This window comes from Amphibacillus sediminis NBRC 103570 (assembly GCF_001552275.1).
GTDB lineage: Bacteria > Bacillota > Bacilli > Bacillales > Amphibacillaceae > Amphibacillus_B > Amphibacillus_B sediminis.
In genome coordinates this window covers 1-57,671 of record NZ_BCQW01000011.1, presented here as the reverse complement: position 1 = coordinate 57,671, position 57,671 = coordinate 1, and the positions used below count along the sequence as shown (strand labels likewise).

Annotated in this window: 45 protein-coding genes, 4 pseudogenes and 1 riboswitch (1 of these 50 running past the window's edge); of the genes and pseudogenes, 42 read left to right on the top strand and 7 right to left on the bottom strand. The window is 36.6% G+C overall.

Annotation, left to right across the window (positions count from 1 at the left end; translation table 11 throughout):
* From atpG to ASE01S_RS08590, 12 genes and pseudogenes are all read left to right on the top strand, one after another.
* Window positions 1-271, top strand: the final stretch of a protein-coding gene (atpG, locus tag ASE01S_RS08640; RefSeq protein ID WP_067841067.1) for an ATP synthase F1 subunit gamma. 608 nt of this gene lie to the left of the window's left edge; only the last 271 of its 879 coding nucleotides appear in the window; its start codon lies off the left edge, out of view; it ends in the stop codon at window positions 269-271.
* 28 nt (window positions 272-299) lie between these two features.
* Window positions 300-1,706, top strand: a complete 1,407-nt coding sequence (gene atpD / locus ASE01S_RS08635; RefSeq protein WP_067841065.1) for a F0F1 ATP synthase subunit beta — start codon at window positions 300-302, stop codon at window positions 1,704-1,706.
* A gap of 24 nt (window positions 1,707-1,730) precedes the next feature.
* Entirely contained in the window at window positions 1,731-2,135 is a 405-nt protein-coding gene (locus ASE01S_RS08630) for a F0F1 ATP synthase subunit epsilon (protein WP_067841063.1), read from the top strand.
* A gap of 705 nt (window positions 2,136-2,840) precedes the next feature.
* Window positions 2,841-3,074: a DUF1146 family protein gene (locus tag ASE01S_RS08625; protein ID WP_067841061.1), complete on the top strand. Its 234-nt coding sequence runs from the start codon at window positions 2,841-2,843 to the stop codon at window positions 3,072-3,074.
* A 239-nt stretch (window positions 3,075-3,313) separates the two neighbouring features.
* Window positions 3,314-3,991, top strand: coding sequence for a YwmB family TATA-box binding protein (locus tag ASE01S_RS08620; RefSeq protein WP_067841059.1), 678 nt, complete (start codon window positions 3,314-3,316; stop codon window positions 3,989-3,991).
* 35 nt (window positions 3,992-4,026) lie between these two features.
* Complete coding sequence (gene murA, locus ASE01S_RS08615) at window positions 4,027-5,337, top strand: UDP-N-acetylglucosamine 1-carboxyvinyltransferase (RefSeq protein WP_067841057.1); 1,311 nt, start codon at window positions 4,027-4,029, stop codon at window positions 5,335-5,337.
* 427 nt (window positions 5,338-5,764) lie between these two features.
* Window positions 5,765-6,793 carry a stage II sporulation protein D gene (gene spoIID / locus ASE01S_RS08610; protein WP_067841055.1) on the top strand — a complete coding sequence of 343 codons (1,029 nt, stop codon included), beginning with the start codon at window positions 5,765-5,767 and terminating at the stop codon, window positions 6,791-6,793.
* A gap of 68 nt (window positions 6,794-6,861) precedes the next feature.
* Window positions 6,862-7,647 (top strand): stage II sporulation protein SpoIIQ, encoded by a 786-nt coding sequence (gene spoIIQ / locus ASE01S_RS08605; RefSeq protein ID WP_067841053.1) that lies wholly within the window; start codon window positions 6,862-6,864, stop codon window positions 7,645-7,647.
* A 650-nt stretch (window positions 7,648-8,297) separates the two neighbouring features.
* Window positions 8,298-9,323 carry an AimR family lysis-lysogeny pheromone receptor gene (locus tag ASE01S_RS08600; RefSeq protein ID WP_067841050.1) on the top strand — a complete coding sequence of 342 codons (1,026 nt, stop codon included), beginning with the start codon at window positions 8,298-8,300 and terminating at the stop codon, window positions 9,321-9,323.
* Window positions 9,324-9,358: 35 nt separating this feature from the next.
* Window positions 9,359-9,523 (top strand): hypothetical protein, encoded by a 165-nt coding sequence (locus ASE01S_RS15795; protein WP_157065178.1) that lies wholly within the window; start codon window positions 9,359-9,361, stop codon window positions 9,521-9,523.
* An 810-nt stretch (window positions 9,524-10,333) separates the two neighbouring features.
* Entirely contained in the window at window positions 10,334-16,144 is a 5,811-nt protein-coding gene (gene proA, locus ASE01S_RS08595; protein ID WP_067841048.1) for an anti-phage protein ProA, read from the top strand.
* Between the two features lie 146 nt (window positions 16,145-16,290).
* Window positions 16,291-17,528, top strand: a pseudogene (locus ASE01S_RS08590) (IS256 family transposase).
* A 59-nt stretch (window positions 17,529-17,587) separates the two neighbouring features.
* On the opposite strand, the pseudogene ASE01S_RS16180 reads toward ASE01S_RS08590, so the two are convergent.
* A pseudogene (locus ASE01S_RS16180) lies at window positions 17,588-18,054 on the bottom strand (ISL3 family transposase); the annotation flags it as partial.
* A gap of 303 nt (window positions 18,055-18,357) precedes the next feature.
* Between ASE01S_RS16180 and ASE01S_RS16350 the strand changes: the two are divergent.
* From ASE01S_RS16350 to ASE01S_RS08500, 20 genes and pseudogenes are all read left to right on the top strand, one after another.
* Window positions 18,358-18,531 (top strand): hypothetical protein, encoded by a 174-nt coding sequence (locus ASE01S_RS16350; protein WP_281176896.1) that lies wholly within the window; start codon window positions 18,358-18,360, stop codon window positions 18,529-18,531.
* Window positions 18,532-18,620: 89 nt separating this feature from the next.
* Window positions 18,621-19,079 (top strand): annotated as a pseudogene (locus tag ASE01S_RS16345) (UPF0236 family transposase-like protein); the annotation flags it as partial.
* Between the two features lie 100 nt (window positions 19,080-19,179).
* Complete coding sequence (locus ASE01S_RS16340; protein ID WP_373277943.1) at window positions 19,180-19,362, top strand: UPF0236 family transposase-like protein; 183 nt, start codon at window positions 19,180-19,182, stop codon at window positions 19,360-19,362.
* A 322-nt stretch (window positions 19,363-19,684) separates the two neighbouring features.
* Complete coding sequence (gene spoIIID / locus ASE01S_RS08580) at window positions 19,685-19,945, top strand: sporulation transcriptional regulator SpoIIID (RefSeq protein ID WP_067841046.1); 261 nt, start codon at window positions 19,685-19,687, stop codon at window positions 19,943-19,945.
* A 230-nt stretch (window positions 19,946-20,175) separates the two neighbouring features.
* Entirely contained in the window at window positions 20,176-21,177 is a 1,002-nt protein-coding gene (locus tag ASE01S_RS08575) for a rod shape-determining protein (RefSeq protein WP_067841043.1), read from the top strand.
* Window positions 21,178-21,317: 140 nt separating this feature from the next.
* Window positions 21,318-22,142 (top strand): flagellar hook-basal body protein, encoded by an 825-nt coding sequence (locus tag ASE01S_RS08570; RefSeq protein WP_067841041.1) that lies wholly within the window; start codon window positions 21,318-21,320, stop codon window positions 22,140-22,142.
* A gap of 14 nt (window positions 22,143-22,156) precedes the next feature.
* Window positions 22,157-22,990: a flagellar hook-basal body protein gene (locus ASE01S_RS08565; protein WP_067841039.1), complete on the top strand. Its 834-nt coding sequence runs from the start codon at window positions 22,157-22,159 to the stop codon at window positions 22,988-22,990.
* Between the two features lie 14 nt (window positions 22,991-23,004).
* Complete coding sequence (locus ASE01S_RS08560; protein ID WP_067841037.1) at window positions 23,005-23,304, top strand: DNA-directed RNA polymerase subunit beta; 300 nt, start codon at window positions 23,005-23,007, stop codon at window positions 23,302-23,304.
* A gap of 161 nt (window positions 23,305-23,465) precedes the next feature.
* Complete coding sequence (gene fabZ, locus ASE01S_RS08555; RefSeq protein ID WP_067841035.1) at window positions 23,466-23,888, top strand: 3-hydroxyacyl-ACP dehydratase FabZ; 423 nt, start codon at window positions 23,466-23,468, stop codon at window positions 23,886-23,888.
* 399 nt (window positions 23,889-24,287) lie between these two features.
* Window positions 24,288-24,524, top strand: a complete 237-nt coding sequence (locus ASE01S_RS08550) for a hypothetical protein (RefSeq protein ID WP_067841033.1) — start codon at window positions 24,288-24,290, stop codon at window positions 24,522-24,524.
* Window positions 24,525-24,996: 472 nt separating this feature from the next.
* Window positions 24,997-26,130: a glycosyltransferase gene (locus tag ASE01S_RS08545; protein ID WP_067841031.1), complete on the top strand. Its 1,134-nt coding sequence runs from the start codon at window positions 24,997-24,999 to the stop codon at window positions 26,128-26,130.
* Window positions 26,131-26,134: 4 nt separating this feature from the next.
* Window positions 26,135-26,911, top strand: coding sequence for a glycosyltransferase family 2 protein (locus ASE01S_RS08540; RefSeq protein WP_067841028.1), 777 nt, complete (start codon window positions 26,135-26,137; stop codon window positions 26,909-26,911).
* Between the two features lie 54 nt (window positions 26,912-26,965).
* Window positions 26,966-27,748, top strand: coding sequence for an ABC transporter permease (locus tag ASE01S_RS08535; RefSeq protein ID WP_067841026.1), 783 nt, complete (start codon window positions 26,966-26,968; stop codon window positions 27,746-27,748).
* A gap of 33 nt (window positions 27,749-27,781) precedes the next feature.
* Window positions 27,782-29,296 (top strand): ABC transporter ATP-binding protein, encoded by a 1,515-nt coding sequence (locus ASE01S_RS08530; RefSeq protein WP_245630345.1) that lies wholly within the window; start codon window positions 27,782-27,784, stop codon window positions 29,294-29,296.
* Window positions 29,297-29,326: 30 nt separating this feature from the next.
* Window positions 29,327-31,867 carry a glycosyltransferase gene (locus ASE01S_RS08525; protein WP_067841022.1) on the top strand — a complete coding sequence of 847 codons (2,541 nt, stop codon included), beginning with the start codon at window positions 29,327-29,329 and terminating at the stop codon, window positions 31,865-31,867.
* Entirely contained in the window at window positions 31,842-33,761 is a 1,920-nt protein-coding gene (locus ASE01S_RS08520; protein ID WP_067841020.1) for a glycosyltransferase, read from the top strand. The genes ASE01S_RS08525 and ASE01S_RS08520 overlap by 26 nt, the downstream gene beginning before the upstream one ends.
* Before the next feature lie 25 nt (window positions 33,762-33,786).
* Window positions 33,787-35,175 carry an ATP-grasp fold amidoligase family protein gene (locus ASE01S_RS08515; protein ID WP_067841018.1) on the top strand — a complete coding sequence of 463 codons (1,389 nt, stop codon included), beginning with the start codon at window positions 33,787-33,789 and terminating at the stop codon, window positions 35,173-35,175.
* A 17-nt stretch (window positions 35,176-35,192) separates the two neighbouring features.
* The gene (locus tag ASE01S_RS08510) at window positions 35,193-36,818 is read left to right on the top strand and encodes an acylphosphatase (protein ID WP_067841016.1); all 1,626 of its coding nucleotides are present in this window, start codon (window positions 35,193-35,195) and stop codon (window positions 36,816-36,818) included.
* Window positions 36,819-36,837: 19 nt separating this feature from the next.
* Complete coding sequence (locus ASE01S_RS08505) at window positions 36,838-38,472, top strand: acylphosphatase (protein ID WP_067841013.1); 1,635 nt, start codon at window positions 36,838-36,840, stop codon at window positions 38,470-38,472.
* 89 nt (window positions 38,473-38,561) lie between these two features.
* Window positions 38,562-39,884 (top strand): nucleotide sugar dehydrogenase, encoded by a 1,323-nt coding sequence (locus tag ASE01S_RS08500; RefSeq protein WP_067841011.1) that lies wholly within the window; start codon window positions 38,562-38,564, stop codon window positions 39,882-39,884.
* A gap of 265 nt (window positions 39,885-40,149) precedes the next feature.
* Here ASE01S_RS08500 and ASE01S_RS08495 read toward each other — a convergent pair whose 3' ends face one another.
* From ASE01S_RS08495 to ASE01S_RS08470, 6 genes are all read right to left on the bottom strand, one after another.
* Window positions 40,150-41,103 (bottom strand): glycosyltransferase family A protein, encoded by a 954-nt coding sequence (locus ASE01S_RS08495; protein ID WP_067841009.1) that lies wholly within the window; start codon window positions 41,101-41,103, stop codon window positions 40,150-40,152.
* Between the two features lie 107 nt (window positions 41,104-41,210).
* A complete protein-coding gene (locus tag ASE01S_RS08490; protein ID WP_067841007.1) occupies window positions 41,211-42,269 on the bottom strand; it encodes an LCP family protein in 1,059 nt (352 codons plus the stop codon).
* A gap of 515 nt (window positions 42,270-42,784) precedes the next feature.
* Window positions 42,785-43,963: an MFS transporter gene (locus ASE01S_RS08485; RefSeq protein ID WP_067841005.1), complete on the bottom strand. Its 1,179-nt coding sequence runs from the start codon at window positions 43,961-43,963 to the stop codon at window positions 42,785-42,787.
* Between the two features lie 186 nt (window positions 43,964-44,149).
* Window positions 44,150-44,614, bottom strand: coding sequence for an anaerobic ribonucleoside-triphosphate reductase activating protein (gene nrdG, locus ASE01S_RS08480; protein WP_067841004.1), 465 nt, complete (start codon window positions 44,612-44,614; stop codon window positions 44,150-44,152).
* A 2-nt stretch (window positions 44,615-44,616) separates the two neighbouring features.
* Entirely contained in the window at window positions 44,617-46,509 is a 1,893-nt protein-coding gene (locus ASE01S_RS08475) for an anaerobic ribonucleoside triphosphate reductase (RefSeq protein ID WP_067841001.1), read from the bottom strand.
* A 211-nt stretch (window positions 46,510-46,720) separates the two neighbouring features.
* Window positions 46,721-47,518, bottom strand: a complete 798-nt coding sequence (locus ASE01S_RS08470) for a hypothetical protein (protein ID WP_067840998.1) — start codon at window positions 47,516-47,518, stop codon at window positions 46,721-46,723.
* 783 nt (window positions 47,519-48,301) lie between these two features.
* On the opposite strand from ASE01S_RS08470, the gene ASE01S_RS08465 reads away from it, so the two are divergent.
* The 10 genes and pseudogenes from ASE01S_RS08465 to ASE01S_RS08420 form a co-directional block, all read left to right on the top strand.
* Window positions 48,302-49,066 carry a YveK family protein gene (locus ASE01S_RS08465; protein ID WP_067840996.1) on the top strand — a complete coding sequence of 255 codons (765 nt, stop codon included), beginning with the start codon at window positions 48,302-48,304 and terminating at the stop codon, window positions 49,064-49,066.
* Complete coding sequence (locus ASE01S_RS08460; RefSeq protein WP_067840994.1) at window positions 49,041-49,730, top strand: CpsD/CapB family tyrosine-protein kinase; 690 nt, start codon at window positions 49,041-49,043, stop codon at window positions 49,728-49,730. The genes ASE01S_RS08465 and ASE01S_RS08460 overlap by 26 nt, the downstream gene beginning before the upstream one ends.
* 103 nt (window positions 49,731-49,833) lie before the next feature.
* Window positions 49,834-49,942, top strand: a riboswitch (TPP riboswitch).
* A 93-nt stretch (window positions 49,943-50,035) separates the two neighbouring features.
* Window positions 50,036-50,608 (top strand): energy-coupled thiamine transporter ThiT, encoded by a 573-nt coding sequence (gene thiT / locus ASE01S_RS08455; RefSeq protein ID WP_067840992.1) that lies wholly within the window; start codon window positions 50,036-50,038, stop codon window positions 50,606-50,608.
* A 404-nt stretch (window positions 50,609-51,012) separates the two neighbouring features.
* Complete coding sequence (locus ASE01S_RS08450; protein WP_067840990.1) at window positions 51,013-51,780, top strand: tyrosine-protein phosphatase; 768 nt, start codon at window positions 51,013-51,015, stop codon at window positions 51,778-51,780.
* Between the two features lie 19 nt (window positions 51,781-51,799).
* Window positions 51,800-52,681 (top strand): UTP--glucose-1-phosphate uridylyltransferase GalU, encoded by an 882-nt coding sequence (gene galU / locus ASE01S_RS08445; RefSeq protein ID WP_067840988.1) that lies wholly within the window; start codon window positions 51,800-51,802, stop codon window positions 52,679-52,681.
* Window positions 52,682-52,757: 76 nt separating this feature from the next.
* Window positions 52,758-54,584 (top strand): polysaccharide biosynthesis protein, encoded by a 1,827-nt coding sequence (locus tag ASE01S_RS08440; RefSeq protein WP_067840986.1) that lies wholly within the window; start codon window positions 52,758-52,760, stop codon window positions 54,582-54,584.
* A gap of 15 nt (window positions 54,585-54,599) precedes the next feature.
* Complete coding sequence (locus ASE01S_RS08435) at window positions 54,600-55,226, top strand: sugar transferase (RefSeq protein WP_083512072.1); 627 nt, start codon at window positions 54,600-54,602, stop codon at window positions 55,224-55,226.
* 2 nt (window positions 55,227-55,228) lie between these two features.
* A complete protein-coding gene (locus tag ASE01S_RS08430) occupies window positions 55,229-56,083 on the top strand; it encodes an NAD-dependent epimerase/dehydratase family protein (RefSeq protein WP_067840981.1) in 855 nt (284 codons plus the stop codon).
* A gap of 2 nt (window positions 56,084-56,085) precedes the next feature.
* Window positions 56,086-56,925, top strand: a complete 840-nt coding sequence (locus tag ASE01S_RS08425) for a glycosyltransferase (protein ID WP_157065175.1) — start codon at window positions 56,086-56,088, stop codon at window positions 56,923-56,925.
* A gap of 5 nt (window positions 56,926-56,930) precedes the next feature.
* A pseudogene (locus ASE01S_RS08420) lies at window positions 56,931-57,671 on the top strand (hypothetical protein); the annotation flags it as partial.

The following is a 57,671-nucleotide window of genomic DNA, read 5'->3' as shown; positions in this document are numbered from 1 at the left end:
AACCAAGCATAGCGAGTTCTTGTTTGAACCCAATGAAGAGCAAATTTTAAAAACTTTGCTTCCACAGTATGCAGAAAGCCTAATCTATGGTGCTTTCTTAGAGAGCAAGGCAAGTGAAAACGCAGCACGAATGAATGCAATGCGTAACGCCACTGACAATGCTGACAATATGATTTCAGATTTACGATTACAATACAATCGTGCTCGTCAAGCTCAAATAACACAAGAATTATCTGAAATCATTAGTGGAGCTGAAGCACAAGATGATTAAGGCTTTGCCGATCTAGGAGGAATAATTGATGAGCAAAGGATTTGTCACACAAGTAATCGGACCCGTCATCGACGTTAAATTTGATGAAGGGGAATTGCCTAAAGTGAATGATGCGCTTGTCGTTACAGCGCACCAGAATGAGAAAGATGTTGAAGTTACTTTAGAGGTAGCGATTCATCTAGGTGATCATCAGGTTAGAACTATTGCTATGTCCGCAACAGAAGGTATACGACGTGGTGACACCGTAACTAATACTGAATCACCAATCCAAGTCCCAGTAGGTAAAGAAACCTTAGGACGCATTTTTAATGTTCTTGGAGAGGAAATAGATGGGGAAGCGCCGTTGCCAACAAACGTTAGACGGCATTCTATTCATCGTCCTGCACCAGACTTTAGAAAGCTATCAACTGAAACTGAAATTTTAGAAACAGGGATTAAAGTTGTTGATTTACTTGCTCCTTATATCAAAGGTGGTAAGATCGGCTTGTTTGGTGGAGCCGGTGTAGGTAAAACAGTGTTAATTCAAGAATTAATCCATAATATCGCGCAAGAGCATGGCGGTATTTCAGTTTTTGCGGGAGTAGGAGAACGGACCCGTGAAGGAAATGATCTTTATTTTGAAATGAAGGAATCTGGTGTTATCGAGAAAACGGCTATGGTGTTTGGTCAGATGAACGAACCGCCAGGAGCTCGGATGCGAGTAGCCTTGACAGGATTGACCATGGCAGAATATTTCAGAGATAAGGAAAGACAAGATGTATTGCTCTTTATCGACAACATTTTCCGCTTTACCCAAGCAGGCTCGGAAGTATCTGCATTACTTGGGCGAATGCCATCAGCCGTCGGTTATCAGCCGACCTTGGCTACTGAAATGGGACGATTACAAGAGCGAATTACATCAACGACAAGGGGCTCTGTTACATCCATCCAAGCTATCTATGTACCAGCTGATGATTATACCGATCCAGCACCAGCGACAACATTTACGCATTTAGATGCGACAACTAGCCTTGATCGGAAATTGTCAGAACAAGGGATATACCCAGCTGTGGATCCATTAAGTTCTTCATCTAGAGCTTTGGATGCTAATATTGTCGGTCAAGAACACTATCATGTAGCCCGACAGGTTCAGCAAACGTTGCAACGTTACCGTGAACTACAGGACATTATTGCGATCTTAGGTATGGATGAGCTATCTGATCATGATAAAGTTATCGTCGCACGTGCTCGTCGGATTCAATTTTTCTTATCACAGAATTTCCATGTGGCTGAGCAATTTACCGGTCAACCAGGCTCATATGTCCCTGTAAAAGAAACGGTTCGTGGTTTTAAGGAGATTTTGCAAGGGAAATATGACGATTTGCCAGAAGATGCTTTTCGACTTGTTGGTACTATAGACGAAGTAGTGGAAAAGGCGATGAGAATGGACGGCTAGATCTCGAAGTTAAGGAGGGATCAAATGGGTAAAACGCTAACAGTAGAGGTAGTTACACCAGATGGTTTAATTATTAAGGATCAATATGATATGGTTGTCGTGCATACTGAACTGGGAGAGGTGGGGATTTTACCAGAGCATGCCCCTCTTATTGCTCCATTAACCATCAGTACGGCAAGATTAAAAAGAGACGGAGAGGCAATGAAGGTAGCTATAGGTGGTGGATTTATCGAGGTAGACAGAAACCATATTACCATTCTTGCACAATCTGCTGAAACCCCAGCTAAGATAGATGTTCAGCGGGCACGAAAGGCTAAAGAAAGAGCAGAGCGTCGGATCAAGCAGAAGCGCGATCATGTTGACTTTAGACGAGCTGAACTAGCCTTGAAACGGGCAATCAATCGATTGAATTTGATTAATGAAGATTAATTTAATTAAGGACTATTTATTTACAAGCGTGTATCCTTTGTGTTAAATGTGTGTTCAAAAGGGCTAAGAAAGTAAGTATATTGGAGAATATGGGGAGCAAACCAATAAGATGTACGCCTTACCCTTCAGCAATTTTGAATAACCGCTTTAACGAAACTGGATAAGTAGATTTAGCAAATAGAAAAAGGACATTCTTGCATGACAGCATCGTCATGCTTTAGTAAAAACGTCGATGTAGCTGTTGGTGATCACATCGACGTTTTTTAATACCACATGAAATTGTTTAGAAATAACGCCAGTCGACTAGAGCTAATTGTATTCGTCGATTTAACATCATTCAACAGAAGTCTCCCGCTGCTAAGTAGTGAGCTGAATGGCTATTATATTCAGTGGGTGTTCACCCCCTACTGAATAAAATTAAAGGATGCCACCAATTTTTAACGGAAAATGATCGAGCTTCGCGCGATAAAATATGGTCACAAACATACCCACCTCCCTAATTTTTCCTCTTTCTTTATTAGTAGTGAAACCTTTAGCTTTTCCTCAAGGTCTAATTAGTTAATTATGCACTTAGTTCACGAAAAACTGCTGGTCGATAGATTAGGAAGAGTTTAATAAACCGGACAATATACAATTATGTTAGAATATTTACGACAGGAAATTTCATTATTTCCGGGGAAATAACAAAAAGCAGGGGGAAATGTTATGTTACAGGGATTAGGCATACAAGCTCTTGTCAATATTTGTTCGCATATTATATTTATTATCTTAACTTGGCACGCTTTGCAAGCGATTCGTTTTGATGAGATTTTTAAGAAAAAACGTGTTTTTGAGGCAAGGCTAGTAATGGTGTTGTTAACCATTACAATAGGTTCAACGGTCAGCCATTTTTTTATTGATCTTATTAATTGGACGCAACAGATTATTTATCTTTTTTAAACGAAATGAAGTACGGTAAAAGTCGAGTTAGCAGCTGATTAAGAAAACGAGATTTGGTCAACAGAATGTATGGCTTATCATGCGAGAGTAATGGAAATACACATCAATAACTATCATTCAAGTGATGTTGAATAACCTCAGAAAACCGGAGAATTGTCGGGAATTGACGTAAGCTTTACCGTATAATCACCCAATTGTTAGGCTAATACTGCTAATGAAAACAATTGGAGGCGATGGTCATGGGTAAGGTTATGCTTCAAACGCTAGTAGTCATTAGTATTTTAAGTGTTATAATCCAGAAAGATCGGGAATTACCATTATATCAACTGGTCCAATTTGCAGAACAGGAAGAGATTACGATTGAGTATGGAGAACTACTTATTAAAGAGACTTTTTCGATCAATGAGCTTGATGCGATTCGCTCCTTTATCGTACAATCAGACTTTTCCAGAGTGAGTTCAAACCTTGAAAATTACCAGCGAGAGCTTTTAGATGATACATATGAACAAATAAGTCTGATAGAATCCAAGCCGAATCAAGAAATTACCGTAAGCTATCTTCTGTCTGGTGACGTAGTCAAGCTACTTCAGGATCAACAGTTCGCTAATCAAATTGAGCAGTTTATTGGTTTATTTTACACAAATAAAAAGCTTGAATATGCTTGTATTCGCTCAAGCAAAAGTGATAATATAAATAGTGGCTATTTTTTTAATAAAATATTGTCTGATTTACGTGTTGATGTACATGATAGATTAGTAGAAACAGATTTTGTTGTTGTATCAGGTTTTTCTGATCAGTTTAGCCACAAGATACCTGTTGGTAATCAAATGCAGAATATTCAAATTGCCGTACGAACTTATGAAACAGGTGAATCCATTCTTACACTTGGAACACCTATCCTAACGACTGAATACTAATAAATATAGACTTTTAATTTAGAGGAGAATGAGCCTTGGAAAAGATAATTATAAAAGGTGGTCGTCGCTTATCTGGAACAGTAAAGATTGAAGGGGCAAAGAACGCCGTACTACCTGTTATTGCAGCAACGATAATGGCTAGCAGTGGCGAATCGAAAATTCATAACGTTCCAGCTTTGGCTGATGTTTATACCATGCATGATGTCTTAAAGCATATGAATGCGAAAGTGGAAATGAACCATGATACTATGGTGGTTAATGCGGTTAATCCGTTATTAACAGAAGCACCGTTAGAATATGTAACCAAAATGCGAGCGTCTTTTCTTGTGCTTGGCCCTTTGCTTGCACGCTATGGCCATGCCAAGGTTGCTTTGCCGGGTGGTTGTGCTATTGGATCCCGTCCAATTGACTTACACTTAAAGGGATTTGAAGCCATGGGAGCTAATGTCCATGTGGGCAATGGTTATGTCGAGCTCTATACCAACAAACCTTTGAGAGGTGCAAAGGTTTATTTAGATATGCCAAGTGTTGGCGCCACAGAGAATATTATGATGGCCGCAGCTCTAGCGAAGGGTAAGACGGTAATTGAAAATGCAGCTAAAGAGCCAGAAATTGTTGACTTGGCTAATTTCTTGAATAAAATGGGTGCAAGAGTGGTCGGTGCAGGGACCGAGCTTATCAAAATATATGGTGTGGAAAAACTGTCTGGTGCAGAGCATAGTATTATACCTGACCGAATTGAGGCGGGTACATTTATGGTTGCTGCGGCGTTAACAGCCGGTAATGTGCTTGTTGAAGGAGCGGAACCAGAGCATTTACGTTCATTGATTTCTAAGCTGGAAGAAATGGGCGTTGTTATTCATGAAGAGCATAATGGTTTACGAGTAATTGGTCCGGAGCAGTTAAAGGCTGTGGATATTAAAACATTGCCACACCCTGGCTTCCCAACAGATATGCAATCCCAGATGATGACATTAATGTTGCTTGCTAAAGGCACCAGTGTTATTACGGAAACGGTGTTTGAGAATCGGTTCATGCATGTTGAAGAGTTTCGACGCATGAATGCCAAAATGAAGATTGAAGGTCGAAGTGTGATTATTGAAGGTGAAGCAAACCTTCAAGGAGCAGAAGTGCAAGCAACAGACCTTCGAGCCGGTGCTGCTTTGGTTTTAGCGGGATTGGTCTCAGAAGGGTATACGCGTGTCACTGAATTAAAGCATATCGATCGGGGTTATGTTAATTTAGCTAGTAAATTAAAAGCTTTGGGAGCTGATATTGAACGTGTCAACGAGGCTGAGGTTGAACCTATTAAAGCGTCTAAATTAGGTAAAATATCCTCCCTGTAGAACTTTATTGATTAAGTAAAAGATTTGCTAAAGTTACTTATTTTAACTTTCACTCAGCAGAATTCTCCCACTTCTACTTCTATAAAGTGGTGAGATGAATGCCTATTTGTCTTCCATTCAATCCTCGATTGAATAAAGTTAAGGCCTCTGGCGAATGCGGCAGGTTATTAGCACTGCGCTAAAAAAGCTGCTGTGTTAGACGTAACACGGCTTTCATTGTGGTTAAGAGCGTTGGGAAGTATTTACTTCTTATGCTCTTTTTTTATTGCTTTGAGGTTGTTCAATACCTCGTCTCAGATAAGCAGCACTATTTACTTATCGTAGTTAGCTTTTTTCTAATGAAAAGTCGTCAGCAAATTTGGTCTAGCTTTAATCATTCGTGCATATGCTTTATTGTTACTGAAGAAGATTTTGATTGGAGGGCTCAATGATTCGACCATTAAAGCAAAAAGCTAACGTTATTAAACCTATTTTACTCATCATCATAACCATGACAGTCTTTATCCTTGGACTACCGAGTATGATTGTTTTACTAAGTTCAAAAGGGATGGAAGAAGAATCTTCTCCTACGACTTACCAAATGACTGAACCAGATTTAGAATCAGAGAGTGTTTTAACTGTAGATGTACAGCGCACAGCTACCGATAATGTTGAAACTGTTCCAATTGAACAGTATGTTGTTAGTGTGGTTGCCGCTGAGATGCCGGCAGAATTTGAAATGGAGGCATTAAAAGCCCAAGCATTAGCTGCCCGTACATATATTGTTCAATATATGCTAGCAACTGGTGCAAGTGAGAATCAAACAATTACTGATACTGTCCAACACCAAGTGTATCGCAATAAGGATGAATTAAAGGAGCTATGGGGCAAGGATTATACTTGGAAAATAGAAAAAATTACTGAAGCCGTCGCTGCTACATCAAGTGAAATTCTAACTTATGAGAATGTCCCGATTACACCTGCCTTTTTCTCAACAAGTAATGGTAAAACGGAAAATGCAGAAGACTACTGGGAAAATAATCAACCATATCTAGTTAGTGTTGATAGTCCATGGGATTTAGATTCTCCTAAGTTTTTAGATCAAAAAAGTATCCCAATTTCTGAAGTAGAGCAGCTATTGGGTATTCGATTAGATACACCAATATCTGAACCTCGTATAACCTATACATCGAGTGATCGTGTCCAAACAATTGAATTAGCTGGTCAAGTCTTTACCGGTAGAGAAATAAGAGAAAAGCTCGAGTTACGTTCAACAGACTTCACGATTGAACAAAAGGATGACCATCTTATCTTTACCACGAAAGGGTTTGGACATGGAGTGGGTATGAGCCAATATGGTGCGAATGGGATGGCTTTAGAAGGTAAGGATTACCAAGAAATTGTTGAACACTATTACCAAGGGGCTGAAATCTCAACCATTAATGAAACAACCCCAACCCTTGTTGTTAAAAAATAGATGTTTTTTTAAAATAAAATGTATATAACTTCCTCTTTCTGATCAGAATGGTTGCTGAGGTGATGAAAATGAAAGAGGAAAAACGTAGGTTCTCACACTACTGGAAACGTATCGTTAAGAAAAAAGGCTTTTTCCCGACTCTTTATCTTGTCATTGCAGCATTAATGTTAACGGGAGTGCTTTGGTATCAAAATATGGATCGTCTATCTGATACGCAGCCAAACCGTGATGTGAATTTACAAGATGAAATAAGAGGCGGGGATTTTGAGCAACCTTCAGATCCGGTCACTCATCCAGTCGAAAATGTTAACCTACCCATACTGGAAGATAGTGATTCTCAAATTGTAACGAAGTTCTATGATTATCAGCAATCGCAGGAAGAGCAACAACAGGCACTCGTATTCTACAACAATAAATATTACCAAAGTCAAGGCATTGATATTGCTGCAACTACCAGTGAGCCGTTACAAGTTGTTGCTGCTTTGAGTGGTGAAGTTGTAGAGGTAAAAGAGGATCCAATTTTAGGTTATGTTGTTCAGATTGAGCACGACCATGATGTGACAACCTACTATTCAAGTTTAACTGATGTTAGGGTAGAAGAGGGTCAGCAGGTTACGCAAGGTGAACTACTGGCACACGCTGGTACCAGCATCTTTGGTCAGGAAAAAGGAAGTCATGTTCACTTTGAACTTAGAAAAAATAGTCAAGCAGTAGATCCCGAAGCCTTCTTTGACCAACCCGTAACAAATGTTGCGGTCCATGAAGCGGAAGATGTAACGGATGAGGCTGATCAGGACGAAGAGTCTGAGACTGAGACGGATTTAGAATCCGGTAGAACAACGACACATACCTAAAATCTAAAAACTAGAGTCGAGCAAATCGGCTCTAGTTTTTTTATCGCAGTGTAACCACTCCCATATCAAGAAATCAGGGAACACGACATGTCTAAGTGGGAGATCCAACAGCCAGTAACGGCCCGATTGGTTCAACTAACGTTCAGTGGGGGAGAGAGGAAGCTGACTAAGTTCCGACGTCGTGTCAACTAGCACATCTAAGCGTCGAACCCCCCTCTGAACGAAGTTTCACTTTATATGAAAAATGATAATCATGGTTCGTAGTGACAAATACATTGATTTTTGTATTTTGCAGTACACATATTTATGATTTTTCCCGCGTATATTAATGGCACTCGACCTGACGAAATTAAGTATTTAATCGATTAGTATTAGGAAATTGATCGAATTTCATTTCGGGTTAAGGATCAAATCTCATTGTTGACTTATTCCACGACTTACCTTAGTAAAAACGATGCCTCAATCTACCTGTTCTGCTTCTCTCACCACGTTGTTTAAATATTGAAACAATATGATAAGAAAGTGTAAAGTGTCGATATAGTAAAATATTTGTCGAAAGAAAAGGTAAATAAAGCACTTGTAAAATTATGAGAATATGTGACAATATAGATAGATTAGGGATATAGATTGTTTTGGGGGAGGGGAGACCAGTGTCGAAATTTGAAAATTTACAGGTTCAAGCTGAGGCATTTGAACATAAAGATTTAAACGCAGAAGAATTTTATGCTTGGTTGATTGAGAACGTACCCAAAAGCAAACAATCCCAAATATTAAGAGACTATTTTATGATAACAAAAAATCCCTACTCAATGTGTATTGGGTTAGAATTTTTATTTATGCATGGCTATTATCAAGAGTTAAATGAATTAATCAAAAAAAATATTGATATACACAAGCATAATGAGTTAAACCAGAACTGGGCAAATCTCTTTAAATTAATTCTTGCTAAACAGCATCGTATTTATCCAATTGATTATATTTTGAAGCAAACACAGCTCATAAAAGCGATTGATTTACCCTTAAAGTGTTTGCGGGAACTATTTATTCTATCGATTTATTTCGATATTTTTGAATATGAGATAGTGGCTAATAAGTTAGATCATTTAAAAGTAGAGGTTCAAGCTGTTCAACATCCATTATTAGTACAATTATTTGGACAAAGATTAGATAGGATATTATTTTTTTATTATTGGAAAAGAAATGAAATGCTATTAGCTAGGAAGCATGGCTTTAGTGCACTATCTGAAATAAATAATCGTGTTCAGTTAGCAAACTTACATGTTAATTTTAGCTTATCATACATCTTTGATGATTTTGAGTCGTCTGTTTATCACTTAGAAGAAGCTTATAAAATTGCTACTGAGGAAAACATTACACGACTTATTCGACTTATTGAGAATCAAAATAAACCCTTTATATATGCTCATTTTAATCAGCCTGGGGACATAACTACACCGGATAAAAGTGAACAAGCTCATTTAGCCATTGCACGTGGTGAGTTTAAATGTGCTCAATCATTACTTTCAGAAGTTCCTGAAACCCCATTTACCAAATATTATTTGGGACGAGCTTATCAGGATCGGCGTATTTTACTTCAGGCTTATAATGATTTTATTGAGAAACGAAGTGATCATTTTTTTGCTCGTCTTCCTCTTGTTGCCTTGAAAAATTTATAGCCAGATTAACTATTACAAAAAGGAGGTGATAAAACATGAAACGGGCTATTATGTCATTGCTTCTAACTTTCTTTATTTCTATAGGCCTAACTATTGGACAAGCGGATAATCATGCACCAGACAGTGAAACTGAAACAGTGCAGCAGGATACGGGACATGTTAACCTATTCTGGGATCCAGGTCATGGTGATTCGATGTAATGTCAGAGAGAAACATTAGGAGCTTGGATAAGCTAGTAGATATTAATTAGGCAATGAGCTGTCGCAAAATGCATGGTATGCATTTGATGACAGCTCTTTTTTCTATGATAGGTTGCTCCTTTTTAAATTAGTTATTTTATCTCAGTGTAAGTTGGATCTCCCACTTAGACATGACGTGTTCCCTTATTTCTTGTAGTGGGAGTCTTACAGCCAGTTAAACTGCGATAAAATAGAATAAAACACCTCGAAAAGGTATACTTAGAAAGGCTTTTGAATGATATTTATGATTATAAAGTGATACCCTTAACAAATAATAATTATTACTACAAAGATTCTGTTATCAACTATTTGAGAAAAGATGATGTTACATTAGGTAACTGGTACAGTAAATATGGTCATTGATCAACGAAACGATCAATACGAGTAATGAATTGGACAAAAGCACAGAGCGCCCGTTTAAAAACGTAGCGACTCAGAATCAACTGAGATAAAGGAGTCACTGATAAAATTGATTTACTTCTATTAACCCCATGTTCAACATCCTTCTTTGAAAAATTTTAAAATCAAATTACAATGTTTCTGCCCAAGAGATTAATTAGTGTCTGTCTCTCCTCAGCCTATGCAATCTCCATATTATTTAAATCGATAATTTTCGGGTAGTGACAGAGAACCGTCCCTTGTCCCAGGTGTCAACAATATAATAATATTATTTACAATATTCTACCTTTTAAGGAACAAAATAAAAGAATAATTGTTATAATAACAGTAATGACCTGATATGATATGAGTAGAATAATAGGAGGTAAAATTGTGGAGAGATTAATAGCCTGTAATTATGAATATGATGAAAAGATTAGCTTCGCCCTGCAACAAAACCATGTACCGTTTATGAAGCGCTTATCCATTGAAAACATAAGTGAGGAGAAGCACCATGATATTAAAATAGAGTTATCCTCTAACCCTTCGTTCTTTGAACCCGAAACCATACACATTGAAGTATTAAATCCCGAAGAAACTATAGAAATCCATCCTGACATTCCATTATCAGCGGATTATCTTATAAACCTAGATGAAAGTATCACAGGACATTTCAGTTTAAAAATTAGAATCGGGGACAAGGAAGCATATCAAAAAAAGCTTCCAGTGGATATTCTCTCCTTTGATTCATGGCCAGGCGCTAACGTAATCCCTGAGATTATCTCAAGCTTCGTTACGCCTAATCGACCCTTTGTGATGGACATTATTAAACAAGCTTCCAAGATCATGCAAGAGAAAAGCGACACAAATGCTATGGATGGCTATCAAAGTGGGGACCCTAACCGTGTTATTGCACAGCTTTCTGCTATTTATTCTGCCATTCAATCTCAGGAAATTTCCTATGCCAATCCCCCTGCCAGCTTTGAGACCCAGGGACAGAAAATTCGTTTCCCTGACATAATAAAGGAACATAAGTTAGGTACCTGCTTGGACTTAACACTGTTATATGCGGCATGTGCAGAGTCGATAGGTATTCATCCACTTATCGTTTTTTTCCGTGGCCACGCCTATCCTGCTTTCTGGTTAAAGGAATATAGCTCCCCAGATAGTTTTCAGGATGACAAGAGTTTGCTAACAAAAAGTATGGCAAGCGGAATACATGATATTATCGCTGTAGAATCAACATTATTAACTAATGAAAAGTCTACATTCCATAGTGCTGTTCAATCTGCAGAAAGTACCCTGAACAAGCCAGGTTACTTCGACTTTTTTGTGGACATCCATAGAAGCAGAATCGGTCAAATAAAACCACTCTCTCTAAAAAATAATGTCGGGTCTAATATCCAAATCGCAGTTCAACCTGCTGAGCCTGTCAGAATAAATAATCACTTTAGCTTCGAGAAAGTTGATATCATTCCGGAAGAGGAGCAGTCGCCAGACCAAAGCAATGAAGATAAGATTACTTATTGGCAAAATAAATTAATTGATATGAGTTTACGTAATAATTTGCTGAATTATCGCATTCATACCCAGGGTGTTCCAGTAGTTACATCGGGACTTGATGAGGTTGAGGATATCCTTTCCATGGGAAAAAAAGTATTTATCGAACCTTTACCAAACGAATGGCGGCATAAGGTCAGAGATTTTAAAGACCAAAAAGAACTATTGAACAGCAAAATTTTAGCAGATGATATGAAAAACAATAGACTAAGAGCTGTATTGCCTGACGTCAAATTAGAAAAAGAGCTCATTAAGCTATACAGGAAATCCAAAAATACGCTTGAGGAGACTGGAGCCAACTCCTTATTTATTGCACTAGGGTTCTTAAAATGGTATGACCCTAAATCCTATTCCAAAGAACGGTTTGCGCCCATTTTGCTCCTGCCGATAGATCTTGTCCGGCTATCTGCAAAAAAAGGCTATTACATAAGAGCACGAGACGAAGAAATCCTAATTAATATCTCCTTAATTGAGTATCTAAAGCAGACCTTTGGTATCGATGCATCAAGGCTATACAACATACCTCAAGATGAACATGGTGCTGATGTCAGAAAAGTACTGACAACTATGCGGCGAATTATTATGCAAATGAAAAGCTGGGATGTTTACGAAAATGCAAGCATCGGTGTTTTTTCTTTTTCCAAATTCGTTATGTGGAATGACCTTGTCAACCATTCCGATCAGCTCAAAGAAAACAAAGTAGTTAAAAGCTTGGTGGAAGGAAACTACCTTGGAAAGCGGAATGAATCTTTCTCCGGTTCCTTGACAACAAAAGAGGATGAGGAAGCGAAGATATTTGCACCATTAAGTTCAGACAGCTCACAGACTGAAGCCATCCTAGCAACGGCAGAGGATAATAGTTTTGTCTTGCATGGACCTCCAGGCTCAGGTAAGTCACAAACAATTACAAACATGATTTCTCACGCACTCGCAACAGGAAAAACAGTGCTATTCGTTGCAGAAAAAATGGCTGCCTTAAATGTGGTGCAAAATCGATTGGAGTCTATTGGCCTAGCAGATTTCTGTCTAGAAGTTTACTCAAACAAGGGGCAGAAAAAAGATATATTAATACAGCTGGAACGTTCTTTTGAAGCCCAAAGGAATGTGAAAGGAACAAATTGGTATGAGAAGTTTGAAGAAGTAAAAGTACTAAAAAAAGAGTTAAATAGGTATGTACACGATCTTCATCAAAATACTTCGCTTGGCCAAAGTATTTTTGAAATGATTGAAACATATTCAAATCTATCTGCTCCTAAAGAGATGATTGCATTTGATCGAGATTATGTGATGGAAATGAATGAAGTAAAACTCCGCCATACGAAGCAAACCATAGAAGACTTAGAAATTATTGCTGAGACTTGTGGCAATGTGACAGAAAATCCGTGGTTGAGAATAAGGCAAACCAACTACTCGCTTGCTCTACAGGATACCCTCAAGCAAGAATTATCATTAATAGAAGTTGATACAGAAAAGCTTATCCAATTAGACATAAGCTTGACTGAGATGGAATTAACACATGAACGCAAAGACCATAGCTGGTACTTATTTATTTATAAGATCATTCCTTTACTTAAGGACATACCAGATGCAGAAATAGAGATTTTGGGCAATGAGAACTTTGACAAATTGAAGAAAGAAATCATAGAAGTTACTACTGTAGGACGTGAACTTAATGATGCGTCAGATAAGATAGCAGAACGGTTCGACCACTCGATTTTAAAGCTTGATTCAGAGGCATTGTTGCAGAGTTTCCGATTAGCTGAGAACAGCTGGTTCCTTAAAAAAATGCTAGAAAAAGGGAAAATCAAGAAGGAATTTAAGAAATTCCTAAAGACCAATGATAAGATCGAAACGGATGAGATCGAAACAATTATTAATTCAATTCGAGAGATTAAGCACAGGAAAGAATTCTTAAAACAGAATGAAGATATGATGAAGCAGTACTTCCCTAATCTTTGGCAGCATGTAGATGGAAATTGGCGTGGGATAGAAAAAGCTGTGGAATGGATGACAGATGTACGTACTTTAATCCGTACACTGCTGAAATCATCACACGAATCACTTCCGGTTATTGCAAATTTGCTACAAACCAATAAACAGAGCTTCTTTAATCAACAGATAAAGTTACAAATGGACAACTTTACCAACGGTTATAAAGCCATAATGGTAAGCTGGGATAAAATCGAGCAAGAGTTGCTTGCTGAAAATCTTCATGAACCTGATATGGAAAATTGGGCTATTAATAGTAAGAATAAAGCTGTCCGTTTAATGGAAGCATTGCCAGAACTGAAAGATAACTGTAAGCTTGCCAGCGTGATAAAAGAAGCAGAAGAATTGAAACTTGATAATATAACGACAGCATATCTTGCCGGCAGTCTCCATCATGATGAACTTCTTTCTACTTATTTATATGGATTCTACCGTTTAAGAATTGACGGAGAAATCTCAGCAAGAGCAGAGTTATCACAGTTTTCGAAAGCAAGCTTTGAGAATAAACTCGACAAATTTAATGCCTTTGACGATGAACTTAGTGAGTTAACCAAACTCGAAGTCTATGTTAAGTTAATGAGCCGTGTACCGGACTTATTGCATAATACCATTGCAAACTCTGAACCTGGCATCTTGGCTAAAGCCATCAAGAGCAAAGGACGCGGCATAGCAATTCGCCAATTATTTCAAAGGATTAAAAATCTTTTACCGAAAATTAAACCTTGTATGCTAATGAGTCCGTTATCTGTTGCACAATACTTAGACCCGTCTTTTCCTAAATTTGATTTAGTTATTTTCGATGAAGCCTCTCAGTTACCTACTAGCGAAGCAATTGGTGCAATGGGGAGAGGTAAAAATGTCATCGTGGTAGGCGATCCTAAGCAGTTACCACCGACAAACTTCTTTGGGGCAAAACAGGAAGAAGAAAACTTTGATTTACAGGATATGGAGAGTGTACTTGATGATACTCTGGCAGTACAACTACCGCAAAAACACCTGAGATGGCATTATCGAAGTGAACATGAAAGCTTAATCTCTTTTTCAAACCATCACTTCTACGACAATAAATTGGTCACTTTTCCATCTGTCGATGATATTAACTCTAGAGTGACATTTAATAATGTTGAAGGTATCTATGATCGTGGCAAGACGAAGCAGAACATACAGGAAGCTGAGGCTATCGTCAACGAAATCTTTACAAGGCTAAGGAACCCGACAAAGCAGCATGAGAGTATTGGTGTTGTCACCTTCAGTCAGCCACAACAAACATTGATCGAAGACATGATCGACGAGAGACTTAGACAAGACTCCTCCCTAGAAAAATATTTTACTGATGAGGTGGAGGAACCCGTCTTTGTTAAGAACCTAGAAAATGTTCAAGGCGATGAACGTGACATTATTTTGTTTACAGTTGGCTATGGACCTGATCACACCGGAAATATGACCATGAATTTCGGTCCATTAAATCGTGAAGGAGGTTGGCGCCGTCTTAACGTAGCAGTCTCCCGCGCTAAAAGGGAAATGATTATTTATGCGTCTATGGAACCAGATAAAATCAACCTATCCCGCACTAAGGCTGATGGAGTCCGTAGCTTAAGGGCGTTTATGACTTTTGCCAAAAGAGGAAAAATTCCTACAGAGGTAAATAGTGAGGCAAACAGAAAACTTGTAAACTCTACCGTCATTATTCCGAAAATAAAAGAAGCTCTAAAGCAACATGGTTATCAAGTAGAGACGAACGTAGGCAACAGTGATTTCAAAGTAGATTTAGCAGTACTAGACGGTCATAATAAGGGAAAGTATCTTGCTGCTATACAAGTAGACGGTCATCGTTATGCAGAATTTACAACCACCAGGGACCGCAACAAACAGGGCGATCTTATGTTGAAAAGATTGGGGTGGCATATTATTAAAGTATGGTCCATTGAATGGTGGCACAATGAAGAGAAACAAATGGAAGAACTACTAGCTCAACTACAACAAATTGAACAAGATAAGCGGGACACAACCAAAGTGACAAAAGTCGATTCAAAAAAAGAGCAAACATCCATACATGATAAAATCAGTAACCTTACCATATCTGTCGAAACGAAGCAAACTAGCTATTTTGAGCCCGCTCAGTTAGAAGATGTAGAATTACCTAACGATTTATTTTACACGTTTGAAGGTAAACCTGTCATTCAAGAACAGATCAAACAGATTATAAATAAAGAAGCGCCTGTTAGCTTTTCGAGTTTAACCAAAACTATTCTAAACGCTTGGGGATTCTCTAGAAGTGGTGCCAAGCTGGAAATGGTGCTCCAAGATGCATTGGTAGGATTAAAGGTCTTCCAAACTACAGAAGAGAAAGGCACATTCCTGTGGGCGGACAAAGAGCAGTCCAACTCCTATAACGACTTTCGTATGAAAGATCAGTACCGAAGAGATTTGCAAGATATTAGTAAGATAGAATATGCTAATGGTGTCCTAAACATTATGAAGACGGCATTACGTTTACCAAAAGCCGATTTAATCAGGGAAATTTCTAAACAACTTGGTTATAATCGTACAACCTCTAATACAGAAATGTACGTGCAGGAAGCTATTAACTTAAACGTAAAAAAAGGCTTCATGACAGAAGATAGAGCAGGTAATTTGGAGTATGTAGAGGTGTAAGTTTACAGGAAAGCTTTTAAAATGGCTCTACGTCAAATGTGGGAGTGTAATAAAAACTGTGTAAGTAAGAAATGCATACGGTTTCTTACTCACACAGTTTTTTTATTTGGTAGAATAATAAATATAAAGCTAGAGGAGTGTTTTAAATGGGCAAACCTAAAAGAGATCCTAACTCCGTAGAATTAGCTAACAAGATTATTGAACAGTATCAACCAAAATCTGTAGAAGATATGCAACATGCATTAAAGGACATATTCGGACCGATGTTTGAATCGATGTTAAAAGGTGAAATGAATCATCATTTGGGCTATGAATCCAATGATAAGGGAGAAAAAGAAACAAACAATAGACGGAACGGGTACGGAAAAAAGAAAGTCAAAACGACTGCTGGCGAAGTGGATATTGCCGTACCTCGTGATCGTGACGGTTCATTTGAACCAACTTATTCCAAAGCGTAAAAGAGATGTTTCTGCCATCGAGGATAAAGTCATCTCCATGTATGCAAGAGGAATGTCTCAGCGAGATATTTCATCTACGATAGAAGATATCTATGGATTCTCCGTGTCTCATGAAATGATATCCGATATTACAGATACTGTGCTTCCTGATTTAGAAGAGTGGCAAAGTCGCCCTTTAAGCAACTGTTATCCTTTTGTGTTCGTAGATTGCCTTTATACGACCGTACGTAACGACTACGAGACAAAGAAATACGCTGTTTATACTATGTTAGGCTATACCATGGAAGGAAAGAAAGACATTCTTGGTCTATGGTTAAATGAAATGGAAAGTAAGCATAAATGGATGCAAATTTTTGATGAAATAAAAGCTCGTGGTGTAGAAGATATTTTCTTTATTTCCATGGATGGAGTAAGTGGATTAGAAGATGGAGCTCGTGCTATTTTCCCACAAGTAATCGTGCAACGCTGCATCGTTCATCTCATTCGAAATTCAATTAAGTACGTACCAAGTAAAGACTATAAACCTTTCACGGCTGCCTTAAAAAAGGTGTATAGTGCACCAAGTCTTAAGGCTTGTCATAGTGCATTCGAAAGCTTTCAACAACAATGGTCTGCCTATCCAGGAGCTATTGATGTATCGAAACGAAAACGTCTCCCATGTGGAACAACTATTTGATTATGGAAGTGCCCTACGCAAAGTCATGTACACTACCAATGCGGTAGAAAGCATACATTCCAGCTTTAGAAAAGTGACTAAAAAAGGAGCATTCCCAAATGAGAACGCTCTTCTAAAAGTATTATATTTACGATCGAAAGAACTTGAAAACAAGTGGGAAAGTGGCCATATTCAACAATGGGCAATGGTGATGAACCAGGTATTAATCCATGACCATCTTAATGAACGTGTGTTGAAGTATTTAAAATAACTTACACACTTTTCTTGACAAGCCCTCAAATGTTGGGGTGGCGATTATATTTCGCCACTTTACCCAACATGTAACCCAACTTCTTTATACTGTCTTGCTAATAAGATCTTTGCCCTAAAACGTTTAAAACTCCTAAAACCATATGCATTTCTCTTCATAACCTTCGTGGTATTATTAATCCCTCTAAGAAGCCGTTAGAATAGTCATATACAAAACTATTTAATATTTCTACCTGCCAGTTTTGAAACGTCTTGATACTAATCATTTCAGGAATTCCTGAGTTTATTACCTTTTGGTAAAAGGATTGTAGACCTTCTTTTACTTGGACTATTTGCTCTTTACCGATTAATTTTGCTATATCAAACCATTCTCGATAGGCTTCCTATAATTCGTAGGCCTCTCTTAACTCTGTAGACAGGTTTAAATAACTTTCTAAATGCCAAAGCTCATCTTCTTTTAATCGATCCTTCGCTTTATGAAAGACATGTTTCATACGTTTACACTTCTTCCGATCATAATCATGAAAGCTGAGGGGCGGAAAGGTGTCGCAAGATTGGTCTAAATATGAGCTTTCTAAGAAAGGTATACTATTAATGACTTAATCTGATACAACATTTAGACTTGATCTTCTAATTGTATGAGTAAAATTAATGTGGGCAAAAAACTAAACCCGATGTTGTAGTGAAGGATTAGGAAATCGTTCACTACAACATCGGGGCACCAAGAGAAAGCGCGGTAGATTTGTAAGCATATTACATGATAAAGATGGTGACTCCTTGGTAAAATCATAGTCGACAAAACAAGATCACACACAATGGAGAAAATCCTCATGCAGAAGAATACCACAAAATACCCAAATTTAAAACAAATTGAGCATTTCGTTTGGAGACAATTACAGGAAACTTTTTCAGTCGTCATGAAAAAGTTGTTAGAGGATCTGGATCAACAAATCGCACAGGAAAAAACAGAAACAGACTTTTGGATAAACGGAAAACCCATATAGATATCCTCTTTGGACAAGTCGAAAAATAGAGAAACTATTATCGAGATCGAGAAAAGGAGGCGTACGTATCTCTCCTAGATCGTTACCTTGCATTTGAAGGGGCAGGGAATGTTAGTCCACTTCTTGAAGAAGCAGCCATCGAACTGGCGATAACAGGCCCATCCTACCGAAAGAAAGGCAGCCGATACACTTGAAACGCTCTTGGGCTACCGAGTGATCAGTCATGAAGCGATAAGGCAACATCTCGTTCACATTTCCACCATTCCCAAAGCAAAGCGCCTGTTCACGGCCCTGTTTTATTTGTCGAGGTGGACGGTTTATATGTGAAGCGTCAAGGCAAAGGAAAACGAGGAAAAGAAGAAAAAATAGCGGCCGTTCATCAAGGTTGGGAAGTGAATGGAAAACGTGTAAGTCTCAAGACGAAACGGCACTTTGTTCATCGTGGGAAACAGCCGTTTTGGCAAGCATTTGAGGGGTTTTTGATAGAAACCTTTGAGTATGGTCCCACCGTCCATAAATTGGTGATAAACGGGGATGGGGTCGGATAGATCTATGCATGTCGAGAACATATTCAAGGAAGAGCGTTCTTTTCGATTGACCGTTTCCATGTGGCAAGAGAGATTCGAAGTCTGTTTCTGCTACCGCTAAATCCAAAAGGCGTTAGCCTCGTATGACAGCCAGAAACTGATGACCGAACTAAATAGTGCAGTTGGCACGCTAGAGAAAGAGGAGCAGGAAGAACGACTCGACCAACTGATACACCAACTAGAAAAGTATCCAGAAGCCCTAGGAGATTACCGAGACTGGCTGAAAGAACAAGGCATAGTTTAGAAGTTGTAAACGCTTCATATCAGTGCCTATCCTGGCAAGGCGCTATAAGGATATCGGATCGCATGTTGATTAGAATTGCAAAGCTTAATCCTAACTTTGACGTAGAACCATTATTTTAACGATAGAATTAAGTCAGTCGCTCCCTCCGCATATGAAAACTCCCCATTATCCATCTAAATCACGCATAATCAAGCGCTTTAACTAATAAAATGATACAAACTACACAAAGACGGTCTGAGGCTTTGCCACCGAAGTAATTAAGTCAATTCGTGCTATTCACCCTTCCCCCACCTTGACCAGACAACAAGAGGAGGCAAATGATGTGCATGATTATATTAAAGAAAGAACGATTAGGATTGGCCAGTATATTATTGACACCAAAAAAACGGTTCGTACCATTGCGAAGGAGTTTGGCGTATCAAAAAGTACCGTTCATAAGGATTTAACCGAGCGCTTGCCAGAATTAAATCCCGATCTAGCATTACAAGTAAAGGAAATTTTAGAACATCATAAAGCAATTCGCCACTTAAGAGGTGGAGCAGCCACAAAACGAAAATATCAGCAGTCTACACCAGACCACTAAATGATAAGTTAGATCCTCTCTATAGTATTCCTGTACCAATTCGTTATCTCTTTAAGTTAAATCAGATAGGAAAATAGGCTTCATTATTTTACAATATTTAAATCTTAATTGTATTTTCTTATACAATATAATCACAAAATAGAATATCGCTGTTAGTTAATTTATGCTATTATATATTATTAGAGGTATTGGATACTTACGGAAGTTATTAAATAGGGAGGATCGAACGTATGTTTTCGAGAGATATTGGTATTGACTTAGGTACCGCTAATGTTTTAATCCATGTTAAAGGAAAAGGTGTTGTCCTAAATGAACCATCTGTTGTTGCGATGGACCGGTCAACAGGACGTGTATTAGAGGTAGGAGAAGCGGCACGTCGGATGGTAGGTCGTACACCTGGAAATATAGAAGCCATTCGTCCACTTAAAGATGGTGTTATCGCTGATTTTGACGTAACAGAAGCAATGCTTAAATATTTTATTAATAAAATTAATGTAAAAGGTATGTTTTCTAAACCACGTATGTTAATTTGTTGCCCGACTAATATAACGAAGGTAGAACAAAAAGCCATCAAAGAAGCAGCTGAAAAGTCAGGTGGCAAAAAGGTCTACTTGGAAGAAGAACCAAAGGTGGCGGCCATTGGCGCTGGGATGGATATTTTCCAACCAAGTGGCAACATGGTTGTAGACATTGGTGGAGGAACGACTGATGTGGCGGTATTGTCAATGGGAGATATCGTAACTGCTCAATCGATTAAAATGGCAGGGGATAAATTTGATGCGGAAATCCTAAATTATGTCAAGCGGCAGTATAAGCTTTTAATTGGTGAGAGAACGGCGGAAGATATTAAAATTCATGTCGCAACTGTTTTTCCAGGCGCACGTCAGGAATCAATTGATATTCGTGGCCGTGATATGGTTACAGGTTTGCCACGCACGATAACAATAGGGTCAGATGAAATTGAGAAAGCACTACGCGAATCGGTTTCTTTAGTTGTTCAAGCTGCCAAAAATGTGTTAGAAAAAACGCCACCAGAGCTGTCAGCTGATATCATTGATCGAGGTGTTATCTTAACAGGTGGTGGTGCTCTCTTACATGGAATGGACCAGCTTCTTTCTGATGAACTTAAAGTCCCAGTCTTTTTAGCTGAGGAGCCAATGCACTGTGTGGCTAAGGGAACTGGTATTATACTTGAGAGTATAGACAAGATAGAAAAGCGTAAAATGGTCTAATCGGTAATAGGAAAAAAGCCCTCTTTTTAATGTTTTATCAAACATTCTCGGCGAATTTTGCAGAATTTAGCTGTTACCTATGCTAAAATAAAGGTAACTTTTGTCGGAATGTTTAGTTATACTAGAGAGGAAGAGGCTATGTGTTAAGAGGATATTATACCGCTGCAAGTGGGATGACGACACAGCAACGTCGTCAGGATACGTTATCAAATAATATTGCGAACGCTCAAACACCAGGATTTAAGCAGGATCAAGCATCCATTCGCTCGTTTCCAGAGCTTTTAATAAAACGAATCGATTCTGAAACACTACCCACCGTTCGTAACTTTACTTTGCCAATTGACCAATCGATCGGTTCAATCAATAGTGGTGTTTACGTCCAAGAGACCATTGTAGATCACCAGCAAGGTGGCCTATTAGAAACCGGAATGCCTGCAGATATGGCGTTAATTAACGGGATTATTCCAGATGAGACAGGCAGCATATTTTTTACTGTTCAGAATGCAAATGGAGAATTACGTTATACGCGAAATGGTAACTTTACTGTTGATGGAGAAGGCTTTTTAACTACAAATCAAGGCTATTATGTGTTAAATCAAGCAGGAGAACCTATCTTTACAGATGGTCAGGATTTCACAGTTACTAGTGAAGGGCAGGTTGAAGTGGCAGGAGCACAAATTCCTCTTAACATTGCCTATGCAGCTGATGTCAATCAGCTGATTAAAGATGACGAAGATTTATTTGTACCAGGTGAGGAAGTAGATGAGCCTGCAGACGCGCGTAATGTTGCTGGGTTATCATTTTCTGTTGAACAACACTTTTTAGAACACTCAAATGTAGATCAAGTTCAAACCATGACAGAAATGATGCAAGCATATCGTTTATTTGAAACAAATCAAAAAGTCTTACAAGCATACGATCAAAGTATGGATATAGCTGTTAATCAAATCGGACGATTAACTTAAGGAGCTGTTAGATAATGAGTAGAATGAATATGCAAGCAGCTGTTACGATGCGTCAGTTACAGAATAAACTCGATGTAATTGGGCACAACGTAGCAAATTCGAGTACGGATGGTTACAAGACCAGGTCAGCTAATTTTACTTCATTACTCTATCAAAATATTGATAACTTTAGCGATGTCGAAGCAAATGCCACTGGTCGAATAACACCACATGGCATTCGTTTAGGATCTGGTGCCCGATTAGGACATACTAATATTAACTTAGCTGCTGGAACAATAAATACAACAAATAGAGGGCTTGATCTAGCATTGTTAGAAGACAATCACTTATTACAGGTGCAAGTAACAGAAAATGGCGTAACAGAAACACGTTATACACGTGACGGAGCACTTTATCTGCAAACTTATGGTGATGGTCAATTAATGCTTTCAACTCGTAATGGGCACCCTATCTTAGGACAGGATGGTGCGCCAATTATTATTGATAACGATATCGAAGATGTCAACATTAATCAAGCTGGACAGATCGTTGTTCGTCGAAATGGTGCAGAGGTTGTCGAAGGACAATTAGCATTGGTAGAAGCGGTAAGGCCACAATTTCTTGAACAAGCAGGGACAAACTTATTTCGTTTACCTGATTTAACAGATGTTGCCTACCAAGCTGATGAAATCATTGCAGATGTTTTACCTTTTGAAAATCGTGTTCAAAGTGGTGCACTAGAGCAATCTAACGTTAATATGGCTATTCAAATGACAGATTTAATTCAGACTCAGCGTGCTTATCAATTTAATGCTCGGACAATCTCACTTCATGATCAAATGAGAGGGCTTGTCAATCAATTACGCTAAGGAGTTTCTAAGCTATGCAACAAACTGAACAAGAAACGCCAACAAATCCACAAAAGCAAACTAAGCCAGTAGTAGAAGAAAAAAAATCACGTCACATTTTTAAACGAGAGAGAAAGCAAGCGAAAGAGAAACGCTATGTGCGCCGTATCTTCCCAATTTGGTTACGGATTATTGTTGTTTTTTTATTGGCTTTTCTCGCTTTAATCATTGGCATGATCATTGGCTTTAGTGTCCTTGGTGATGGTAATCCAACGGATGTGCTAAAATTTGAGTTTTGGCAACATGTATTAGATATTATCAATGGCGTTGAATAAAGAGGATTACAGCAGATTAATCGCTTTGGCGGTAATCTGCTTTTAAAATTGCACTGCCGGATAATGATTAGTTAGCATTGAGAGTATATCGCTTTAAAAGAGTGGTGGACGATCAATTAAAAGTGATTTTTATCATTTAATTGTAAAAGGAGATGAGCTAGGTGTTAGATATCGAGCAAATTAAAGCAACTATTCCCCACCGTTATCCATTTTTATTGGTGGATGAAATTATTGAAATTGAAGAAGGGAAACGAGTGGTGGGCAAGAAAAATGTAACAATTAATGAGCCATTCTTTCAAGGCCATTTTCCGGATTATCCTGTGATGCCTGGTGTTTTAATCGTAGAAGCATTAGCCCAAACAGGAGCAGTCGCTATGCTTAAGAAAGAGGAGAACAAAGGGAAAATCGGGTTTTTAGCAGGTATAGATAAATGTCGCTTTAAACGCCAAGTAAAACCGGGCGACCAACTCAGGTTAGAGGTTGAAATAACACGTTTAAAAGGACCGATCGGTAAAGGAAAAGCGATCGCCTCTGTTGATGGTGAGCTGGCATGTGAAGCAGAGATTATGTTTGCCATTCAATAAAAAAATTAGCTTTATTTAGCAGAAATCTCCCCCTTCTATAGTGGTGAAATTAATGCCTTTCATTCAGTGGGGGACAAACCTCTGCTGAATCAAGTTAAAGCCTCCGGCGGATGCAGCAGATTTTCAGCGGAAATTTATCGAGTGAAGCTCGATAAAATCTGGGCACAAATACGCCAAGCGGCATTAGATAAAAACAGAGTATCAGACATGGATTCAGTTTTGTGAATCCATGTTTTTTTGTAGACTAAATAAAATGTGGATTTAATAATTGTTTTAAAAAACTGAAAGGGTGCGTGTTTGAACGAGCATTAATTTATTCATAAATGCGCTGAATTTTGAGATTTTTTTTTGTAAAAAAGGGTAAGCTAATGAAGAAATTGTATGAAAAGAGGTGAGCTTATGCTAGCAAAAATGATCCTATCTTTAATGGTAGTAGGGATGCTATTTGGTTGCGCTCAGAATAACAATGAAGAGCCGACTCCAAACGATACCGATATCCAAGAAGATATTCAGGATGATGCCAATCAAATAGAACAAGACATGGAAGAAAATTTAGAAGATGACCGTCTGGATGAACAGTTAAATGAAGAAGACCGACCAGATGAAGATATCCAAGAAGAAAATAGAGCTGAATAAACCATGTTTTTTTCTCGTGTAGACAATAGCTTTTGTTTACACGAGAATGTTTTTTTAGCTTTTAACTTCACAAAAGTCTCCTATTGCTATAAGTATGAATGCCTAAATTTCTTCCATTCAGTGGGGGAGCTGCCAAGTCACAGCTTCCAGCGGATCTGGGCGCAAATATATCAAGTCGTATTTGATCATTAATGGTATTTGAAACAAAAATGTAATGAAAATCCAACATTTTTATCTATATTATTACACAATATCGAGGCTATATTATGTTATACTGTTATTATTGTGCGTAAGTGATTGATCTGATAAATTATATCTTACATAATATATTTAAAAGCTAAGCGACAAATTTTTTAATATTTTCTTACTAGTATGAGATAATGAGATATCATCGGCTATTGGGGTTTGTGTTTTAGCACAAATCCCTTTCACTGTGACTCAACACCTTTTATGTGATGAAAGGAGAACCTTAATGTCGGTAACAGGTAAAGTAGTACATCTTACTACGGTTCATCATCCATTAGATACACGTATTTACTATAAAGAATGTAATTCTCTTGCAAGAGCTGGTTATGAAGTATACTTAGTCGCCCCAAACCGAGGACGTCTAGCAGATGGTTCATCTGATAATATTACAATCGTTCCAATTAAACATCGAAAAAATAGAGTGTTAAGAATGCTATTTTCAACTATTGAAGCTTATAAAAAAGCAAAGGAACTGGGGGCGGACTATTATCACTTTCATGATCCAGAGCTAATCCTAGTTGGATGGTTATTGAATAAAGCAAATAATCATGTTATTTATGATATTCATGAAGATTATTATACCGGAATATTACAAAAAAAATATCTTTGGAAGCCAATCAGAAAATTCCTTGCAAAGTGCTTCAAGAAGTTTGAACAACTTTGGATAAAAAAAATGCATCTCTGTTTAGCTGAAAAATACTATCAAGAACTTTACCCAGATGGGAAGTGTATTCTTAATTATCCACTTTTAAAGAATGAACTAATAAATTCTAAGAAATATTATGACAAAGTAGAAAATGAATTAATTTATACTGGGAATGTTTCAGAAGTTCGCGGTGCTAAAATTCATGCGCTAATTCCAAACTTAGATCACGATGTCTCACTTTATATGGTAGGGTATTGTCCCAAAACATTAGCTGATGATATGAATAATATAGCTGATTTAAATCGTGACAGATTAATAATAAGAGGAGTAGATGAATTTATTACCCGAAATGAGATCGATAACTTTTACATTAGTCGATCTTGGTTAGCTGGGCTAGCACTATTTCCTCCAACAGAACATTATAAGCGAAAAGAACTAACTAAATTCTTTGAATATATGATGGCTGGAATTCCAATTATTGCATCAAATTTTTCAAGCTGGAAGCATTTTATCAATACCTATCAATGTGGTTTACTTGTTGATCCACTTGATTCAGCACAAATAAAAAAAGCGATTAAATATTTAAAGGAACATCCAGATAAGCGGATTGAGATGGCAGTAAATGGACAAAAAGCAATAGCTGATCAACTGAATTGGAATGTTGAAGAAAAAAAACTTTTAAACTGGTACAAAGAGATGGCAAATAAGGTGTGATAAAATGAAGAGTCGACAAAAAAGCATGGTTTCAGTTATAACACCTTCCTTTAATGCTGAAGCTACTATTGAGAATACGATTAACTCTGTGCTTAATCAGACCTATGAGAATTGGGAAATGATTATTATTGATGATGCATCGACCGATGATACAGTTACTATTGTCGAAAAATATATGAACAAGGACAAGCGCGTTAAATTGATTAAACATCACAGGAATAAAGGAGCTGCTCACGCAAGGAATAGTGGCTTAGAAAAAGCAATTGGGCAGTTTGTGGCTTTTTTAGATAGTGATGATCGATGGAAACCCGAAAAATTGGAGAAGCAGCTTTCATTTATGCAATCGAATAGTCTTGCTTTTTCCTTTACTTCCTATAATCAAATTTCAACATATAAGACAGGGGACAAGCGCATCCAAAAAGTGAACGCTCCCTCAGTTGTAACATATCATGACCTTTTGAAAAGTAATGTAATTGGTTGTCTAACAGTTATGGTCAATGTGGAAAAAACCGGTCCTTTACAGATGGTCGACATAAGAGCAAGGCAAGATTATGCCTTGTGGTTAGAGCTGACAAGAAAAGGATATAATGCATATGGACTTGAAGAGCCTTTAGCTGATTATTATATTCGGAAGAATTCTCTATCAAGTAATAAATTAAAAATGGCTAAGTTAAACTGGAAAATATACCGCCAAGTGGAGAAATTAAGCTTATTCAAAACACTTTGGTATTTTTCTTTTTATCTAGTTAAAAAAGTGAAAAAATACGTTACAATGATTTAGTATTGTAATGTGATAAGATTTAGTAGAAAACCTAAAAGTGTGGAGTGAATATAAATGAAAAATTATATAGATGAGATGATAAAGCGAAAGGATTTATTAATTTATCTTGTAATGTCTGGGTTAAAGGCTAATAATCGTGATAGCTATCTGGGTTATTTTTGGTGGCTCTTAGATCCTCTTCTAAATGTATTAGTTTACTACTTTCTTGTAGTTGTGGTTATGGGACGAGGTGGCCCGGATTATCCTATATTTCTAGTAATTGGTTTAGTTGTTTGGCGTTGGATGAGTTCGACGATTAATGGTGCTTCTAGAGGAATATTGAACTATTCTGCTATTATAAAGCAGGTTTATTTACCTAAATCTTTATTCCCGATAGCCCTAACGATGACACAAATGTTCAACTTTATTTTTGGTTTAGTTGTGGTGTTTATTTTCTTAATAGCGTTTGGAGTTGTACCAACTTGGCGAATCATTCTGCTGCCTATTATTATAATTATACAGATGATATTTTTGTTAGCACTGAGTATGTGGTTAGCTTACATCTCTGTGTTTATTCGTGATATTGGTAATATCATTAAACACTTTGTTCGTATTATATTTTATTCTTCGCCAATTATTTGGGATAAAAATCGTTTTCCAATCCCAGAAGAATTGGAGTGGATTGAGAATTTCAATCCTTTTGCTGTTATATTAAAATCTTATCGAAATATTCTGATGTATCATCAAAGTCCGATTTGGATTAGTTTAATAGCGGTGGCCATATTATCGATTATTGCAATATTTTTCTTACTAAGACTTTACAGTAAGAATGAACACAAAATCATCAAAGCACTTTAATAGGGTTTGATGGATTAAATGGAGTTGAATTTAATGGCACAAGATAGAGAAATTGTTATTCAGGCAAAGAACTTAGGTATAGCCTTTAGTAACAATGTCCAAAATGACGATTATAAATCGCATGCGATCAATATTTTTAAAAAAGGCAAAAAAGAGAAGAAAATAAATAATAAAACATTCTGGCCAATTCGGAATATTAATTTTACTGCGTATAACGGTGAAGTATTAGGTATTGTTGGATCAAATGGATCCGGTAAAACAACCCTATGTAAACTGCTGTCAGGTATTATGAAACCAGACGAAGGCGAACTTGAAATTAATGGTAAGGTTTCGGCGCTTTTCTCATTAGGGATGGGCTTTAATCGATCTTTATCAGGAAGAGAGAATGTTTTGCTCAATGGTCTTATGATGGGGATGGAAAAAGATAAGATTCTCAAAATGGTTGATGAGATTCATCAATTTTCGGGCTTAGGTGAGTTTTTCGAACAGCCCATGAAAAAATATTCAAGTGGGATGAGGGCGAGATTAGGATTTAGTGTGGCATCACACTTAGACCCAGAAATTCTAATTCTAGATGAATCTTTAAATACAGGTGATCGTGCCTTTGCCAAGAAAGCTTCAACGAGAATTAAGGAATTAGTAGGTAAAGCAAAACTTGTTATAATCGTCACACACAGTCATAAATTTGCCAAAAAAAGTTGTGATCGTCTAATTTGGCTTGAAAAAGGAGAAATTAGAGAGATTGGTGATCCGGAAACGGTTTTAGAGCATTATGAAGCCACGATACCGAAGGGTGAACGTAAACCTAGAAGGAAACTTAAATTAAAGAATATTGATTCACAGAAAAAAGACCGAGTAATTATAGATGCCCAAAATGTAAGTATAAATTTTCGCTTTGGGAGAAAAGATCACTGGGCGCTAAAGGATATCTCTTTTAAGATTAATGAAGGTGAAGTGATTGGGATTATTGGTCATAATGGTGCCGGAAAAAGTACCTTATGTAAAGTTTTGACAAAAATTTTAAAACCAGATGAGGGTGAGTTAGCCATTCGTGGGAAAACCACTGCCCTACTCAATTATGGCACTGGTTTTAATGCGCACCTTTCAGGCAGAGATAACATTCTTCTTAACGGCATGCTTTTAGGCATACCTAAAGACGTTGTACAGCAAAATATCCTCAAGATTGCTGAATTTGCAGAATTAGAAAATGTGTTGGATCAATCAATTAAACGCTACTCTAGTGGTATGAGGGCAAGACTAGGTTTTAGTATCGCGGCAACGTTACAGCCAGATATTTTTATTATTGATGAAGCTCTTTCAACTGGAGATGTATCGTTTCAACAGAAAGCTAGTGAGAAGATTCAAGATATGATGGAAGAGGCTAAGGCCGTTATAATTGTTTCACATAGCATGTCATTTGTTGAAAAAGTATGTACGAGAGCGATATGGCTTGAGAATGGTCGTTTAAAAAAGGATGGGCCATCAGCCGAAGTAGTAGAGGCATATCGCAGTAACTCAAGTGTGCAGCAGGATAAGTTTAATAAATGAGTTTATTCAGTAGGGAAGCTAGGTGAGAAAATGTTAAGACCTTTCAAAAAATTAGTATTGAAAATAATTGATTGGTTAGTCTTTAAAGTACTAACAAAAAAACAATTAAATTACTTAGCAAGATTACTTAATGAGCGCCAGAAGGAACTTGCAAAGAGTCTAGTTAAGAGAGGAAGAAAACACAAACTTGAGCGCGTTAATCGTGTTAAGTATCGCTTATATGAATTAGGCTTTGAGCAAAAGGCACTCACAGAGTTAGTCTCCCTATATAATACCAAAAATGACTTTTATTTACGACTATATGCAGGTATTGAATTAGCTCTCTGGCATGCTAACAAATATGATTCTAAAGGTGCCGAAGAGGCATTAAAGATATTAGATACCTTAGAGGTTAAAAATAGCGAAAAGAACTTAATTCGCAAAATTACGATTATGAAAGCAGAGTGCTATCAACTACTGGGTGAACTTGACAAAAGCAAAGAAATTTTATTAGCATACCTAGAAAAAGACGCCCATATTGATATTTACTTAGCCATAGCTAATGCAGAGAAAAATGTCACACGTAAACTAGAATATATCAATGCTGTTATGAAAACACAAAGTACGCTTCCAGTTGAACTACATGATCATAAAAACGATGCTTTGTATGACCGATTAACAGTATCAAGTCCGGCGGAAAAAAACAATATACGTGAAGCGAAGGTAACAGTGATTGTACCTTCTTTTAAAGCTGAGCATGAAATCAAAACAACATTAGAGAGCTTACTTCATCAAACATGGCAGAACTTGGAAATAATTGTAGTAGATGACTGTAGTCCTGACCAAACCTATCAAGTAGCTTGTGAAGTGGCAAAAACAGATGAACGAATCAAAGTGTTAAGAACAGAACACAACAGTGGTGCCTATGTTGCAAGGAATGTTGGTCTCAAAGCAGCAACAGGGGACTTTATTACAATTAATGATGCGGACGACTGGTCTCATATAGAAAAAATTGAGAAGCAGGCTAGATTTTTACTTGAAAACCCCAAAAAAATTGGAAATATTTCATTACAAGCACGAATGATGGATGATCTTACATTTAATCGTAGAGGTAAGTTCGGAATGTATGTTTTTCCGAATATGTCCTCATTTATGTTCCGTTTGCAGCCTGTACTGGATAAGGTCGGATTTTGGGATAGTGTAAGGTTCGGTGGTGATTCTGAATATATTAGACGAATAAAAAAGGTATTCGGACAAGACGCGATCGTTACACTAGACACATTACTCTCATTTCCTAGACAGTCACAGGGTTCTTTAACAACAAACTCTGCATTTGGCTATCCAGGTTATTTTATGGGTGTCCGGAAAGAGTATTTTGAGGCATATAATTGTTTTCATAATGAAGCAGATTCCCTTTATATGCCGTTTCCATTAACAAAACGGCCATTCCCAATTCCAGAGCCGATGTGGCCAGTAAGAGAAGAAAAAGATCATAATAATCGTAGACATTTTGATGTCATTATTGCTAGCGAGTTTCGCCTCTTAGGTGGCACCAATATGTCTAACGTAGAAGAAATAAAGGCACAAAAGCAATTTGGGCTGAAAACAGGACTAGTACAAATGTATCGCTACGATCTTAATCAAGTAAAGGAGATTAACCCTAATATTCGTAAGATGATCGATGGAGAACAAGTCCAATTTGTGTGTTATGGGGAGCAAGTAACTTGTGATCTGTTAATCGTACGTCACCCACCGATATTAAAAGATCAACAGAAATATATTCCTAACATTGAGGCTGAGCATGTCAAGGTTATCATTAATCAAACACCAAAGCGTGAGTACAGCCGTGATGGACAAATTTTGTATGATTTGAAAGAGACCGAACAACGTGTTATCCAGTATTTCAAAAAGAAACCAACTTGGCATCCAATTGGACCAGTAATTCGTGATGCATTAATTCAGTATCATCAAGAGGAAATAGTGAATATTAATCTTTCCCCAGAGGACTGGGTTAATATTATAGATATTCAAGAATGGAAGCGAGATCAGAAAGATGATAATCGAGAAGATGATAAAATTATTATCGGTAGACATTCTAGATCACAATATGTGAAGTGGCCTAATAGTGCTGAGGATTTGCTTAGAATATATCCTGCTGATGATCAATATAAGATTCTTGTACTCGGAGGAGCGGATGTCCCCGAACAAACTTTGGGGCAGATCCCTAATAATTGGGAGGTCTATCAATTTGGAGAGCTTCCACCAAAGGACTTTTTAGCTAAACTGGATGTCTTTGTTTATTACACCCATCCAGAATTGGTAGAAGCTTTTGGACGTGTCATTCTAGAGGCAATGGCTGTTGGCGTTCCAGTTATTATTTCACCAAGCTATAAAGAACTATTCAGTGATGCAGCTATATATGCTGAGCCTGAACAAGTTGAAGATAGAATAAAAGAACTAATGTCAAATCCTGATGTTTATCGAAATCAAGTAGAAAAAGCACTAAAGTATGTTGAGCAAGCTTTTGGTTATACAAAACATAGATTGCGATTGGAGCCTTTTCTAAATGATAAATCAAGAGATGTCCAATAATCTTTTAAAAAGTATAAGTGCACTGGAAAATGAAATAATTGAACAAGATAGAATCAATATTGCCTTATTTAATAAATGTACAGATGTGTTACGGACGAAGCACTGGTTAAGTGTCCCGAGGCGAATAGTGATTAAATTTTTAGTTCAGTTTAAGCGCTTTTGTAATCATTTTAGCAAGATTAAACGAGCTGACCTGATCAAACATAGCCTAGGAATAGAGCAGAAGGGGCAACGTTTATGCCAATTGGGGATAGAGAATGATATTTACCAATCTTTAATTCAGATCAGTAAGTTTTCTCCATATCAATATTACAGTGATTTGGCTTCCTGGCAGCTGGCTAAATTTCATACCCAACATGCTAATGAAAAGCATGCAGAAGCCGCATTAATCTGGCTTAACCGCATTAAGAGTAAACAATACTTTAGTGCGTTTAGGCAACAATATATACTTTTAAAATCATTGAACTATTATCAGCTTGAGCGAACTATTCAGGCTCAAAAACTTTTGTTGGATAGCTTGAAGAAAGGGTTTGATCCTAATTATTTATTGGCCCTTTCAAACATAGACTCTAACGCTAGCGACAAAGATAGTTATATTAACTATGTTCTAAAACATTATCATCTAACACCAATTAAAATCGATAGAGTGAATAAGACAATAAATAGCTTTGATGAGGATGAAATAGTTAAGGACAAGCAATGCCTGACCATTATCATTCCAGCTTTAACCATTAATGAACAGTTAAAGCAAACCCTAGGAGCTATACAAAGGCAAGTCTGGTATAATTTTGAATTATTACTTATTTTGAAAAATGATCAAGATTGGTCATTGATTCAAGATTTTATAGATGATGACCGAACACATGTGATTGCAGTTCAGCCCACAACTACAGAGGCTCAAGCAAAAAATCAAGCTTTATTGAAAGCAAAGGGTGAATTTGTTACAGTTATTAAGCCTGGTCACTGGATTCATCCAAACCGGTTAAGCATACAAGTACGTCAATTACAGCATGATTCAAAAATGATAGCTAATTTCACTCAAACGATAAATTTAGATTCGAATGGGGATTTCAAAATGGCGGAAAACGGCTTATTCGTTTACGATGATGTATCTACGACCATGTTCCGTCGAGAAATAATAAAAGATAGACATAGCTGCTGGAAGGACAAGACTTCTGAAGAAGACCAAGTATTTATTGATCAATTGAGAGCACTAAATGGATCAGATTCTGTCGTACCGATCGAAAGTGGCCCAGTTACGATAAATATCTACCCAGATCAGATCAATCGTTTAACTCAGCGGAATATTGATATAGCAAGTGACTCAGTTAACTACCTAATGAAGAACCAGCGCAGCTATTATGATGTGTTAATTATAGCTGACTTTTCAGATCCGACTCTGAATACGAATGCAATTATTAATGAAATAAAATGGAATATAGAAGCGGGATTAAAAACTGGCATTCTCTCCTATTCAATGGATGTCAATATTAAATTATCTAGAGAGCTAGAAAAATTATTGGAGAACAGCCAGGTTGAATATATTAATTCTAGCGATTATATTTGTGCACATGTGGTTATTGTGAAAAATAGTCAATTAACTCATGACATGAATATGAAGCCACTTACTTTAAATATCAAAGCACGTGCAACTAAGCTTGTTTTTGATATTAATATATGGAAATATCCTGATTCAAAATTGCTTAAGCATTATCTTTTGAATAACATTAGAATGATGGGCAATGATATCAAGTGTTTTGGAGTTGATCAGGAATCAAAGGATTTCTTAATACATCAAGGGAAAGATTATTTTAGAAGACTAAAAATTTCAGATCAACTCTGGTATAATACTAGAGAGTTCTATCTTTCGCAAATTAAAGCTCATTTATTATAGTTCGTCATGAAAGAGGCAGCTGAACATGTTAAATGATAAAACTGACCAATCTCAGAATGAAGAGGATCTAATTAACACGCTTTATAAGAAGCAGCAGGAACTTGTGAGTGCAAAGAAATTGACCTCTAGATTTAAAAAAAAGTATGATGTTGAAACGAAAACAGCAAGCTGGGGAATAGTTAGATTTTTTCACCCTATTGTTGTTATGATAAATTATCTTAAAAATATCATTAAGGCACCAACATTAATTAAGGAAAACGAAAAGCTCAAGTTACAATTGCAGCAAAATGAACTAGATAACGAAAAGTTAATTCAATCATTAATTGATAAAATCACTGTGAGCGTTGACTTTCTAAATGATGCTGAAATTAATCTTTTAGTTCGTTTACTTAGAGATAAGGGTGAAGCCATTCATTTCCTAACAGATTTAATAGAGGAAAAGAAACTAACACAAGCAAAATTATCCTTTATATTAAAGAAAGTAGCTCAGGCTTTTAATGAAAACCCGAACGAAGAACTAAGGCAAGCCGTCTTAAATAAACTATTATTTTTATTAAGGCCACCGATCATTTCCGACTTTTTTGTACGTGAACTAAATAAATCCGTGATTGATTATCAAGAATTGGACTCTTTTCAATACTATTTATTCTTAGAACAGCGGAAGCACCATCTTAATCAAGATTCACCTTATGTTCAATTAGATGATAAGAGAAAGGCTTATCATCTAATTGAAGTGCTCGGATTTGAGTGTCCTAATTTTAGTGAAACTATTTATAATCTAGCTAATATTCCAATAGAGAAAAATACGGTGATCAAGCCAGAACACGGTGCCGGCTCTAGAGGAGTTTATATTATTGGAAGTGAAGCAATATACGCTGTTAAGCAAAACGAGCAATTGAAGGATATTCAAAGTCTTAAACAAGAAATGCAAAAAGACCTTGAACAAAAAAGGGTTATTGATGACAGATGGTATATTGAAGAGCTAGTTGCAGAGCAAGATACTCCTGCACGTGATCTTAAATTTTATAGTTTTTATGGGGAAGTAGCATTGATCTTAGAAGTAGAACGATTTCCTGAGAATCGTTATTGCTGGTGGGATGGCGATGGTAAGAGGGTTATTACAGGTAAGTATGATAATGATCTTTTTATTGGGAAAGGTGTAACAAATGCTCAAATTGAGATAGCCAAGGCAATTAGTTTAGAGCTGCCGGTACCATTCATGAGAATTGATTTCTTAGCTGCTGACAAACGTTTTGTTTTTGGTGAATTCACACCAAAGCCAGGAAACTATGAAGAATTTGACTATCAAACAGATCAAAGGTTAGGGAAATATTTTGTCGAGGCTGAACAGAGATTGTATCATGACTTTTCTCAAGGAAAAGTATTCAAAAATTATAATGGTATCAAAAGCTAGCATAGGGGATAGAAATTATGGCTGATAATATAAATTCTAATTGGGGCGTAAAAATAACTGAAGAAATTGCTAACGAGGCAAAAGGGCTAGACTTAGATGCCTATTTAATCGCACTTGAGGGATGGAGAAGAGGACTCGATCTCAGATGGCATGCGATGGACCATGAGATATTTAAAGATATGAAAACATGGTTTACGGATAAACCAGGCAAGTTATTTTCGCTTTCCTCAGATAGAAAAACACATTATTTTTTCAGAACACGTGGGCATATTATTTCTAATGAAGCTGTAGGTATAGCTTCAGATAAGGCTTTATCGAAACAATATCTCATCCAAAAAGGAGTAAACTGTATTCAAGGGTATCACTTTGATGCAACGTCTTCTATAGAAGAGATCACCGAACATGCTGCTAAACTAGGCTATCCAGTAGTATTGAAACCTGCTGATGGCAGTTTTGGTAGAGATGTGTATCTCAATCTAAATGATCAAGAATCATTAATTCAAGCATTTAACCAAATTAAAGAGATAAAGCCCAAGTCATCACTGTTACTTGAGCGTCATCAACAAGGACAAGATTATCGTGTCTATGTTATAGCTGATTCAGTAGTTGCTGCTATTAAAAGGATACCAGCAAATGTAATAGGTGATGGTAAACATACCATTAAAGAGTTAATTGAACGTAAAAATGAGGAAAGAAAGAAAAACCCACGTTTAGCTAGTTGTCTTATTGAGATTAATCATTCATTAAAAAGGTTTATTTCTGATCAGGGGTTTCAATTAACTGATATACCCGTAACAGATCAGCAAATCTTCTTAAATGATAAAGCTAATATTTCGCTTGGTGGAGATTCAATAGATGTCCTTGATCAATTAGATGAGGATGCAAAAAAGACAGCTATTGCAGCGATAGAGGCAATACCAGGATTATATCATGGATCAGTCGATTTGCTTAAAACTGAAGATCAAGCTGCTGTTGTAATCGAAATTAACCCTACTTCTCAACTTGGTTCTTTAATCTTTCCAATGCAAGGACAAGGAAGAGACGTACCATCTGCTCTGATTGACTATTATTTTCCCGAATCAATCGAGAATAAAGATAATAGAAGTAGTATGTACTTTGATTTTTATGATGTTTTGGATCCTCTTAATAACGGGGTAGTTAAAGCAATTAAAGTTTCGACACCTTTATTAGGCAGAGTGTTTGGTAAACGCTATGTAGTAAGTGGAGATGTCAATCAAATCGGTTTTCACCGTGGCTTAAGGAAATTTGCTTTTGAAAATAAAATAAGTGGTTACATCAATCGTCTTGAAACGGATAGGATTGAAATTATTTTAGTTGCTAGTACACAAGATAAAGTTGATTCTTTTAAAGAAGCTATATATGCTGATTCCGAACGCTCATCTGTAAGTTCAGTAGTAGAGGAACCCTGGTCTGGTTCTGTTAAAGTAGGGTTTGAAATTAAAGTTGATGTTAAGATGCAGCTAGAACGAATAAGTGAAGTTAAAGATGAAATAAAACAAGTTGAACTTGAAATTAAACAGATGCAAAAAGCAATCAATAGTTTTTATCATAGTCTATCGTGGAAGCTTACAGCACCATTGAGAATACCTGGCTTAATTGCTAAGAAAATTCAAGGTAAGTAGCGATTATGGAGGCATATAGATGATTGAAGATAAAGTTATTTCTCTACCACATTTAACAAACGAGATTGTTAAAGGAGCAAAAAAAACGAAACTATGTTCGTATTCTGTTGCTATTGAGGGTTGGAGAAGAGGATTAAAGTTAAAGTGGTATACAATTGATTCAGGAAAATTTGATAATATGATTACTTTTGGTATCAATCCGCCTGGTCGACTATTTTCGTTAGAGTCTAAGGATAGAATTCATTATTTTTTCCGAACAAGAGGGGACAAGGTTTCGAACGAAGCAGTTGAAATTGGGTCTGATAAAAATGAGACAAAGAAATGGCTTGCAAAAGCTGGTGTACCGGTTCCAGAAGGAGCAAAGTTTGGTCCAGACCACACTGATGATCAGATTGTGTATGAAGCAAATAAATTAGGGTTTCCATTAGTACTCAAGCCTATAGATGCTAGCCTTGGTAATGGAGTAGTGACTAATATTAAGAAGGAAGCAGAGTTAAGAAAGGCCTTAGACTATGTTCGAGTTCGATTAGGCTATCAGAATGTTATGATCGAACGATATGTTCAAGGAGAAGAATATCGTGTTTATGTAGTTGGAGATAAAGCCATCGGAGCATATAACCGATTACCAGCAAATGTAATAGGTGATGGTAAAAGTACAATTAGTGAATTAATTGAACAGAAAAATGCAATGAGAATGAAAAATGCCCGTCTATTTAGTTGTTTAATTGAAATTGATGAGGAAACTCTAGATTTCATTCAGACAGCAGGGTATACGCTGGATAGTATCCCTATTCAAGGTGAGAAGGTTTTATTAAAAGAGAAAACTAATGTCTCAGCTGGTGGAGACCCTATTGATGTTACGGACGAAATACCAGATGAGATGAAGCAAATTGCTATTAATGCTATAAAGGCAGTGCCAGAACTAAATCATGGTGGGGTCGATATTATTGTTGATTTGACTAGACCAACTTTAGATGCAGTCGTCATTGAATTGAACCCAACTGCACAAATTGGTGGTATTCTTTTCCCTATGGAAGGAAAAGCAAGGGATATTCCGTCAGCAATTGTTGACTATTATTTTCCTGAGACGATAGGGACACAAACTGATCGGGAGAAGATATACTTTGATCTTAACACGGTTTTAGAACCTTTAGTCAATCGTTCAGCTCAAGAAGTAGAGGTTGCACCTGCTTTAGTTGGTAAAATCTATAGGAGGTGCTATGTACTAAAAGGAAAGGTAAGTAGTGCAAAGTTTCATCGTTTTATTAAAATTGAAGCCTTGAAAAAGAATTTAAGTGGCTTTGTTAATAAGATTAGTCATGATAACATTGAAATTATCATAGCAGGAACGAATAAGCAAGACATAGATGGGTTTAAAAAGTCGATTCGGAATTATGACACTAAAATAAAGGAAATTCAGGAGGGGAAATGGCCCCATCCAGTCAAAATAGGCTTTGATATTTTTGAAAACTTTAACACTGATAGTTATAAAAATATAAACTCAATGTTAAAATACTCAGAAAAAGAACTAGCCAGACTAAAAAAAGAGCATAGGAGATTAAAACTGAAAACAGACAGTATAAATCAGAGTCGCTCATTTAAATATGCTGCAGTACTAAAAAAAGTAGTGAATGGTGTTTGGAAACGATCATAGTGCGTCACAATAGCTATGTGGTATAATACAATCAAATAAGGGTTTAATTTTTGCTTGATTAACTCTAATATTATGAAGGAGTATCGAATATGCCAGAATTATATAATAAAATTCTTTTAAAAGAAGAAAAGATTTCTGTAATTGGGCTTGGTTATGTCGGTATGCCAATTGCTATTGCATTTGGGAAAAAAGCCGATGTTATTGGTTTTGATATTAACAAGGAAAAAGTTGGGCTTTACAGATCGGGAATAGATCCAACCAATGAGGTTGGTAATGAGGCCATTCGTGAAACAACAGTAGAATTTACTCATGATGAAGCTAAAATTAAAGAAGCAAAATTCCATATCGTTGCAGTCCCAACGCCAATAAATGCTGATAAAACTCCTAATTTATTACCAGTTGAAAATGCAAGTCGGTTAGTCGGTCGAAATTTGACCAAAGGTTCTATTGTTGTTTATGAATCAACGGTCTATCCTGGCGTAACAGAAGATATTTGTATTCCAATTTTGGAGAAGGAGTCTGGGCTAGTTTGTGGAAAAGACTTCAAAGTCGGTTACTCCCCTGAAAGAATAAACCCTGGTGATAAGGTCAACACGTTAGAGAATATAGTCAAGATTGTCTCAGGTATGGATGATGAAAGTCTGGAGGAAATTGCAGAGGTATATAAACTAGTAATTAAGGCAGGCGTTCATAAAGCCAATTCAATAAAAGTGGCTGAAGCTGCTAAAGTGGTAGAAAACAGTCAACGTGATATCAATATTGCTTTTATGAATGAGCTCGCTATGGTCTTTGACCGAATGAACATCGATACTAAAGATGTAATTGAAGCGATGAACACAAAATGGAATGCACTGGGTTTTTACCCTGGGTTAGTTGGCGGACATTGCATCGGTGTGGATCCATACTATTTTGTCTATGAAGCAGAAAAATTAGGCTATCATAGTCAAATTATTCTATCTGGTCGTAAAATAAATGATGATATGGGTGATTTCGTTTCAGACGCAATTATCAAAAAATTGATCCATGCTAATAAGGTTGTTAAGCAAGCCAAAGTATTGATTCTAGGATTAACCTTTAAAGAAAATACACCAGATACTCGTAACTCTAAAGTTATTGATATTATTGAAAACCTAAAAGAATATGGGATTGATCCTATTGTTGTTGATCCAGAAGCAGATAAACAAGAAGTTAGAAGTATCTATGGTATAGAGCTTTCAGAACTAAGCACTGTGAAAGACGTCGATTGTATCGTACTAACTGTTGCTCATAAAGCCTTTAAAGAACTTGATCTTAATCAACTTGATTCTTTATTTACTAATTGTAAAAATGAAGAAAAAGTCATTATAGATGTTAAAAGTATGCTTGATAAAGAGATAGTAACAGAAAAAGGGTACTTGTATTGGAGATTATAAGTTATAAAAAAAAGACTGTTAAGTAAGGATTGTCTGGACTATACTTAAAGATTGCAACCCGTGATATGGTATTTCTTGCAGGGGAACTGCTACGTAACTTTAATCGTTAATGGATATAAGTAAAAGTTAAATGGATAACTGTTTTAACGCAGTTATCCATTTGACTTTTAAAAAGACTGCTTAAATTACTGCCTTTTTAGATAAAGATTTACTTAATAACACCAGCATTTTTGACATCGATTGAATTTGAAAGTGTCAACTGGTCTTACTTAACAAGAAACTTTTTATTTTTAGCAAATGCTCGGAACTTTTGAATCATTCGTTTAAGAAGTTTATATGGATTAAGTAGCCACAAATCAAATAACTTTACCTTATTTTTTCTAAGTTTTCTATAGGCCATCAAGCCTTTTTTTATACCAAGCTTATAAAAAAAGGCATTAGCTAGATGATATCGCCCATGAATATTTAGTAGCTTAAACTCTTTGACGTCTAAATGTTCTTTCAAAAAGTTATGGTAATCAATAAAGACATCTAATCTAGCATCATATACTTTGGCACTTGTATTCTTAGTCAAACTTCCATATCCTTCAACAATACAATAAATAGTTTGATCAGAAACAATAAATTTCTCCATGTGATAGCCAACCTTTGTGGAAAACATAACATCATTTGAGGCGATCACCTCATCAAAATTTATTTTGTTTCTTTTAATAAAGTCAAGCGAAATTAGTTTAGAGACCGGTATTTTAAACTTATATTTTAACATGAGTTCAGTCGTTTTATTGCGTGATTCTCGATACTCTTTGACAAGCCTAAGATAATCTACATGCCGATTGGAAGTCTGAGATGTCTCCCCGACAACACTAGTTGGCGGGAAGAAAACAACATCCTCATTAGACTGTAAAAAAACAGATATTTTCTCAAAGAAGCCTTCAACGAAAAAATCATCAGCATCAGCGAATAAAACCCATTTTCCCTGTGCAGCGCTGAGACCAATATTTCGGCATACACCAGCACCCCGAACCGTTTTATGATTAAAAAGTAACCTGATGGTACGATGGGGGAATTTTGAAAGAAACTGATGCAAGTCCGTGTGGCTTATCTCAGAGTTATCATCAACTATGATAATTTCTACATTATCATTTTTTGGGATAGAGTGCAGTAACCGTTCCAATGTGTTGATCGTATGATAGTGAGGAATAATAATAGATAGTATCAATGTTTAACACCCCAATAGAAAAATTCATTTCTGCTAAACTATAAGTTATATTAGGGAAAAAAATCGTTCTCAAGTTCTGGTAGGCCTGAGAACGAATATATAGATTATTAATAGTTTGTTTCTGGTGTTGATTGTTCTTCATACTCATTCGTTGCAGCGGTGCTAAGACCCAAATGAGACCGTAATATGTGTTTAATTTCAGCTAAATGTTCTTGATTTAACTCATAATAGTAGACAGGGACTCCATTAGCATTATCTAAATATAAATCATTACCTTCTAAATTTAGCGTTTCTACTTGAAGTTGACCTGAAATACCGTAGGAAATAAAACTAATTATATCGTTAAAGCTAAGATTAGTTCCCATATTATCACCAACAGCTTCAATTACATCATCAAAGCGATTGATTGATCCAATTGAAATAGCTTTATCTAAGATGGCTTTCATAATTTCCTGTTGGCGCTTTCCACGTTCGATATCATTATCCATTTTTCTCGTTCTTGCTAAAGCAAGGGCTTCCTCGCCATCAATTACCTGTATACCCGGATATAAATGGATTGAATCTCGCTTATCTTGGGAATTAGATTCAGAAAATTCGAAAGGGACATCAATCGTGATACCACCTAACGCGTCGACAACATCTACAAAGGCGTGGAAATTAAGACGAACCCAGTAATCAACTGGAATGTCAAGGAATCCTTCTATACTTTCAATAGTAGCTAAAGCTCCACCGAAAGCATGGGCATGTGTGATCTTATCCATATAACCTACTTCTGGAATATAAACATAAGAATCTCTTGGGATACTTAAAAGCTTAACACTATTATCATCCTTGTTAAGTGTAGCTAAAACGAGTGCATCAGAACGAGCACTACCTTGGTTACCACGATGTTCATTTTCATCAACACCGATAAATAAGACTGAGACATGATCATGATTAGGATTAACATCAAATTCTCTAAGATCAGAGCGGTCTCGTCCGTCATCTTCAAAAGCATTATCGACAGCATTTTGAGCCTTATTTAAAATATTAATGGCATAAACAGAGGTCACGGTCACTAATAACAAAATAGGTATAACAATAAATAAAATTAACTTTTTATTTTTTCTTTTTTTCTTAAATTTACGCTTTTCGACTCGCGTATTAATATGATGTTTTTTTTTCATAAAAAAACTCCTTCAAAATATCTTAGAAGCTAGATAACACTATATTTTATTGTACTATTAAAAAGCTATTTCGTAAATCACCTTTCTTTACAATGGTCAACATATATATGTCGAAATGCTTGCAATTAAAGTTAGACGAGATAATATTTCATTTTTGTGACAAACTTTAGTCCATTATTAAAACTGGGATATTGTTTCTGTAGAAGGTATCAGGGGTAGTATCTCTCCATTAGATTTTACAGAAATAGGATAGATTATTTTAACAGAAATAAGTGCCATAATAATAAAGACGATCATGTTTGTAAAGCTATGACAAGACCAATTATCACTAATGACTCATTGACAATAGTAACAATTACTAAGCTTCATTCAGCAGAGTCTCTCCCTGCTATGAAGTGGTGAGATGAATGCTTGTTTGTGTACCATTCAGTGGGGGTGAAAACCTCTGCTGAATCAAATATGCCGAGACGCATTTGATTGAAATTTTCTAATGCTTTTAGAATGTAGTGTAAGATTTATTTTGTCCGGATTAATAAGCCGATATACAACGCCATTGATATAATCACTGAACAAGCAGCAATAAGGTAAATGTACGAATAGCCAAGTAAACCTGCAACCATTCCAAAAATCATCGCCCCTAGCCCAATACCTAAATCAAAAAATCCATAGAAGGTTGCATTAGCCATACCACGGCGATTGGCAGGAGCTTCGTTTATCGCCCATGCCTGTAAAGCAGGCTGAATACTGCCAAATCCAAAGCCATAGAGTGCTCCAGCTATAAGGAGCGCACCACTATTAGGTAGCCATGACAGTAGCAACATGGCCAATACAATTAAACAACTGCCTGGTAAGAAAATAGCACGATGCCCTTTTAAATCATATAAACGTCCAGCGAATGTTCGTGAGATTAGTAAAGCCAAAGCATAGCATAGAAAATATAACTCAATGCCAGTAATCCCTTTTTGGGTGGTATAGAGCGGTAAGAAAGATGCAATTCCACCAAAACTCACCGTTATAAAAAATAGTAATGTTGAGGGCTTTAACGAGCTTTTTTCAAAAATATCTAACTTTAGCGTAATCGACTTGTTAGGGATAGCTTCGACTTTTTTATAGCCAATTTGAGTGGCTAAGAGAAAGGAAACAATGCCTAATGTCGCAATAATTAGGAATAATTGAGTGAAAGATAATAAGCCAGCTAGAGTCAAACCGAGCGTTGGTCCAAAGGCGAGTGCCAAATTACCCGATAGCCCGAAATAGCCCATCCCTTCACCACGTCGGGAAGGAGGGATTAAGTCAGTGGCTATTGTTCCGGTTGCTGTCGTTGAGAAGCCCCAGCCAACTCCTTGTACCATTCGGACTAGAAATAGAAGTCCAATTGTTGGGATTATCGCATATAAACCAACAGACACAACAAAAATAGCCAAACCGGTCATATAAATAAATTGTCTCCCTTTGGATTCTAAAGCATGTCCTGCATAAGGGCGGAGTAGTAAGGAAGATAAAGTGAAAATACCTGTAATCATGCCAATAACCTGATCTGTACCACCAAGAGACTTAACCAATAGTGGAATGGTAGGTAATGTCATTTGAAAGCCTAGAAAGATAAAAAAGTTTGCCAAACAAACTAAGGCAAAATCTTTTGTCCATATTTTTTCTTGATGCTGAATCGCTTTGGTTTTTATTTTTGATGTCATTAAATGACACTCCTATTATTTTTTTGTTTCACGAAATATATTATATACTAGAATTGAGTAAAAGAAAATGGAGGAGAAAACACAGTAACCTTAATCTGCTTCTTGTTTGTTAACAGCTTAAAGTACAGAATGCGAGATCTAACATGAGAGATGTTCGCAAAGAAGAATATAGTAAAGGAACTGGATTTAAGCCAGTTCCTTTACTTGGTTTAAATGAATAATGCGTTGATTACGACTACCTCTAAAATCAAGACTTAAATCACGTTCCGCTAATATAAATCGACCATCAACAAGGACATCACATTGCTTAAGTAACTCAATATACGAACCCCCAAGTTTTAACAGTTCCTCTAAAGTATAACCCGTATAGGCCCAAATGTTTTTCCCGTGTGCACGTAAACAACGAGCGAGTTCAGCTACTTCGTCGGCCTGGTAAAAAGGGTCACCACCAGATAATGTTACATCACAAAGTGGGTTACTAAGTACTTCATCTACAATCTCTTTTTGCGTCATTTCTTTTCCGTTGCGTATATTCCAGCTTTCAGGATTATGACATCCTTGGCAAAAGTGGGGACAACCAGCAAAGAAGATGACCGTTCTTAAACCTTCGCCATCGACCACCGAGTCGTGCAGGATATTTAGCACTCGCATGGTTAATTGTTACCCTCATATATGCGTTGATGCTTAACTCGCTGGCTTTCTTCGGCACGTTTGGCCGTATTCCACTTTTTCATGTCGCCTACTAGATAGCCGGTAATCCGGCGAATACGTTCAATCTGGTCTTGATCATCATTATCACAGCTTGGGCAGCTTTGATTAATAATACCGGTATAGCCGCAGGCATTACAACGATCGACAGGGTGGTTAATGGATCCATAGCCAAAATCATTGTTAGCCATTGCCTTGACCAACGTATCTAGAGCTTTAATATTTTTGGTCACATCACCGTCACACTCTATATATGAGATATGGCCACCGTTACATAATTTATGAAAAGTCCCTTCAAGACGAATCTTTTCAATCGCACGAATCGGGTAATAGACCGGAATATGAAATGAGTTGGTATAAAAATCACGTTCTGTTACACCTGGAATTACACCAAATTCAGCCCGATCCCCTTTAGTGAAGCGGCCTGATAACCCTTCAGCTGGGGTTGCAATCAAAGAAAAGTTCAAGTCATACTGTTCAGCAGCAGCGTCAACTCGAGCCCGCATAAATTCAACAATTTGATAGCCTAATTGATAGGCATGGTTAGATTGACCGTGATGCTCGCCAATTAGGGCAACTAATGCTTCAGCCAAACCGATAAAGCCGACACTAAGGGTACCCTGTTTTAGAACTTCTTTTAGTTTATCAGTAGGATTCAACTGCTCACTGTTTTTCCAAACTCCTTGACTGTATAAAAAGGAAAAGTGCTGAGCCTGCTTATTTGCTTGAAACTCGAAGCGCTCAAGCAATTGTTGAATCACTATATCGGTATATTTAGCTAGCGTATCGAAAAAGTGATCAACCGATTGGGCAACAAGCGCAATCTTAACGAGGTTTATCGACGTAAAAGATAAATTACCACGCTGAATGCTATTTTCATCACCATGACGATTTGCCATAACACGGGTACGGCAACCCATGTAAGCCACTTCAGATTCTGGTGTTCCATCATAATGTTGACGATTGATTGTTGAATCAATGAAGCTAAAGTTAGGGAATAAACGTTTAGCCGTTGTTTCCAGTGCTAGCTGATATAAGTCATAATTCGGCTCATCCGGCTCGAAATTAACCCCTTTTTTCATTTTAAAGATTTGAATTGGAAAAATCGGTGTCTCACCATTGCCGAGTCCGGCTTTTGTGGCTAATAGTAAATTTTTGATTAGCATACGGCCTTCTGGCGAGGTATCTGTTCCATAATTAACTGAAACAAAAGGAACCTGTCCACCACCACGGGAGTGCATGGAATTACAATTATGTATGAATGCCTCACATGCTTGATAAACATCACGATCGGCTTCACGCCAAGCTGTTTCCTCTAACTGTTCTTCTGTCCAGTCAATAGGGTAAGCTTGTAATCGTCGTTTATGTTTTAAATAAGTCTTTCTTACATATGGTGCTAAATCATAATCAAACATGGGGTAGCTTTGGCCACCATGTTGCATGTTTTGATTTGACTGGAAAATAATCGAAGACAAGGCCATGGCACTAACAATATCCTTTGGCTCACGCATAAAGCCATGCCCGGTATTAAAGCCATCTTTTAAGATCGCACCAAGCGGGATTTGACAACACGTTGTTGTACCAGTTGGCATGAAATCTAAATCATGAGGATGGATAAAATTATCACGGATTGCTTCAACAACAATTGGGCTTAATAATTGGGTCTTAGCGTAATGCTTGGCAGCTTCTGATCCAAATTTAGACATTTGTCCCATCGGCGATTGCCCATCAACATTAGCATTCTCCTGAATTAAATCCTGGTTGCTAGAAGCAACAATTTCATCTAGTGCTATCATTAACTCGTCATTGCGTTGATTAATTTTGAATGAGGTTTTCATCATATCCACTCCTGACACAATATCTTGTATTGAAATAAAAAGTCCTAACACAATATCTTGTATTAGGACTAAGTTTAGCATATTTAATTTAGGCTGAACAGTGTGAGATTTGACCCTAAAATGGCCATTATTTGGTTAAACTCAACACTGACAGTTAGTTTAGCATTTGTGACAGTTTTGTGTCGTTGAAATAGTCTTCGGAATGACGAACTTAGAATAAAAATTGATTAAATATATTGTCACCAAGTAACCAAAGGATAAGTGCGATTCCTACTAATAATATCAAAATGGCATAGTATAGATCAATCCCAGCTTGTTGCTGTTTTTCAGAACGAGTAGTAAAAATAGTGAGGATACTAGCAATGGCGATAAGAGTGATTGCCAAAGTCATTAATGCTAGACTGAATTGATAACCACCAAGTAAGAAAATCAAATTGGCTACAATGATGATAGCTGTAGGAATTATAAGTAAAGATGCGTATCGGTTCAACAAGGTCAGATAGCTATGCTTTACCTTCATTAGTTGCACGACACCAAACTTTACTCCAATCGCTAATCCAAGGTATAAAAGCATTAAAAAGAAGGGCAAGATAATAAAATCCCAAATCGTTGGTGTGAAAAATATGCTTCCTATATTGCGAGCTACTGCATAAGAATAAAGCGGCATAAAAAATGCTAATAAAAGAATGGTAATAATGCTATTAATGATTTCGGCTTTTTGGTTGGTTAGTGTTCGACTCGTTTGGTAAGGCGTCTTTATTGTATTGATCAGAAAATCAAGATAGGTTTTGCTAATCTCTTTAGCTTGATCAACATAAGGGTTAGATTCAGCTTTTGCTTGACTTCCCTCATTCGTCGTATCTGCCGACTTTTCTTTTTCGTTAATATCAACAGATGCCTGCGCAGGTTGAACCTCTTCAGTCGCAGCAGCTTCACTTACTTGAACCGTATTGTTCGGAATATTTTTAGCATCTTGATTTAGTTTGTCTTGACTGTTTTGAGACTGCATCGTCGTCATCGCTCCTTTTCATCTTTTGTCAAACCTTTCTCTATGGTTTTGACAATAACTATAATATCCCCTTTTAAATGGTATTTGAACTTACCTTCCCTCCTTTTTTATACCAAAAAGTTTAACTATTTAAAAACATATCAATAATAGTTTCATTAATCAATAGTCGTTTAGGATATAATTATATTAGCTATAGTCTGAAGCAATCATACATGTGAATCAATAGTATTAGACATTTAACTACTCTAAATGTGTCAATTAATTTACAGGGCATTTTGCTATCAATAAATAAATCTTAGACGCTCAGACTAGTAACTAACGTCATGATTGTTTAATGGAAACAAAATTGTCATTACTGCTTTACTCATTATTGTCCTCTTCATTTTAAGTTATTTTTATCAACTATTTTAACTTTTTAAGTCTAAAATTCACGCTATTAATATAATTGAATAGGAAAATAGTTCGTTATATTGGTTCAATAGTTCTGGGTATATGTATCCTTTTAGTTTAGTTTAATATTAATATTTTCACTTCACATAAGCCGATTATTTTGACTTAAAACAACATATTTCAAAGATATATAAACAATATTAAATAATTCGACAAAACAGGGTATTTTCTCCTTTTACTCCATCTGTAGTGGCAAATATCATTACTTAGAAATGAATCATAAGTCTTAAACTGAAGGTTAATTGGAAACTTTGTCTTTGTTTCATATATAACTATGGTATAATATTTCTTGTTTATATTTCATTTTTCGAGATTTTCAGGGGGATAGTAGTTATGGATGAAACGATATCGCTAAGGGAGATATTCCAGGTTATAAGAAAAAGACTAGGTATGATCATAATATTAACAATTGGAGCGGCTTTAATAAGTGGTGTCGTTACTCTTTTTTTTGTGACACCTCTTTATCAAGCGAGTTCACAATTTCTTGTTAACCAAAATCGGACACAAACAGATGCCGCAGTTGATCTAAATGATATTCGAACTAATGTCGAATTAATTAATACTTATAATGTGATTATTACAAGTAACCGAATTTTAAACGATGTAATAGATGAACTTGAGTTGCCGCTTTCAACTGCTACATTAAGTGAAAAAATATCGGTTAGTAATGAGAACAATTCACAGGTTGTAACCGTTACTGTAACCGATCCTGATCCAGCGCTGGCAGTTAGTATCGCTAACACCACTGTTGAAGTTTTTCGGAGTCAAATTGATGATTTGATGAGTGTCGATAATGTTAATGTTTTAAATGAAGCGGTACTAGCTGCAAATCCTTCACCGGTTAGTCCGAGCATCAGACTAAATATTGCGATTGCTTTTGTATTAGGAGCTATGATTAGTGTTGGACTTGCTTTCTTACTAGAAGTTTTAGATACAACGGTTAAAACTGAACAAGATGTCGAACAAAAACTGGAACTGCCTGTGCTTGGGGTCGTGTCACATATCAATGATAAAGAGCTCAATATCACTCATACGCCAAATCCAGCACGCGTAAGGGAAAGGGGAGTCTATCATGGCAAAACGAAAAAAACCAGCTAGCAACTCAATTAGACACTTGATTACCAAATTAAATCCGCGATCCCCAATATCAGAACAGTACCGGACGATTCGGACCAATTTGCAATTTTCTGCTGTGGATAACGATTTAGAAACAATAATGATAACATCAGCAGGACCTGCCGAAGGGAAGTCGTCGACCGCTGCTAATTTGGCGATTGTTTTTGCGCAACAAGAGAAGAGGGTTTTATTAGTTGATGCCGATATGCGTAAACCAACTGTTCATTATACATTTCGTACGGATAACCGACGTGGCTTAAGTAGTGTATTAATCGGAGAATTGAGTTTATCTGAAGCCACAGCTAAATCAGAGGTAGGGAATTTAGATATTCTTTCGGCAGGACCGATCCCTCCTAATCCATCTGAGCTGCTTAGCTCAAAAGCGATGAGCCAGTTAATCAAAGAGGCAAAGAATTACTATGATATAATTGTATTTGATACGCCACCGGTACTAGCAGTAACAGATGCCCAACTTTTAGCAAATGAAGTTGATGGAACATTATTAGTCGTTAGAAGTAAAAAAACAGATCAAGAGGCAGCTGTCAAAGCAAAGGAGCTTTTGTTGCCAGCTAAGTCTAAACTGCTAGGTGTCGTTTTAAACGACCGTGAACTTACGAAAAATCAGTATTACTATTATGGTGATTAAGAGTTTAGTCAAGAATTTAGACTAACAAAATTGAGAGTTTTTAAGCTTGCTAAATTAATTTATTTAGCTTATACTTAGCATTGAACAAAAAGAGCATAGTTTTTAAGCCTTCAAGGGGAGCTGATTTCAGTCGGCTGAGAGTGAACACGAATTGTTCAGACCCTAGGAACCTGTTAGTTAATACTAGCGTAGGGATGGTGGCTTTTTTGATGGCGTTTTAAGCAATGAAAGTGGGTCCTCCATCAGGAAGCATCCCCTTGGCATTGCTTTTTTTGTTGATTATTTACTATTAGGGGGAATATTCAATGGAAACAAAACGTACATTATTTCTTATTGAGGTAGCCATTTTTACTGCCTTAGCACTTGTTTTGGATGTTATACCTTTTTTATCATTTAAGGTATGGGCTCAAGGGGGGTCCGTTTCATTTGCCATGATCCCTATTTTCATCGTGGCATTTCGTTGGGGGGTAAAAGGCGGTTTGCTATCTGGCTTTTTGTATGGAATTTTACAAATTGCCATTGGGGAAGCGTGGATCATGCATCCAGCACAAGGAGCGTTAGATTATCCTGTTGCTTTTACTGTCTTAGGACTTGCAGGTTTATTTGCGCCCGCAGTTCAAGCAGCTATTAAAAGGGGAAACACTGGCCGATTTATAGGTTTTGTAGCAATCGGTGTTCTGATAGGAATTATATTGAGATTTGTTGCGCATTATTTAGCGGGTGTTATTTTCTTTGAGTCATTAATTGATGGGATGAATATTTGGATGTATTCGCTTGTATATAATGGTTCTTATCTACTTCCGTCATTTATAATAAATGTTGTAGCTGTTAGTCTATTATTCTATAAACGGCCAAAATTGATAGTTTCCGGAAAATGAATAAAAAATGAATAATCGGACCCATCGATAAAAAAGTGAACGTACATAACTTTGAGTGCGTTCATTTTTTTAGTATCATCATTTTGTTGAAAAGTGAATATTTTATGAACGAAACTTATGGAGATAGCTTTCTAGACAAAGAAAAGACTTGACAAAAAACAGAGGGATTGAAATTGTTGTCATTTAAGGGATTAAGGATATTTTATAGGTAAATAGACCATGGTTACATATATGCTTTTTATATTAAAATAGGTATAAAGTAGTAGTGTAAAGTCAGTTTTTACAGAAAATTGTCACTTGAAAGGTTTTATTATCCGGTATAAACTGATATAATTTTAGTGTTCTGCAATTTAAGAATTTTAAACTACTAGTAAAGGAATCCTTCATTGGAGGGGTGGAGAAGTATGATTGATATACACTGTCACATATTACCTGGGATGGATGATGGGGCAAAGCATATGGAAGAAAGTGTGGAAATGGCTAAAGCTGCTTTAACACAGGGAATAGATACCATTATAGCAACGCCACATCATAACAATAATAAATATTTTAACACAAAAACTACCATAATAAAAGCCGTAGAGGATTTGAATGAGCGGCTCGTGAAAGAGAATTTGCCGATAACAGTCTTACCGGGACAAGAAACGAGAATCTATGGAGATATGGTTCAGGGAGTTAAAAAAGGAGACTTGTTAACATTAAATCAGACAAGTCCTTATATTTTTGTTGAATTGCCTACTAACCACGTTCCGCGCTATACTGAACAGCTTTTGTTTGATTTGCAAATGGAAGATTTAACACCGATTATTGTTCACCCAGAGCGGAATACCGAATTACTTGAACACCCAAGTAAGTTATATGAGCTAGTTCGTAATGGGGCCTTGACCCAACTTACGGCAGCCAGCTTAGTTGGGAAGTTTGGTAAGAAAATTAAAAAATTCAGCCATGATTTAATTGAAGCAAGGCTTACTCATTTTATTGCCTCTGATGCCCACAATACACGGTCTCGTGGCTTTGTTATGGCAGAAGCTATTGAGGAAATAAAAAACCAATATGGGCAACAAATGCTTTATACATTTATGGAGAATCCTCAGCTTTTGATTAACGGTGAGGCTTTATATATTGATGAGCCGCATCGTATTAAAACGAAAAAGTTTCTTGGTCTATTTTAAACGATAAAGGAGTCCAATTATGAAGAAGGTTAAAAAAGCGATTATTCCAGCAGCAGGATTGGGGACAAGATTTTTACCAGCAACAAAAGCAATGCCTAAAGAGATGCTACCAATAGTTGATAAACCAACGATTCAATATATCGTTGAAGAAGCTGTCGCTTCGGGCATCGAGGATATTATTATAGTCACAGGTAAAGGGAAACGGGCAATCGAAGATCACTTTGACTTTGCACCGGAACTCGAGCAAAACTTAAGAGAAAAAAATAAACTAGATTTGTTACATAAAGTCGAGCAATCTACAAACCTAGCAGATATTCATTATATACGGCAAAAAGAACCGAAAGGACTAGGTCACGCTGTTTGGTGTGCCCGTAAATTCATTGGTGATGAGCCGTTTGCTGTCTTGCTCGGTGATGATATCGTTCAAAGCCAAGTTCCTTGCTTAAAGCAATTAATTAATCAATATGAAGAAACGGAATCATCGGTTATTGGTGTTCAGCAAGTACCTGAAGAGAAGACCAACCGTTATGGTATCGTTGACCCAGGTGATAAACAAGGAAGGCTTTATCAAGTGAACCATTTTGTTGAAAAACCGGAAATAGGAACTTCTCCTTCTAATCTCGCAATTATGGGGCGATATGTATTTACCCCTGAAATTTTTCATTTCTTAGACCGTCAGAAAATTGGAGCTGGTGGAGAGATTCAACTCACGGATGCCATTCAAATGTTGAATGAAATTCAGAAAGTTTATGCGTATGACTTTGAAGGGCACCGCTTTGATGTGGGGGAACAACTTGGTTTTGTCCAAACTACGATTGAATTTGCTTTACAAAATAAAGAGATCGGTGAGGCGACGAAGCAAATGATTATTCAACTGGCGGAACAATTAAAATTGAAGTAATAAATTCTTTGACGCTACCTTATATTTAAATGTCATTGTAGTGTTTTTGTTATATCATACTAAAGGAGCCAATTTTATGTCTTATCGTAAACGGATGATCTTACTGGTTATTCTTGATTCTTTAATTGTGGGATCGGCCATTTACCTTGCATCATGGATTGTTTATCCACTTTCTACTACGTGGTCTATACCAACAGTAATCATTAGCATGATTGCATTACTATTTTTTCATCATCTCTATGCGAATCTTTTTAAACTCTACAATAAGGTTTGGGCCTATGCCAGCATTAAAGAGCTTAAAGCGATTGTTATTTCTGTGACACTTTCGATACTATCTACTGCCATTGTTCAATTTTTGATAAATGGTTTTTCGATTTATCGGCGTGCCTTGCTGGTTACCTGGTTGCTCCATGTTACCTTTATTGGCGGTTCAAGGTTTGTTTGGCGTGTGTTTAGAGATCGCTATATTATAAAAGATCCTAATCGAAAGAGAACATTAATTGTTGGTGCTGGTGAAGCTGGTGCGGTGATTGCTAGACAATTAACAAATGGTCAGAATGACACAGCATTAACACCAGTTGGATTTGTCGATGATGATCCAAATAAATTCAAAATGCATTTGTTCAATATCCCGGTACTCGGTTCAATTGATCTGATTAGTGAGATTGTTGAACGGGAGAATATTGATCACATTATAATAGCTATACCATCATTACGTAATGGGGAGTTATCTGCCATTGTCTCTCGTTGTAGCCAAACAAATGCCAAAGTGCAAATTTTGCCGAAAATTGAGGACTTGGCAACGGGAAAAGTTGCCATTAAAGCATTACGTAACGTTGATGTAGAAGATGTGCTTGGACGTAAACCTGTTAAATTAGATATCCATGCCATTTCACGGTATGTAAGTAACAGTACGGTAATGGTAACGGGTGCTGGTGGTTCAATCGGTTCAGAAATTTGTCGTCAATTAATGCAGTTTAGTCCTGCTAGAATTCTATTAGTAGGTCATGGGGAATATAGCATTTATTCAATTGATATGGAACTAAGGAGGAAATTTGAAAGCTCCGAGACAGAAATTATCCCTATTATTGGTGATGTGCAGGATCGTAACCGTATGTTTAACATTGTTGATCAATACAGACCTACTGTCATTTACCACGCTGCTGCCCATAAGCATGTACCACTAATGGAAGATAACCCACAAGAGGCGATAAAAAATAACGTAATCGGAACTAAAAATGTAGCAGAAGCTGCTGATACATATAATATAGAGACGTTTGTTTTAGTTTCAACAGATAAAGCCGTTAACCCTACTAATGTGATGGGAGCAACGAAGCGCTTGGCTGAAATGATTATTCAAGATCTTGCTTTACAAAGTGAAACAAAATTTGTTGCTGTTCGATTCGGTAATGTATTAGGTAGTCGGGGTTCTGTCATTCCATTATTTAAGAAGCAAATCGAAAGCGGGGGACCAGTAACAGTTACTCATCCTGATATGACCCGTTATTTTATGACGATTCCTGAAGCGAGCCGCCTCGTCATTCAAGCGGGTACCTTGGCTAAGGGGGGCGAAATTTTCGTTCTTGATATGGGTGAACCAATTAAAATTGTCGATCTTGCCAAAAACCTTATTAAGCTTTCAGGTTATTCACTAGATGAGATACCAATTGAATTTACCGGTATTAGACCAGGTGAGAAGATGTACGAAGAATTACTAAATGAAAACGAGATATTACCTGGAGAAGTGTATGAGAAGATCTATGTTGGACGGACGAATCAAGTTGATATTAGCAAGCTACTCCAATTAATCCAATCCTATAAACAATACGGAAATGATGAGCTTAAAGAACACTTAATGGGCATAGTATATGCTGATCAGACGGTAAAAACTAGTATTTCTTAAAGGAGTTTCAACATGATATATTCCAAAATCAAGCGTGTCATTGATATTATGCTATCATTAATAGGTCTAGTTTTATTAACTCCTGTCTTTATTATTCTAATTATTGGAATTAAGCTCGATTCAAGTGGCCCAATTCTTTTCAAACAGAAAAGAGTAGGTAAAAACAAGCGTCATTTTAACATTTTAAAATTTCGTACCATGCGAATCGATACACCTAAAGACACTCCTACGCATTTATTAGTTAATCCTGATCAATATATTACTAGAATGGGCCGGTTCTTAAGAAAAACAAGTTTAGATGAATTACCACAGATTTTTAATATTATTGCTGGGCAGATGTCGATCATCGGTCCTCGTCCAGCTCTTTGGAATCAATATGATTTAATTGAAGAGCGCGATAAGTATCACGCTAACGACGTCTTACCTGGGTTGACCGGCTGGGCGCAAATAAATGGTCGTGATGAGCTCCCAATTGATGTTAAAGCTCGGTTAGATGGTGAATACATTGACCAATTTAGCTTTAAAATGGATCTCAGGTGCTTTTTTGGTACAATTGTTAGTGTGATTAAAAGTGATGGTGTCGTTGAGGGTGGAACAGGTAGAAAAGAACAAAATGAACATAAAACAAAGGAGTCCGTCTAAACATGAAACGGATTTTAATAACAGGAAAGAATAGTTATATAGGGAATTCTTTTGAGAGATGGGTCACAGAACGTTATCCTGAAGCATTTCAAATTGATAAAGTAAGCTTACGTACAGATAAATGGAAAAGTTTAGACTTTTCCATTTATGACGTTATATTGCATGTGGCAGGGATAGCACATGTTAAAGAAACAAAAAAAAATAAAGCTTTATATTATAAAGTAAATAGAGATTTAACAAAAGAGGTTGCTTCTAAAGCGAAAAAAGAAGGCACAGGGCAGTTTATATATTTAAGCTCGATGAGTGTTTTTGGATTAGTAGAAGGTGAAGTCAATGCTAATACTATTGAAAATCCAGTAAATGCTTACGGGAAATCTAAACTACAGTCAGAGAAAATGTTGTTGCAACTAAAAAGTAATAATTTTTTTGTTGCAATTATTCGTCCCCCGATGATATATGGCCCAAATTGCGTAGGCAACTATAGCAAATTATCAAAACTAGTAAAAAAATCTTTTTTATTTCCTGATATTAAGAATGAACGAAGTATGATTTTTGTTGATAATTTATCTGAGTTTATTATAGGCTTGATAGATGATAAAAAGGAGGGGATTTTTCACCCTCAAAATATTAACTATGTTAATACATCTAAAATGGCCGAGTTAATTTCTGACATACATAATCGTAAATTGATTAAAATTAAGTGTGTTAATTTTTTAATTAATAGTATTAAAATAAACCTTGTGAGGAAAGTTTTTGGGGACTTAAAATATTCAAAAAAAATGTCGCCAGAGATGCAAAAATATAATGTAGTATCTTTTGAAGAATCTATTAGAATTGCAGAACAAATGGAGAAATGAAAATGAAGTACGATGACTATAGTGTACTTATGTCAGTCTATTATAAAGAAAAACCAGAATACCTGAAATCAAGCATAGAAAGTATGCTGAACCAAACGCATAAACCGAATGAAATAATATTAGTAATAGATGGACCTTTAACAGTTGAATTAAATGAATTAATCAATATATATACTTCATCAAATACTGGCCTCTTTACGATAGTATCTTTAGAAGAAAATAAAGGTTTAGGTTTAGCGTTGAATGAGGGGATAAAGGTTAGTAGAAATGAACTGATTGCTAGAATGGATACAGATGATATCGCGTTACCTACAAGATGTGAAACTCAAGTAACAGCATTTAATTGTGACCCCGAGTTAGTGGTTCTAGGATCGCATATCGATGAATTTTATGATAGCCCCGATAACGTTGTTTCATCGAGGATAGTTCCGTTGACTCATGAAGAGATAATGTCTTTTTCGCGTAGAAGAAATCCTTTTAATCATCCCACAGTGATGTACAAGAAAACGAAAGTTCTTGAAGTAGGGGGATACCAAGATTTTAGAAGAAATCAAGATTTAGATTTATTTGTACGAATGTTGAATAACGGCTGTAAAGGTAAAAATATTAATGAATCTCTATTATTATTTCGTGCTAATAAAGATAACTTTAAGAGAAGGAAAAGCTGGGAAAAATGTAAAAGTTATATATCGATGATTTATAATTTTAGAAAAAAAGGATATTCTTCTTTGTTAGATTTTTTGGTTGTTAGCGCTAGTCAGATCATAATTTTTATTTCTCCAATATGGGTATTGGAACTCATATCAGATAAATTATTGAGAAAAAAAATAAGAAAAGGTTGAATTAAATGAGTATTGAGTCTAGAGTAAATGATGTTTTGAATAAATTCCCTTTGGTAAAGAAAGTTGTTAAAAGATCCTACCAACTTGCATCTTATTTAATCTCTCCAAAAATTAAATTTGAAGGGGATATACAGCGTATATCCCCAAATGATGGTATGGAATATTTTTTTGGTTATTACGATAAGTCCCCTTGGGATGAGAGTGGTAGATATATGCTTTGTTTAAGGGCAAAGAACACTTATAAATCTGTTGCACCAAATGAACCAGTTGAAATAGTTCTTTTTGATACTCATAATAACAATTCGTATGAAATTTTAGGGGAAACCCGAACTTGGAATGTCCAACAGGGATGTATGTTACAATGGTTAGGACCTAACTTCAGTGATAAAATAATCTACAATGATTACAGAAACGGTAACTATTGTTCTGTTATAAAAAATATTGTAACAAACGAGGAGCAAGAGATTCCTATGCCAGTTTATAGTGTCTCACAAGATGGAAAATTTGCTCTAACACTTGACTTTTCAAGATTACACCGCTTAAGACCAGGATATGGTTATAGTAATGCTAGTGATCAAACAGAGAAAGAAAAATGTCCTGAGGATACCTGTATTTGGTATGTGAATTTAGAAAACGGTAGAACAAAAGAAATTCTAAAATACACAGACTTTTATAATTTTGAGACTAGACAAGAAATGATGGATGCGGAACACAAAATAAATCATATTATGATAAATCCATCTGGT

Coding starts and splice junctions, on each gene's coding strand:
- atpD (WP_067841065.1), top strand. CDS start 300: ATGAGCAAAGGATTTGTCACACAAGTAATCGGACCCGTCATCGACGTT.
- ASE01S_RS08630 (WP_067841063.1), top strand. CDS start 1,731: ATGGGTAAAACGCTAACAGTAGAGGTAGTTACACCAGATGGTTTAATT.
- ASE01S_RS08625 (WP_067841061.1), top strand. CDS start 2,841: ATGTTACAGGGATTAGGCATACAAGCTCTTGTCAATATTTGTTCGCAT.
- ASE01S_RS08620 (WP_067841059.1), top strand. CDS start 3,314: ATGGGTAAGGTTATGCTTCAAACGCTAGTAGTCATTAGTATTTTAAGT.
- spoIID (WP_067841055.1), top strand. CDS start 5,765: ATGATTCGACCATTAAAGCAAAAAGCTAACGTTATTAAACCTATTTTA.
- spoIIQ (WP_067841053.1), top strand. CDS start 6,862: ATGAAAGAGGAAAAACGTAGGTTCTCACACTACTGGAAACGTATCGTT.
- ASE01S_RS15795 (WP_157065178.1), top strand. CDS start 9,359: ATGAAACGGGCTATTATGTCATTGCTTCTAACTTTCTTTATTTCTATA.
- ASE01S_RS16350 (WP_281176896.1), top strand. CDS start 18,358: ATGCAGAAGAATACCACAAAATACCCAAATTTAAAACAAATTGAGCAT.
- ASE01S_RS08575 (WP_067841043.1), top strand. CDS start 20,176: ATGTTTTCGAGAGATATTGGTATTGACTTAGGTACCGCTAATGTTTTA.
- ASE01S_RS08565 (WP_067841039.1), top strand. CDS start 22,157: ATGAGTAGAATGAATATGCAAGCAGCTGTTACGATGCGTCAGTTACAG.
- ASE01S_RS08560 (WP_067841037.1), top strand. CDS start 23,005: ATGCAACAAACTGAACAAGAAACGCCAACAAATCCACAAAAGCAAACT.
- ASE01S_RS08550 (WP_067841033.1), top strand. CDS start 24,288: ATGCTAGCAAAAATGATCCTATCTTTAATGGTAGTAGGGATGCTATTT.
- ASE01S_RS08545 (WP_067841031.1), top strand. CDS start 24,997: ATGTCGGTAACAGGTAAAGTAGTACATCTTACTACGGTTCATCATCCA.
- ASE01S_RS08540 (WP_067841028.1), top strand. CDS start 26,135: ATGAAGAGTCGACAAAAAAGCATGGTTTCAGTTATAACACCTTCCTTT.
- ASE01S_RS08535 (WP_067841026.1), top strand. CDS start 26,966: ATGAAAAATTATATAGATGAGATGATAAAGCGAAAGGATTTATTAATT.
- ASE01S_RS08530 (WP_245630345.1), top strand. CDS start 27,782: ATGGCACAAGATAGAGAAATTGTTATTCAGGCAAAGAACTTAGGTATA.
- ASE01S_RS08525 (WP_067841022.1), top strand. CDS start 29,327: ATGTTAAGACCTTTCAAAAAATTAGTATTGAAAATAATTGATTGGTTA.
- ASE01S_RS08520 (WP_067841020.1), top strand. CDS start 31,842: ATGATAAATCAAGAGATGTCCAATAATCTTTTAAAAAGTATAAGTGCA.
- ASE01S_RS08515 (WP_067841018.1), top strand. CDS start 33,787: ATGTTAAATGATAAAACTGACCAATCTCAGAATGAAGAGGATCTAATT.
- ASE01S_RS08510 (WP_067841016.1), top strand. CDS start 35,193: ATGGCTGATAATATAAATTCTAATTGGGGCGTAAAAATAACTGAAGAA.
- ASE01S_RS08505 (WP_067841013.1), top strand. CDS start 36,838: ATGATTGAAGATAAAGTTATTTCTCTACCACATTTAACAAACGAGATT.
- ASE01S_RS08500 (WP_067841011.1), top strand. CDS start 38,562: ATGCCAGAATTATATAATAAAATTCTTTTAAAAGAAGAAAAGATTTCT.
- ASE01S_RS08490 (WP_067841007.1), bottom strand. CDS start 42,269: ATGAAAAAAAAACATCATATTAATACGCGAGTCGAAAAGCGTAAATTT.
- ASE01S_RS08485 (WP_067841005.1), bottom strand. CDS start 43,963: ATGACATCAAAAATAAAAACCAAAGCGATTCAGCATCAAGAAAAAATA.
- nrdG (WP_067841004.1), bottom strand. CDS start 44,614: ATGCGAGTGCTAAATATCCTGCACGACTCGGTGGTCGATGGCGAAGGT.
- ASE01S_RS08475 (WP_067841001.1), bottom strand. CDS start 46,509: ATGAAAACCTCATTCAAAATTAATCAACGCAATGACGAGTTAATGATA.
- ASE01S_RS08470 (WP_067840998.1), bottom strand. CDS start 47,518: ATGCAGTCTCAAAACAGTCAAGACAAACTAAATCAAGATGCTAAAAAT.
- ASE01S_RS08465 (WP_067840996.1), top strand. CDS start 48,302: ATGGATGAAACGATATCGCTAAGGGAGATATTCCAGGTTATAAGAAAA.
- ASE01S_RS08460 (WP_067840994.1), top strand. CDS start 49,041: ATGGCAAAACGAAAAAAACCAGCTAGCAACTCAATTAGACACTTGATT.
- thiT (WP_067840992.1), top strand. CDS start 50,036: ATGGAAACAAAACGTACATTATTTCTTATTGAGGTAGCCATTTTTACT.
- ASE01S_RS08450 (WP_067840990.1), top strand. CDS start 51,013: ATGATTGATATACACTGTCACATATTACCTGGGATGGATGATGGGGCA.
- galU (WP_067840988.1), top strand. CDS start 51,800: ATGAAGAAGGTTAAAAAAGCGATTATTCCAGCAGCAGGATTGGGGACA.
- ASE01S_RS08440 (WP_067840986.1), top strand. CDS start 52,758: ATGTCTTATCGTAAACGGATGATCTTACTGGTTATTCTTGATTCTTTA.
- ASE01S_RS08430 (WP_067840981.1), top strand. CDS start 55,229: ATGAAACGGATTTTAATAACAGGAAAGAATAGTTATATAGGGAATTCT.
- ASE01S_RS08425 (WP_157065175.1), top strand. CDS start 56,086: ATGAAGTACGATGACTATAGTGTACTTATGTCAGTCTATTATAAAGAA.